Origin of the sequence: Streptomyces sp. NPDC051677 (genome assembly GCF_044453465.1) — a bacterium.
Taxonomy (GTDB): domain Bacteria; phylum Actinomycetota; class Actinomycetes; order Streptomycetales; family Streptomycetaceae; genus Streptomyces.
In genome coordinates this window covers 1-57,671 of the sequence record NZ_JBITCT010000036.1, presented here as the reverse complement: position 1 = coordinate 57,671, position 57,671 = coordinate 1, and the positions used below count along the sequence as shown (strand labels likewise).

Sequence of the window (57,671 nt, the reverse complement as noted above, 5' to 3'; positions counted from 1 at the left end):
ATCTCGTGACGCTGACGATCGACGGCGCCGAGATCAGCGTGCCCAAGGGCACCCTGGTCATCCGGGCCGCCGAGCAGCTCGGCATCGAGATCCCCCGCTTCTGCGACCACCCTCTCCTCGACCCGGCCGGCGCCTGCCGCCAGTGCATCGTCGAGGTCGAGGGCCAGCGCAAGCCCATGGCGTCCTGCACGATCACGTGTACTGACGGCATGGTCGTGAAGACTCATCTCACCTCACCCGTGGCCGAGAAGGCGCAGCACGGTGTGATGGAGCTGCTCCTCATCAACCACCCGCTGGACTGTCCGGTCTGCGACAAGGGCGGCGAGTGCCCCCTGCAGAACCAGGCGATGTCGCACGGCCAGGCCGAGTCCCGCTTCGAGGGCCGCAAGCGGACCTACGAGAAGCCGGTCCCGATCTCCACGCAGGTGCTGCTCGACCGCGAGCGGTGCGTGCTGTGCGCCCGCTGCACCCGGTTCTCCAACCAGGTGGCGGGCGACCCCATGATCGAGCTCATCGAGCGCGGCGCGCTGCAACAGGTGGGCACCGGAGAGGGCGACCCCTTCGAGTCGTACTTCTCCGGCAACACCATCCAGATCTGCCCGGTCGGCGCGCTGACCTCTGCGGCGTACCGATTCCGCTCCCGGCCCTTCGACCTGGTCTCCTCGCCCTCGGTCTGCGAGCACTGCTCCGGCGGCTGCGCCACGCGCACCGACCACCGGCGCGGCAAGGTCATGCGGCGCCTGGCCGCCAACGACCCCGAGGTCAACGAGGAGTGGATCTGCGACAAGGGGCGGTTCGCGTTCCGGTACGCGCAGACGCGGGACCGGCTCGAGACGCCTCTGGTGCGCAACGCCGAGGGGGACCTCGTACCGGCTTCCTGGCCGGAGGCCCTGCAGATCGCGGCCCAGGGACTGCTCGCGTCGCGCGGCAGGACCGGTGTCCTGACCGGCGGCCGGCTCACCATCGAGGACGCCTACGCGTACAGCAAGTTCGCGCGCGTGGCGCTCGACACCAACGACATCGACTTCCGCGCGCGCGTGCACAGCGGCGAGGAGGCCGACTTCCTGGCCGCCCGCGTCGCCGGCCGCGGCCGTGACCTCGACGGTACGGGTGTCACGTACACCTCTCTGGAGAAGGCGCCCGCCGTCCTGCTCGTCGGGTTCGAGTCGGAGGAGGAAGCGCCCGGCGTCTTCCTGCGACTGCGCAAGGCCTGGCGGGGGCACGGGCAGCGGGTGTTCTCGCTGGCCACGCACGCCACCCGGGGACTGGAGAAGGCGGGCGGCACGCTGCTGCCGGCCGCTCCGGGCACCGAGACGGAATGGCTGGACGCGCTGGCGAGCGGCGTCGGCCTGGAGGACGGGGGCGCCAAGGCCGCCGAGGCGCTGCGAGCCGACGGCGCGGTGATCGTCGTCGGAGAACGGCTGGCCAGGGTGGCCGGCGGCCTCACCGCCGCCGTGCGGGCCTCCTCGGCCACCGGCGCCCAGCTGGTGTGGATTCCGCGCCGGGCGGGCGAGCGGGGCGCGATCGAGGCGGGTGCGCTGCCGTCGCTGCTGCCGGGCGGTCGTCCGGCCACCGACCCACGCGCGCGCGAGGAGGTCGCCGCGGCCTGGGGGCTGGCCGAACTCCCGCACCGCTACGGCCGGGACACCGGGCAGATCGTCGAGGCCGCAGCGTCCGGCGAGCTTCAGGCGCTGCTCGTCGCGGGTGTCGAGGTCGCGGACCTGCCCGACCCGGCACGCGCGCGTGAGGCGCTGGACGAGGCCGGCTTCGTGGTGTCGCTGGAGCTGCGACCCGGCGAGGTGACCGAGCACGCCGACGTCGTCCTGCCGGTGGCCGCGGTCGCCGAGAAGGCGGGCGCCTTTCTCAACTGGGAGGGCCGGGTCCGCTTCTTCGAGGCGGCCCTGAAGCCCGACCAGATGACCCGCCGCGTCGCGCCGGGCGACGCGCGCGTGCTGCAGATGCTCGCCGACGCCATGGACGTCCACCTCGGCCTGCCGGACCTGCGCACCGCGCGCGCGGAGCTCGACCGGCTCGGCGCCTGGGACGGCCCCCGGGCCACCGAACCCCTGGAGACCGCAGCTCAGTTGCCGCGGCCCGCCGCCGGGGAGGCCGTCCTCGCCGGGCATCGCCTGCTGCTCGACCAGGGTGTCCTCCAGCAGGGCGACGAAGCGCTCGCCGGGACCCGGCACGCCGCACGCGCACGTGTGTCGCCCGCCACGGCCGCCGAGGCGGGCGTCAAGGACGGCGACGTCCTCGCCGTGACCGGACCCGTCGGGGTGGTTGAACTTCCGCTGCAGATCACCGAGATGCCCGACCGGGTGGTCTGGCTCCCGCTGAACTCCACCGGGCGGGGCGTCGCCTCCGACGCCGGGGCCACGCCCGGCTCCCTCGTCCGTATCGGCCCGGCGACGCTCGCCGCCGACGCCCCCAAGGAGGTGGAGGCATGAGCCCGTACCTCGCCGCTGAAGACCTCTCGATGTTCGGCCACGACCCCTGGTGGCTGGTCGTCGTCAAGGCCGTCTTCTGCTTCGCCTTCCTGATGGTGACCGTGCTGTTCTCCATCGTCTGGGAGCGCAAGGTCGTCGCCTGGATGCAGCTGCGCATCGGCCCCAACCGGCACGGCCCCTGGGGCATGCTCCAGTCCCTCGCCGACGGCATCAAGCTGATGCTGAAGGAGGACGTCGTCGTCAAACGCGCGGACAAGGTGGTGTACGTCCTCGCGCCGATCGTCGCGGCCATCCCGGCCTTCATGGCGATCGCGGTGATCCCCTTCGGGCCGGCCGACAACGAGATCTCGATCTTCGGTCAGCGCACCACGATGCAGCTGACAGACCTGCCGATCGCGATGCTCTACATCCTCGCGGTCGCCTCCGTCGGCATCTACGGCATCGTCCTGGCGGGCTGGAGCTCCGGCTCCACCTACCCGCTGCTGGGCGGCCTGCGGTCCTGCGCGCAGATGATCTCCTACGAGATCGCGATGGGCGCCGCGTTCGCCTCGGTGTTCCTCTACTCGGGGTCGATGTCGACGTCGACGATCGTCGAGCAGCAGCAGGACCGCTGGTACATCCTTCTGCTGCCGGTCTCGTTCATCCTCTACATCGTCACGATGGTCGGCGAGACCAACCGCGCCCCCTTCGACATGCCGGAGTCCGAGGGCGACCTGGTCGGCGGCTTCAACACCGAGTACTCGTCGATCAAGTTCGCGCTGTTCATGCTCGCCGAGTACGTGAACATGGTGACGGTCTCCGCGGTGTCGACCACGCTCTTCCTCGGCGGCTGGCGGGCCCCCTGGCCGATCAGCACCTTCTGGGAGGGCGCGAACCACGGCTGGTGGCCGATGCTCTGGTTCGTCGTCAAGGTGCAGCTGCTGCTGTTCTTCTTCATCTGGCTGCGCGGCACGCTGCCCCGCGTCCGCTACGACCAGTTGATGAAGCTCGGCTGGAAGGTCCTGATCCCGGTTTCGGTGACGTGGCTGATGCTCGTCGCGACCGTACGGACGCTGCGCAACGAGAACTACGACTTCGCCGACATCGCGCTCTACGTCGGCGGCGGTGTCCTGGCCCTGCTGTTGCTCTCCTTCGTCGTGGACATGTTCCGCAACGGCGGGAAGGAGGCGCAGGCCCCTGCCGAGCCCGCCGGCTTCGACCCGATGGCGGGCGGATTCCCCGTCCCGCCACTGCCCGGACAGGAGCTGCCGCCGGTGCCCAGGCGCGGTCCGCGACGGGAGCGCGAGCTCATTGTCAGTGGCGGGGTGGACACTGTGAGTGACGGATCGCTGGATGGAAAGGAGGCGTCCGATGGCTGAGGAGCCCAAGGAGACCAAGCCCGGTTTCCAGAACCCCGTGGCCGGCTTCGGCGTGACCTTCAAGGCCATGTTCAAGAAGCGGCTGACCGAGCAGTACCCGGAGCAGCAGAAGACCACAGCTCCCCGGTTCCACGGACGGCACCAGCTCAACCGCCATCCGGACGGCCTGGAGAAGTGCGTCGGCTGTGAGCTGTGCGCCTGGGCCTGCCCCGCCGACGCCATCTATGTGGAGGGCGCGGACAACACCGAAGAGGAGCGCTACTCGCCGGGCGAGCGGTACGGGCGGGTCTACCAGATCAACTACGCCCGTTGCATCCTGTGCGGCCTGTGCATCGAAGCGTGCCCCACGCGCGCGTTGACGATGACCAACGAGTTCGAGCTCGCCGACTCCAGCCGCGCCAACCTGATCTACACCAAGGAGCAGCTGCTCGCCGGCCTCGAGGAGGGCATGGTGGACACCCCCCACGCCATCTACCCGGGGACGGACGAGCAGGACTACTACCGGGGTCTGGTCACCGAGGCCGCGCCCGGCACGGAGCGCCAGGTGGCCGTCTCCAAGGGCGAGGAGCCCTCGCAAGAGGAGGTGGAGGCATGAGCGCGCAGCTCGCCGCCTACTCCACCTCCACCGGCGAGGCCTTCCAGTTCTGGGTGCTCGGCGCCGTCGCCGTGATCGGCGCCCTGTGCACCGTCTTCATGAAGCGGGCCGTGCACAGCGCGCTCTGTCTCGCCGGCACCATGATCGTCCTGGCGGTGTTCTACCTCGCCAACGGCGCCTACTTCCTGGGCATCGTGCAGATCGTCGTCTACACCGGCGCGATCATGATGCTGTTCCTGTTCGTGGTGATGCTCGTCGGCGTCACCGCGGCGGACTCGCTGAAGGAGACCATCAAGGGCCAGCGCTGGCTGGCCCTCGTCAGCGGCCTCGGCTTCGGCATCCTGCTGATCGCCGGCATCGGCAACGCCTCCCTGACGGAGTTCAACGGCCTCGCCGAGGCGAACGCGAACGGCAACGTGGAGGGCCTCGCGGCCCTCATCTTCACCAAGTACGTCTTCGCCTTCGAAATCACCGGCGCCCTGCTCATCACGGCCGCCGTCGGCGCCATGGTGCTCACCCACCGCGAGCGCACCGAGCGCGCCAAGACCCAGCGGGAGCTGTCCGAGCAGCGTGTCCGCGAGAGCAAGCACGTACCGCCGCTGCCCGCACCCGGTGTGTACGCACGGCACAACGCCGTCGACATCCAGGGCCTGCTGCCCGACGGCACTCCGTCGGAGCTCACGGTCAGCAAGACGCTGCGCGAGCGCGGGCAGATCCGGGATGTGTCCTCCGAGGCGCTCAACGACCTCAAGGCCCTGGAGCAGCGGGCCGAGGAGCGCCTGGAGCGGGCCGCGATCGAGCCGCCGCACCTGAAGCGGACCGAGGAGGCGTCGAAGTGAACCCTGTCAACTACCTCTACCTCGCCGCCCTGTTGTTCACGATCGGTGCGACGGGCGTACTGATCAGGCGCAACGCGATCGTCGTGTTCATGTGCATCGAGCTCATGCTCAACGCCTGCAACCTCGCGTTCGTCGCCTTCTCCCGGATGCACGGCAATCTCGACGGCCAGATCATCGCCTTCTTCACGATGGTCGTCGCCGCCGCGGAGGTCGTGGTGGGACTCGCGATCATCGTGTCGCTGTTCCGTTCCCGCCACTCGGCCTCGGTCGACGACGCCAGCCTGATGAAGCTGTAAGGGGTCGGAAGAATCGTGGAGAACCTGATTGCGCTGCTCATCGCGGCGCCCCTGCTCGGAGCGGCCGTCCTTCTGGTCGGCGGTCGCCGGCTCGACGCCGTGGGCCACTGGATCGGCACGCTCCTGTCGGCCGTCTCCTTCGTGTTCGGCGTCGTCCTCTTCAGCGACCTGCTGAGCAAGGACGCCGAACACCGGACACTGACGCAGCACCTGTTCAGCTGGATCCCGGTCGAGGGCTTCCAGGCGGACGTCGCCTTCCGCCTCGACCAGTTGTCGATGACGTTCGTGCTGCTGATCACGGGCGTCGGCTCGCTGATCCACCTGTACTCGGTCGGGTACATGGAGCACGACGAGCGGCGCCGCCGCTTCTTCGGCTACCTGAACCTGTTCCTCGCGGCGATGCTGCTGCTCGTCCTCGCCGACAACTACCTGCTGCTGTACGTCGGCTGGGAGGGCGTCGGTCTCGCGTCCTACCTGCTCATCGGCTTCTGGCAGCACAAGCCCAGCGCCGCGACGGCCGCGAAGAAGGCCTTCCTGGTCAACCGCGTGGGCGACATGGGTCTGTCGATCGCCATCATGCTGATGTTCACCACCTTCGGGACCTTCGCCTTCGGCCCGCTGCTCGGGGCGGAAGGGGAGCCCGGCATCGCCGGTGACGCCAGCGAGGGCAAGCTGACCGCCATCGCCCTGATGCTGCTGCTCGCGGCGTGCGGCAAGTCCGCCCAGGTGCCGCTGCAGTCCTGGCTCGGGGACGCGATGGAGGGCCCGACCCCGGTCTCGGCCCTCATCCACGCGGCCACCATGGTGACCGCCGGCGTGTACCTGATCGTCCGCTCCGCCGCGATCTTCAACGGGGCACCCGACGCACAGCTGGTCGTCACCGTCGTCGGCGCCGTCACCCTCCTGTTCGGTGCGATCGTCGGTTGCGCGAAGGACGACATCAAGAAGGCGCTGGCCGGCTCGACGATGTCGCAGATCGGGTACATGGTGCTGGCCGCGGGCCTCGGCCCCATCGGCTACGTCTTCGCGATCATGCACCTGGTGACGCACGGCTTCTTCAAGGCCGGTCTGTTCCTCGGCGCCGGCTCGGTCATGCACGGCATGAACGACGAGGTCGACATGCGCAAGTACGGCGGCCTCCGCAAGTACATGCCGGTCACCTTCATCACCTTCGGCCTCGGCTACCTCGCCATCATCGGCTTCCCGGGTCTGTCCGGCTTCTTCTCCAAGGACAAGATCATCGAGGCGGCGTTCGCCAAGGGCGGCACCGAGGGCTGGATCCTCGGCTCCTGCGCCCTGCTCGGCGCGGCCATCACCGCGTACTACATGACGCGCGTGATGCTGATGACGTTCTTCGGCGAGGAGCGTTGGAAGAACCAACCCACTCGTTCTCCCGAGGCGCCCAGTGCGGAACCGGCCGCCGAGCATCACGGCGAGCACGCGGAGCCGCACCCGCACGAGTCGCCGAAGTCCATGACGATCCCGATGATCCTGCTGGCGTTCGGATCGGTCTTCGCGGGCGGCTTCTTCAGCATCGGCGACCGCTTCTTGCACTGGCTCGAGCCGGTCACCGGCCACTCCCACGGCGACTCGCCGGTCAGCGCCCTCACCGTCACCCTCTCCACGATGGTGGTCCTGGTGATCGGCGTCGCCATCGCCTACGCGCAGTACGGCCGCCGTCCCGTTCCGGTCGTCGCCCCGCGCGGGTCGCTGCTCACCCGGGCCGCCCGCCGCGACCTGCTCCAGGACGACTTCAACCACGTCGTCCTGGTCCGCGGCGGCGAGCACCTCACGCGCTCCCTGGTGTACGTCGACCACACCCTGGTCGACGGGGTCGTCAACGGCACGGCGGCCTCCATGGGCGGCCTGTCCGGACGACTGCGCAAGCTGCAGAACGGCTACGCGCGGTCGTACGCGGTCTCGATGTTCGGCGGTGCGGCGATCCTCGTCGCCGCGACCCTGCTGATGAGGGCGGTCTGATACCGATGTCCTTTCCTCTGCTGACAGCGACGGCCGCGCTCCCGGCGATCGGGGCGGTCGCCACGGCCGCCGTACCGGCCGCCCGGCGCAACGCCGCCAAAGCGCTGGCGCTGCTGTTCTCCCTTGCGACGCTCGCCCTGGCGATCGTCGTCCTGGTCCGCTTCGACCCCGACGGCGACCGTTACCAGCTCACCGAATCCCACGCCTGGATCAAGGAGTTCGGGGTCAGGTACGAACTGGGCGTGGACGGCATCGCGGTGGCGCTCATCGCGCTGACCGCCCTGCTGATCCCGTTCATCATCCTGGCGGGCTGGCACGACGCCGATCCACTGGAGACGGGCAACAAACGCTGGCGGCCGACGCAGGGCTTCTTCGCCCTGATCCTGGCCGTCGAGGCGATGGTGATCATCTCCTTCGAGGCCACTGACGTCTTCCTCTTCTACATCTTCTTCGAAGCCATGCTCATCCCGATGTACTTCCTCATCGGCGGCTTCGGGGACCGCGCCCACGAGCACGGCGAGGAGGCGGCGTCCACGCAACGGTCGTACGCGGCCGTGAAGTTCCTGCTGTACAACCTGGTCGGCGGTCTGATCATGCTGGCCGCGGTGATCGGCCTCTATGTGGTCGCCGGGAACTTCTCGCTCACCGAGATCGCCCAGGCGCGCGCCAACGGAACGCTCGACATGGCGACGAACACCGAACGCTGGCTGTTCCTCGGCTTCTTCTTCGCCTTCGCGGTGAAGGCACCGCTGTGGCCGCTGCACACCTGGCTGCCCAACGCGATGGGTGAGGCGACAACTCCGGTCGCCGTGCTCATCACGGCGGTCGTCGACAAGGTGGGCACCTTCGCGATGCTCCGGTTCTGCCTCCAGCTGTTCCCGGAGGCGAGCAAGTGGGCGACACCCGCCATCCTGGTCCTCGCGCTGATCAGCATCATCTACGGGGCGCTGCTCGCCGTGGGGCAGCGGGACATCAAGCGGCTGGTGGCGTACGCGTCGATCTCGCACTTCGGGTTCATCATCATGGGCATCTTCGCGATGACCAGCCAGGGCCAGTCCGGCGCGACGCTCTACATGGTCAACCACGGCATCTCGACGGCAGCCCTGATGCTGGTCGCCGGCTTCCTGATCTCGCGGCGCGGTTCGCGGCTCATCGCCGACTACGGCGGTGTGCAGAAGGTCGCCCCGGTACTCGCCGGCACCTTCCTGATCGGCGGTCTGGCGACGCTGTCGCTGCCGGGGCTCGCGCCCTTCGTGAGCGAGTTCCTCGTCCTGGTCGGCACGTTCGCGCGCTACCCGGCGATCGGCATCATCGCCACCTTCGGCATCGTCCTCGCTGCGCTCTACACCCTCGTCCTCTACCAGCGGACGATGACGGGCCCGGTGAAACCCGAGGTCTCGGCGATGCCGGACCTCCGCGCGCGTGAGCTCGTGGTCGTCGCCCCGCTGATCGTGCTGCTGATCTTCCTCGGGGTCTACCCGAAGCCGGTCACGGACATCGTGAACCCGGCGGTCAAGCAGACCCTGTCCGACGTACACAAGAAGGATCCCAAGCCCGAGGTGGAGGCGGCCAAGTGAGCGCATCAGCCGTCCACAGCCTGTGGACAACGGCGGCAACCGCGGCCGAACCGATCTCGAAGATCGACTCCCCGAAGATCGAGTACGGGCAATTGTCGCCCACCTTGATCGTCGTCGGCGCGGCGATCATCGGGGTACTGGTCGAGGCGTTCGTGCCGCGCAAGCACCGCTACTACGCACAGGTGTTCGTATCCGTCGTGGCGCTGGTCGCCGCCTTCGCCGCCGTGATCGCGCTGGCGGAGGGCGGGTACGGCACCACGAAGGCGCGCATCGCCGCCATGGGCGCGATCGCGGTCGACGGGCCGGCCCTCTTCCTGCAGGGCACGATCCTGCTGGCCGCCCTCGTCGGCCTGTTCACCTTCGCCGAACGGCGCCTCGACCCCGAGGCGCACGGCAACAGGGTCGACTCGTTCGCCGCCCAGGCGGCCTCCGTGCCAGGCGGTGACAGCGAGAAGGCCGCGGTCAAGGCCGGGTTCACGACCACCGAGGTCTTCCCGCTGCTGCTGTTCGCGGTCGCAGGCATGCTGGTCTTCCCGTCGGCCAACGACCTGCTGACCCTCTTCATCGCCCTGGAAGTCTTCTCGCTGCCCCTGTACCTCCTGTGCGCACTGGCCCGCCGCAAGCGGCTCATGTCGCAGGAGGCCGCGGTCAAGTACTTCCTCCTCGGCGCGTTCGCCTCCGCGTTCACCCTCTTCGGCATCGCGCTGCTGTACGGGTACGCGGGCTCGGTGTCGTACGGGACGATCGCGCAGGTCGTCGACGGCACGATCAAGAACGTCGACCCGGCGCTCGCCGACACCATGGGCAATGACGCGCTGCTCCTCGTCGGCGCCGCGATGATCGTCATGGGGCTGTTGTTCAAGGTGGGCGCGGTGCCGTTCCACATGTGGACGCCCGACGTCTACCAGGGCGCGCCGACCCCGGTCACCGGCTTCATGGCCGCGGCGACCAAGGTGGCCGCCTTCGGTGCGCTGCTGCGTCTGCTGTACGTCGTCCTGCCCGGCCTGCGCTGGGACTGGCGGCCGGTCATGTGGGGCGTCGCGATCGTCACCATGCTGGGCGGCGCGATCGTCGCGATCACGCAGACCGACATCAAGCGGTTGCTGGCGTACTCGTCCATCGCGCACGCCGGATTCATCCTTGCCGGTGTCATCGCGACCACTCCGGACGGCGTCTCGTCCGTCCTCTTCTACCTGGCCGCGTACTCGTTCGTGACGATCGGCGCGTTCGCGGTGGTCACCCTCGTGCGCGACGCCGGCGGCGAAGCCACGCACCTGTCCAAGTGGGCGGGGCTCGGCCGGCGGTCGCCGCTGGTGGCGGCCGTGTTCGCGGTGTTCCTGCTGGCCTTCGCCGGCATCCCGCTGACCTCCGGTTTCGCCGGGAAGTTCGCCGTGTTCAAGGCGGCTGCGGAGGGCGGAGCGGCTCCGCTGGTCGTGGTCGGTGTGATCTCCTCGGCGATCGCCGCCTTCTTCTACATCCGGGTGATCGTGCTGATGTTCTTCAGCGAGCCGCGGCCCGAGGGTCCGACCGTCGCCGTTCCGTCGCCGCTGACGATGATGGCGATCGGGGTGGGCGTGGCGGTCACGCTCGTGCTCGGTGTCGCGCCGCAGTACTTCCTGGACCTGGCTAACCAAGCAGGAGTGTTCGTGCGCTGAGCCGCTGAGCCGCTGCGCCTCGGTGCGCTGACCTGCGTGCGGCTGTGCGATGGGCCCGGTTCCCCGAGCGGGGGCCGGGCCCGTCGGCGTCGTACGGGTGATCGAGTTCGGGGAATTATCCACAGCCGTTACGCAGAGTCACCGAAACGAGCCTGTGGATAACTCGGGCGCTGTCAGTCCGGACCCCTATCGTGGAGGCAGTGGTCGAGGGACGACGTACGGGGGACAGGCGATGGGTGGGACGGGTGGGATCAGCGGGATGACAGGGATCACCGGGACGCCGGGGCGGACCGAGAGCGAGGCACTGGCCACGCTGCACCGGGTCTTCGGGTACGAGGCCTTCCGCGGCGAGCAGGAAGCGGTCATCGAGCACGTGGTGGCCGGAGGGGACGCGGTCGTCCTGATGCCCACCGGCGGCGGCAAGTCGCTGTGCTACCAGATCCCCGCCCTGGTCAGACCCGGTACGGGCATCGTCGTCTCGCCACTGATCGCGCTCATGCAGGATCAGGTGGACGCGTTGCGGGCGCTCGGTGTGCGCGCCGGATTCGTCAACTCCACGCAGGACTTCGACGAGCGACGCGTCGTCGAGGCCGAGTTCCTCGCCGGCGAGCTGGACCTGCTGTACCTGGCGCCGGAGCGACTGCGCCTGGACTCCACCCTGGACCTGCTCTCGCGCGGCAAGATCGCGGTGTTCGCGATCGACGAGGCGCACTGTGTGTCCCAGTGGGGCCACGACTTCCGCCCCGACTACCTCTCCCTCTCCCTGCTCGGCGAGCGCTGGCCGGACGTCCCACGGATCGCCCTCACGGCGACGGCCACCCGCGCCACCCACGAAGAGATCACCCAGCGGCTGAACATGCCGTCGGCCCGCCATTTCGTGGCGAGCTTCGACCGGCCCAACATCCAGTACCGGATCGTGCCCAAGGCCGACCCCAAGAAGCAGCTGCTGAGCTTCCTGCGCGAGGAGCACGCGGGCGACGCGGGCATCGTGTACTGCCTCTCACGCAACTCCGTGGAGAAGACCGCAGAGTTCCTCTCCCGCAACGGCGTCGAAGCGGTGCCCTACCACGCCGGTCTGGACGCGGGCACCCGCGCGGCACACCAGTCCCGGTTCCTGCGGGAGGAGGGCCTGGTCGTCTGCGCGACCATCGCCTTCGGCATGGGCATCGACAAGCCGGACGTGCGCTTCGTCGCCCACCTCGACCTGCCCAAGTCGATCGAGGGCTACTACCAGGAGACGGGGCGCGGCGGCCGTGACGGACTGCCCTCCACGGCCTGGATGGCGTACGGCCTCAACGACGTCATACAGCAGCGCAAACTGATCCAGTCCGGCGAGGGCGACGAGGCCTTCCGGCGGCGGGCCGCCGCCCACCTGGACTCGATGCTGGCGCTTTGCGAGACCGCCCAGTGCCGCCGCGGCCAACTCCTCGCCTACTTCGGCCAGGAACCCGCCCCGGTGGGCTGCGGCAACTGCGACACCTGCCTCGCACCGCCGGAGACCTGGGACGGCACGGTCGCGGCCCAGAAGGTGCTGTCGACCGTGGTGCGGCTGCAGCGTGAGCGCGGACAGAAGTTCGGTGCGGTGCAGATCGTCGACATCCTGATGGGCAAGCGCACGGCCAAGGTGATCCAGTTCGACCACGACCAACTGTCGGTGTTCGGCATCGGCGAGGAGCTCACCGAAGGTGAATGGCGTGGCGTCGTACGGCAGTTGCTGGCCCAGGGGCTGCTCGCGGTCGAAGGGGAGTACGGCACGCTGGTGCTGACGGAGGCCAGTGGTGCGGTGCTGCGCCGCGAGCGGGACGTGCCGCTGCGCAAGGAGCCGAAGAAGCCGGCGACGGCGAAGGCGTCGGGCTCGTCCTCCTCCGGCAAGGGGAAGGCGAAGGCGGCGGCGGTTGAGCTGCCCGAGGAGCTGCTGCCCGCCTTCGAAGCCCTGCGCGCCTGGCGCGCCGAACAAGCCCGCGAACAGGGCGTTCCCGCATACGTCATCTTCCACGACGCCACACTCCGGGAGATTGCCACGGTGTGGCCGACGTCGGTACGACAACTCGGCGGCATCAGCGGCGTCGGCGAGAAGAAACTGGCGACCTACGGGGAGGGCGTGATCGCGGTGCTGGCGTCGCTGGGCGGCACGCCGGACACCGCCGCTCCAGCGCCCGGCGGCAGCCCCGCTTCCGGCGCTGCCCCGGCCGCCGACGCGGATCCGGGAGCCCCGGACCACTGGCCCGAGATGGACGAGGAGCCGGAGCCCGAGGACTGGATATAGCGGACGGGATAGGGGGGACCGACGTTCGGGGACTGGATATCGAGGTCTGACCGTACGGGTGCCTGGAAGGAACCCGATGTCGGCTTCGGCCAGGCTCCTCAGAGGGCGCGTGTCGCGTACGCCCTGACGTCCGCGTCCGAGTCCGTCGTCGCCGCGGCCAGGGCGGCGCGGGCGGCCTCCGAGGCGCGGTGCCGGGTCAGGGCCAGGACGGCGGCCTTGCGGACGTCGGCGTTCGGATCGGCCAGGGTCTTGGCGAGGACGGGGACGGCCGTGTCCGCGTGGGCCACGGACAGTGCTGTGGCGGCACCGGCGCGTACCTGCCAGGCGGGGTCGGCCAGAGCGGCCACGGCCCGGGCGGCGAGCGGCACCGGGCAGCCGGTGGTGCCCAACGCTCCGTAGGCGGCGGCGCGTACCAAAGCGTCGGGATCGTCGACGAGCCCGACGAGAGCCGCGTGGACAGCATCAGGCTCGGAGGCGGGACCTGTGTCGAGGCGGGCTCCAGAACCCGAGCCGGGGTGGACGCTGCTGTTGATGACGGAACCGGAATCCGAGTCGGAGTCGGGGCTGTCGGCGGTGCCGAAGTCGGCCGGTGAGGGGTCGTCAAGGCGGCCGGCCGCCACCGTGGCCAGGGACTTGGCGATCGTGACGCGGACCTCGCGGGACGGGTCGGCGGTCGCCGCGCGGGCCAGTTCGTCGGCGGCGTCGACGGAGACCAGGGCCCGGACGGCCTCGATCCGGACGGCGATGTCGGCGTCGGTGAGAGAGCCCGCGAACAGGGCGGCGTCGCCGAGGCGCAGGGCGCGCAGCACGTCCAGGGCCGCCGCGCGGACAACGGGGTCGGACTCGGCCAGGGCGGCGGCGAGGCCGTCGCGCAAGGCGGGTTCCGGCGGCAGGGTCTCGACGAGCTCCCGCAGCGAGGCGGCGGCGGCCGCGCGCACCTCCGCGGCGGTGTCACGCAGCGCCTCGGCGAGGGCGGGGCCGGTGCCCGACGGCACGGTCTCGGTGAGAACGGCGACGGCCTCGCGCCGGACGGCGGGCACCGGGTCGGTCAAGTAGGGGACAAGGGCATCGAGTTCGGGCTCCGCCTCGGCCAGGGCAACGAGTTCGAGGAGACGGGAGGAAGACCGACGAGAGGGGGACTGCCCGGGGACGGAGTCAAAGGCGGAGTCGGAGGCGGACTCAGGCGCAGGCGTCGAAGGCGCCGAGGCGTCGGTCGCCTCCGCGGCGGCTGCTTCGGCCCCAGCGGCGACGGGCGCCGTGTCCCGTGAGCCGGCCGTGGCCACCTCCTCGGGGTGGACCTCGCCGAGATGCCGGGAAGGGCCGCCGACAGGGGTGAACTCGTCGACCGGAACCAGATAGGGAGCCACGGGCCGGGCCGTGAACTCCATCGCGCCAGAGGGGGACTTGTGCAGGTCAAGGTGGTGGAACCAGGAAGCGTCGTCGCGCCGAGGATGGTCGAGGCGGTCGTGGTAGAGGCCCCAGCGGGACTCCGTACGGGCCAGAGAGGCGCGCGCGGCCATCTCCGCGCAGTCACGGATGAAGGTGACCTCGGCGCACCGCATGAGCTCGTGCGGGGTGCGAGCCCCCATCTCGGCGATGTCGTCACGCATCCGCTCGAAGGCCTCCAGGGCCAGCGACAGCCGGGCGCCCGACTTCGGCGGCGCCACGTAGTCGTTCACGAAGCGGCGCAGCTTGTACTCGACCTGGGGCTGCGGCGGGCCCTCCGGGTTGCGCAGCGGGCGGTAGATCAGCTCGTGCGCCTCGCGCAGCTGGTCAACGGGAAGCTCACCGTCATAGGACCTGTACCGGGCCGCGTCCGCGCCGGCGAGGTCGCCGAAGACGAACGCGCCGATCATGTAGTTGTGCGGGACGCAAGCCAGGTCGCCGGCGGCGTACAGGCGGGGGACGGTGGTCCGGGCGTGCTCGTCGACCCGTACACCCGAGGCCGAATGGCCGCCGCACAGGCCGATCTCCGAGATGTGCATCTCGATGTCGTGGGTGCGGTAGTCGTGGCCGCGCCCGGAGTGGAAGGTGCCCCGGGTCGGGCGCTCGGTGGAGTGCAGGATCGACTCAAGGGCCGAGATCGACTCCTCAGGGAGATGGCTCAGCTTCAGATACACCGGACCCCGGTCGCTCGCGACCTCCGCCGCGAACTCGGCCATCATCTGGCCCGACCAGTAGTCGGAGTCGACGAAGCGTTCGCCGTGCCGGTTGACCTGGTAGCCGCCGAAAGGGTTGGCGACATAGGCGCAGGCGGGGCCGTTGTAGTCCTTGATCAACGGGTTGATCTGGAAGCACTCGATGCCAGTGAGCTCGGCGCCCGCGTGGTAGGCCATGGCATAGCCGTCACCCGCGTTGGTCGGGTTCTCGTAGGTGCCGTACAGGTAGCCGGAGGCGGGCAGGCCGAGGCGTCCGCAGGCGCCGGTCGCGAGGACGACCCCGCCCGCGCGGACGGTGACGAACTGCCCTGTGCGGGTGTTGAAGCCGACCGCCCCGATGGCGCGCCCGTCCTCGGGCGAGGTCAGAACGCGCACGGGCATCACCCGGTTCTCGATCAGGATCCGCTCCCGCATCTCGCGCCGCCGCAACTGCCGGTAGAGGACCTTCTTGACGTCCTTGCCCTCGGGCATGGGCAGGACATAGGACCCCGACCGGTGCACCTGGCGGACCGCGTAGTCGCCGTGCTCGTCCTTCTCGAATTTCACACCGTACGACTCCAGGCGCTGCACCATGGCGAAGCCGCGGGTGGCGGTCTGGCGGACGGTGGACTGGTCGACGATGCCGTCGTTGGCGCGGGTGATCTCGGCGACGTAGTCGTCGGGCTCGGCGCGACCGGGGATGATCGCGTTGTTGACGCCGTCCATGCCCATCGCGAGCGCGCCGGAGTGGCGGACGTGGGCCTTCTCCAGGAGCAGCACGTCCGCGCCGCGCTCGGCGGCGGTCAGGGCCGCCATGGTCCCGGCGGTGCCGCCGCCGATGACGAGCACGTCGCAGGTCAGCTCCTCGGCGTCGGCGAGCGCGGGGATCTGCAGGAGGGTGTCCACCGGGGTGCCTTTCAGATGCTCAGTGAGGTCAGGACGTCGCGCCGCAGGGCGACGCGCGCGGGGTCGCCATGCGCGGCACGATCACGCGGGCGCGGCACGTCCCGTACGGCGAGGAGGCGGCCTGCGCCCAGGAGGGCCACGCGGTCACCGAGGAACAGGGCCTCGTCCACGTCGTGGGTGACGAAGACGACGGTCGCTCCGGTGCCGTGCAGCACCTCCACCAGCAGGTCCTGCATGCCGGCGCGGGTCTGGGCGTCCAGGGCGCCGAAGGGCTCGTCCATGAGGACGGCGCGCGGGCCTGCGGCGAGAGCCCGGGCCAGTTGCGCCCGCTGGCGCTGGCCGCCGGAGACGCGATGCGGCAACTGCCGGGCACGGTCGGCGAGTCCGACCCGCTCGAGCCAGCGCTCGGCCTGCTTCCTGCGCTCCGCGCGAGGCAGGCCCTGGATGGCGAGCGGCAGTTCGACGTTGGCCAGCAGAGTGCGCCAGGGGAGAAGGGCGTCCTCCTGGAAGACCAGGGCGCGGTCCGCAGCCGGGCCGCCGATGCGTTGGCCGTCCTGCTCCACGTCACCGGCAAGCGCGGGCAGCAGCCCGGCCAGCGTGCGCAGCAGCGTCGACTTGCCGCAGCCCGAGGGGCCGACGACCGTGAGGATCTCACCCGGCGGAACGTCCAGGTCGACGTCGGCCAGGGCGGCGGCGTCCGGACGGCCGAGGGTCGCCGCACGGAGCGTGAGCCGGGTGCCGCGCACGGCTGCACCGGTAGCTGCACCGGCGGTGGACGCTGAGGGCGCCCCGGTCGTCGTGCCGGTGGTCTCGCGGGTCTCAGACGAGGTGCCCATCACGCGCCTCCTCGGGCTCGGTTCCGGTGGGGCCGGCGGTACGGGCAGCCGGAGCGGCGGACCGGCGGGTTGTCGACCGGGGCCGGCCTGCGGGGACGTACGACGTACGGGGGAGCCAGCGGGTCAGTCGGCGACCGAGGAGTTCCACGGCTGTGGAGGTGGCCCAGCCGAGCACGCCGATCGTGACCATGCCGACGAACACGCCCGGATAGTCGACGACCGTGTAGTCCTGCCAGGTGCGGTAGCCGACGCCGTACTGGCCGGAGATCATCTCCGCGGAGATCACACAGATCCACGACACGCCGATGCCGACCGACAGTCCGCCGAAGATGCCGGGCAGCGCGCCCGGCAGCACAACCGAGCGGAGGATCCGCCACCGGCCCCCGCCCATGGTGCGCACTGCCTCCTCCCAGCCGGGGGCCAGTGCGCGGACCGAGTGCCGGGTGGAGACCAGGACGGGGAAGAACGCGGCGGTGAAGGTGATGAAGACGATGCCCTGTTCGTTGGAAGGAAAGAGCAGGATCGCAACGGGGACCAGGGCGATCGCCGGGATCGGGCGGACGATTTCGAGGATCGGTCCCAGCAGGTCCTCGGCGAGCCGCGAGCGGGCCACGAGCACGCCGGTGGCCACGCCCAGGACGGCGGCCAGGAGGAAGCCGGTGACGATGCGGGTGAGGCTGTCGGTCAGGTCGGTCCAGTAGTCGTCGCCGGTCAGCCGGTCGGCGAAAGCGCGGGCCACGTCGGCGACCGTGGGGAACTGCGAGAAACGCAGCCAGAGGTCGACGTTCAGGCTGGTCAGGAGCTGCCACAGGCCGAGGGCGGCCGCCACGGAGGCCACCCGCAGCGCATACCGGGTCGCATACCGAGTCGGATTCAGGGTCATGACAGCTGCTCCAGCGCGTCGGCGTATGTGACGACCCGGGCGCCGCCGTGGGCGTCGACGTAGGCTTGCGCGGTCGACGGGGCGACGAACGGCAGCAGTGTCGCGCCGTGGGCCACCCAGACCGCCTTGTCGGCGAACCAGAGCGTGCCGGTGGCGGCGTCGGGGACGTAGGCGGCGCGGATGCCGTCGCGGTGCGCGGCCACGTAGGCCAGCAGCTCGGCGGGCGTCTTGAAGGGGCGGGTCTGCGTGGCGCCCTTCGGCCAGACCTCGCTCGTGGCGGGCGCGGGCTTGGCGGCGAGTTGCTTGGCGTACGACGGGCCGAGCGCGTTCTTCACGTAGTGGTCGTCGACGAACGCGTCCACGTCGACGTCCCCGGTCAGTTTCGCCGCCTTCAGGATCGACACTTGAGAGCCGAGACGAGCTGGGGTTTGACGGCCGGGTCGAAGGTGGCGATGCCGTGGGCGCCGTTGTAGAGGTAGACGACCTCGGCGGGCAGGCCGGTGGCCTTGGCGACCTTCTCGGCGGCGTCCACCGGGTGCGCGTTGAGGTAGTCGGTGGCTTCCGACTGCGCCTTCAGGAACGCCTCCAGCACGGCCGGGCGTTTCTTCGTGAAGTCCTCGCGGGCGGTGACGCCGTGGAAGGTGGGCAGGTTCAACTGGGCGCCGTCGTACAGGGCCTTCGCCTTGCCCTGGTAGACGAGCAGGCCGGGCCAGGCGACGAACTGCGAGAGCGCGTCCGCGCTGCCCGCGGAGAGCGCCGAAGCGCCCACGGCCGGCTGCTGGTTGAGCTTCTCGACGCCCTTCTCGGGGTCGATGCCGGCGCGCTGCAGGGCCCGTACGAGGGTGCCGTCGGCGGCGGAGCCCACGCTCGTGGAGACCCTCTTGCCCTTGAGGTCCTTGAGGGCGGTCAGCTTGGAGTCGGGCGCGGTGACGATGGTGTTGAGGCCGCCGCGGACGTTGTAGCCGGTGACCGAGACCAGGTGGGTGGGCTTGCCGAGCTGTTTGCCGCGGGCCGCGTTGATGAGGAGCGGGAAGTCGCCCATCGAGCCGATGTCGATCTTCCCGGCGGTCATCTGCGCGGTGATGGGGGCGCCGGTGGCGTAGTCCTGCCAGTCCACCTTGTACGTGTGGCCGTCGTGGAGGGCGTTCAACTGCTTCTCGAAGTAGCCGAGGTCGCGCAGCAGGGTTCCCGCGGTGACCGTGTTGATGGTCTTGGACTGGTAGCCGACGGTGACGGTGACCGTGGAGCCGCTACCGGCCTCGGCGCTGCCGCAGCCGGTGAGGGGGAGCAGAAGGAGGGTGGCGGACGCGGCGACTGCTGGGGGTTTCATGGGAGTTCGGGCCTTTCACCGGAGCAGGTAGGGCATGTTGACCGTGACGGCTCCGGTGGGACAGCGGGCCGCGCACGGGCCGCAGTACCAGCACTCGTCGACGTGCATGTAGGCCTTGCCGTTGCTCTCGTCGATGGCGAGGGAGTCCAGCGGGCACATGTCCACACAGAGGGTGCAGCCGTCGATGCACTTCGACTCGTCGATGGTCACGGGCACGTCGGCCCGCTGGGGCGCCAAGGTCATGGCTGTCTCCAGAAAAGTCCCGAGAAATTCTGAGAAATCCCGCACGGCTGTGAACCGATGAGGCGCTGCCGAACGATGAAGGGGTGAGAGCGCGAAATGCGGAAAACAGGGAGGTGTCAGAGGGAGCGGTGCAGCAGGCCGCTCATCGAGATGCGGTCTCCGCGGAAGCGGATGAACTCCAGGTCCACCGGACGGCCGTCGGCGAGGTGGGTGAGGCGTTCGAGCATCAGGACGGCCGCGCCGCGCGGCGCCTCCAGTACGGCGGCCGAGTGGGCGTCCGCCGTCACCGCCTCCAGGGTGATCTCGGCGTGGCCCAGGGGCTGCCCGGTGACGACCTCCAGAAGGCGGAAGACATCGGTGTTCTCCAGGTCGGCGCCGAGCAGGGCGGTGCCGATGTCGAGCGGGATGTAGGTGAGGTCGAGGGAGAGGGGGAGTCCACCCAGGCGGCGCAGACGTTCGATGTAGAGGACGTCGGCGCCGGGCGGGACGTGGAGACGATCAGCCACCGGGGCGGGTGCGGCGACGGGGCCCATCGTGCGGACCTCGTTGGTGACGTGGCCGTGCTCGTGCAGGGTCTCCGCGAGTCCCATCAGACGGTCCAGGCCGTGCGGGTACTTGTGTGCCACGACGACCGTGCCGACCCCGGGCAGGCGTTCCACCAGGCCCTCCGCCCGCAGGAGGTCGAGAGCCTGGCGGACGGTGTTGCGGGAGGCTCGGTAGTCGGTCGCGAGGGCCGACTCGTGGGGGAGCGTGCCGGCCGGGAAGCCGCCGGTGAGCAGCTGACGGCGCAGGAGGTCGGCGAGCTGACGGGCCTGGTCCGCACGCAGCCGACGACGCGCGCGGTGGGCGGCGACGGTGGTCGCGCCCTGCCCGGCGTGGTCACGGATGCGGTCGGTGGGTGCCATGTTTCGAACCATAGCGAGTCGGTAGGAAAAGCGGTGTTGCCGGAGTGTTGCGCCACCTGCGAGACCGTCAGGTAAGGCGCTGACCTGGGAAAACCGGCGGATCTTGAGCAAGATCTGCCAGGTCGGGATCTGCCGGGTCAGGACAGCGCCGTCAGCCCCGGGGCGAAGGTGATCAGCAGGGGCAGCAGAGGGACCAGCGCGGCCACCGTCGTGGTCAGTGCCCGGTGTCTGCGGAGCAGGCGCGGGGGCGGCTGGAGCAGCCGGTCGACCCGCTCGCCCAGGAGACGGTGACTGGAGGCGCAGGACAGGACGCCCCGGTGCTGGTTCAGCTCGATCAGGGCCAGCGCCGTGGTCAGGTGGCCGCAGCGGCGCGACGCCGTGTCGTCGGCGGCGAGTTCGACCAGGCGATGGGTCTGGTCGCAGAAATGGGAGAACAACGGAATGCGGGGGAATCCGGTGGCAAGGGCGGTCGAGAGGTGGAGCAGCCAGTCGTGGTGGGCGCGGGCATGGCCGCGTTCGTGGGTGAGGACGGCGTCCAGCTGGTGGGAGGTGAGGCGGTGCAGGGCGCCAGTCGTCACGATCAACTGGGGTGGACTGCCAGGCATCCACCAGGCGTCAGGGTATTCGTCCTCCAGCACGAGCAGCGGGCCGCGGGCAGACGGCAGGCCCGCAGGCAGGTCCGGGGCGCGTTCCCGCAGGTGGGCCCGGGCCTGGCCGCGGCGGCGTCGCGCCTCGACGAGCTCGCGGGTGAGCATCGCGGTGGTCCAGGCGGCCCCGCAGGCCAGCAGCAGGGTCAGGGCCACGGCCCACAGCGGAGCGACGGAGAGGTCGTACGCCTCGGTCACCGCGGGCGGTGCGGGGGCGAAGACGCGCGCGCGAACCGTGTGGAACACGGCCGCGGCGCCCAGCATGAGGGCTGTCAGGCAGCACAGCAGGACCGTGGCGACCAGGCACTGCCACACCCACAACCCGACCACGGGTTCCCGCTCGGGCCATGCGGAACGGGTGAGCGCACGCGGGGCCGGCACGGCGGCCGTCAGCGCGACGACGCTCAGCAGGAGCAGGCAGAGGGTCATGCCATCGGCTCCGGATCCTGGTCGGGAAGGGGGCGTGCGCCGCGTGCGCGGGGAGTGCGGACCGCGTACCCGCGTGCGTGCGGCCTGCCACGGGCGGCGGGCTCGGCGCGAGGACCTTGCCCGCCGCCAGTATGACGGCGGTTGCCCCGGGAGTCAGCCCACGAAGACGCCCCGATTCAGCCCGGGCCGCCCGCTCTCGGCGCGCGCCTCGTCCCTGGCCCTGTCGCCTGTCCTGGCGCCTTTCCTTTCACCTGCCCTGTCGCCGATCCCGTCCCCCGTCCCATCGCCGGTTCCGGCGTCGGCTGTGTCACGGGTCTCGTCAGCTGTCGCGCTGCCCGGCGACCACCCGCCCGCTCACCTCTCCCAGTTCCACCCGAGCTCCGCCAGGGCCGGGAGCCCACGCGGACAGGGTCACCACGTCGCCGTCCTCCAGGAACGTCCGCTTGCCGTCGGGGAGTTCGAGCGGATCACGGCCGTTCCAGGTCAGCTCGAGGAGGGAACCGCGCTCGTGCGGGTTCGGGCCGCTGACCGTGCCCGAGCCGTACAGATCGCCGGTGCGCAGGGACGCCCCGTTGACGGTGAGGTGGGCGAGTTGCTGGGCGGCCGTCCAGTACATGGTGGAGAACGGCGGATCGGAGACGACGTGCCCGTTCAGCGTGACGGAGATACGCAGGTCGTAGCCGGCGGGTTCGGTGGCCGAGTCGTCCAGGTAGGGGAGCAGGGGGTGGGTCCGCTCGGGGGGCGAGACCCGCGCGTCGTCCAAGGCCTCCAGCGGGGTGATCCAGGCCGAGACCGACGTGGCGAACGACTTGGCGAGGAACGGGCCGAGGGGGACGTACTCCCAGGCCTGGAGGTCGCGGGCCGACCAGTCGTTGAGCAGGCACAGACCGAAGACGTGCTCGCGGAAGTCGGTCAGCGCGACCGGGCTGCCCTGGGGCGAGGGCACGCCGACCACGAAGCCGACCTCGGCCTCGATGTCGAGCCGCACGGACGGCCCGAAGAGGGGGGCCGGATCAGCGGGCGCCTTGCGCTGGCCCGAGGGGCGGACGACGTCGGTGCCGGAGACCACGACCGTTCCGGAGCGGCCGTGGTAGCCGATCGGCAGATGCTTCCAGTTGGGCAGCAGGACGTCCCCGGCATCCGGGCGGAAGATCGCTCCCGCGTTCCGGGCGTGGTGCTCGGAGGAGTAGAAGTCGACGTAGTCGGCGACGTCGAAGGGGAGGTGCAGGGTCACCGCGGAGAGGGGGTGGAAGAGCGGTTCGACGGTGGGGCGGTGGGCGGGGTCGGTCACCCACTCCGTCAGCGCGCGGCGCACCTGCGACCAGGTCGTACGGCCCGCCGCCAGCAGCGGATTGAGAGTCGGCGCCGCGAGCGGGTCGACGTACGGCGAGCCGAGTGCGCGGGCTGCCGCGCCCGCGTCGAGGACGTGGTCGCCGAGCCGGACGCCGACGGTCCGCTCCGCGGAGCCCGCCAGGGAGAACACACCGTAGGGGAGGTTGTGCGGGCCGAAGGGATAGCCCTCGGGAAGGTCGAAGGGGGGCATCGGGTTCTGCCTCTCTTTCGTGCGCTCTTTGGTGCTCGCCATGTCGTGCTCGCCGGACTCCGAGCGGGTGTCGCGCGGTTGCGTCGAGCCGCGCCACACGTTACGGCCGACCTCACGGAAGTGACACGGGGGCGGGACCGGCGAGGCGCTTCGAACGACAGCGCTACGCATCCGGTTGCTTACCGGATGTCGCCCATGGGCAGGTACGCAATCTTGACGGAGCGGTGCGAAAGGGGACACTCTGAGCGGGTGCTGGAAGGCCTCGGGGAGGGGGCCTTCGCCAGGCACACCTGGGGGGCGAATGGCCATAGGGGAGGCCGGCCTCGGGTCGGTGCGGCGTGGCTCACGGCCGAAACGGCTGGAAGCGACGATGCGCGACAGACTCGGCCGGGAATGCGTGTACGTGCCGTCGTGCAGATTCGGGCTGTTCGTGGCCCTGCGCCATTGGTGCCCGCCCGGCGGACGCGTGCTGATGTCGCCGGTCAACGACGACGTGATCTTCTTCGTCCTGCTCGCGGCCGGACTCAGGCCGGTGCAGGCGCCGTTGCACCCGCTGGACGCGTCGATCGACGTCGATGCCGTGCCCGACGAGGTGTGGAACTCACTGTCCGGCGTGCTCACGACGAATCTGTACGGCAACCCGGACGACAGCCCGCGCCTGCGGGAGAAGTGCGACGCACTGGGCATCCCGTTGTTCGAGGACGGGGCGCACGCGATCGGCAGCGAAGTGGCCGGGCGGCCGGTCGGGGCCTGGGGCGACGCCTCCGTTTTCAGTCTGTCCAAGCATGTCGGCGCCAAGGCCGGCGGTTTCCTGGCCTGTGCCGACCCGGGGCTGCGCGAGGCCCTGGAGAAGACCTGCGAGGACCTGCTGCTGCCGGGACGGTTCACGGCGGAACTCGCCTACACCGTCCGGCCGTACGCGGAGGCGAGTGTGCGCGGGCTGCGGCTGCGGCGGGCCGCCTGGGCAACGATGCGGCTGCTCGGGCTGATGGAGCGGGAGGAGATCCGGATGCCGCTGCGGCCGGCCGAGCTGGCCCGCGCCGTCGACGCGGCACCGGACCTCGCCGCGCACGACTCCTGGGTCCGCGTCGACATGCACGACTACCGGCTACGTTCAGGACCGCTGAGAACGGGCCGCATCGGCCGCAGGCTCGACCGCCTGGACGAGGTGCTGGCCGCCTGCCGGGCGGGCGCCGAGCTGCTGCTGTCCACACCATGGGCGCAGCCCGCGGCGCCCCGCGCCGATCGGGTCCAACCCTTGTTCAGGGTCCCCCTGTTCGTCGCCGACCGGGACGCCGCGAGAGCGGCCCTCGCGCGGCGGGGCATCATCGTGGGGTACCTCTATGACCCGCCCCTGGACGACTACGCGGGTGCCGCCTTCACCGACCCGTCGCCCGATCCCGCGGGGGCCCGCTGGTTCGCCCGGCATGCGCTGCCCGTGGATCCGCTGCGGGCCCGGCAGGTCGTCGAGGTGCTCCAGGACTCCGGCGTACGGCCGGCCGAGGTGCCGGGAGGGCTGGAGCCGACCCGTGGCTGAGACGCAGGCGGAGATCCAGGTACCCGAACCCTCGGCGCCGTCCGCCGGAACGGAGCCGACCGGCCCGACGCCGGCCGACAGCACCCGCGGCTCCGACTCCCTGTTCAGGAACGCCTACTTCCTGATGCTCAGTACGGGTGTCTCCGCCGTGCTGGGGCTGGGCTTCTGGCTGGTGGCCGCGCGCTACTACTCGGAGGAGGCCGTCGGACAGGGCTCGGCCGCGATCGCCGCGATGCGGCTGCTCGCCAGCGTCACGGCGACCACGATGATCGGCGCCGTCGTCCGCTTCGTGCCGCGCGCCGGGCGGGCGACGGGCTCGCTGGTGTGGCGGGCGTACGCGGCCAGTTCGGTGGTCGTCGCCGTCGCCGCGTTCGTATTCCTGCTCACCCTCGACCTGTGGGGGGCGACGTACGCGCCCCTCGGCACGGCAGCGGCGGGGGCGACGTTCGTCGTCGCCTGCGTGGCGTGGGCCCTGCTCACGCTCCAGGACGGGGTGCTCACCGGGCTGCGCAGGTCGGGGTGGGTTCCCGTCGGCAACGCGGTGTTCTCGGTCGGCAAGCTGATCCTGCTGGTGGTCTTCGCGACCACGCTGCCGGTGCTCGGCATCTTCGTGTCGTGGGCCGTCGCCATCGCGTTCTCGACTCTGCCGCTGGGCTGGTTGATCTTCCGCCGGCTGATCCCGCGCCAGGCTGCAGCCGACCGGGACCTGGAGCCTCCCGGGCTGCGGGAGATGGGCCGCTTCCTGGCCGGGGACTCGCTGGGCGCGCTGTTCAGCCTGGCGATGATCAACCTGCTGCCGGTCATGGTCGCCGTCCGCTTCAGCGCGGCGGAGAACGGCTACTTCTACGTGGCGTACACCGTCGGCGGCACCATGGAGTTCATGGCCATCAACATGGCCTCCTCCCTCACCGCGCACGCCTCGCACGACCCGCGCCGTCTCGCCGACGGAGTGCGCGGGGCGCTGCGTCGGATGACGTTGCTGCTGGTGCCGGTGGTGCTCGTGCTGGTGCTGTTCGCCCCGCAGATCCTGATGCCGTTCAACGAGGACTACGCCGAACACGGCACCACCGTGCTGCGGCTGCTGGCCGCAGGCGCACTGCCTCGGGTCGTGGTGGAGCTGTACATCGGCGTGCTGCGGGTGCAGGGCCGTACCGGCGTGCTCGCCGCGCTCCAGGGCGCCATGTGCACGCTTGTGCTGGGCAGTGCGGCCGTGCTGTTCGCCCCGGCGGGGATCGCGGGCGCGGGCTGGGCGGTGCTGCTCAGCATGAGCCTGATCGCCGTCGTCTCCGCGGTGGGCCTGCGCTCAGCGCTGCGCCGCAACGACCGCCTGCCCACCGGCGGGTCCTCCGTCGCCCCGGCCTACGGCACTCGCTGGGCGCGGCTGAACGCCACCGCCGGGTACGGCACGAACTGGGCGCGCCGGGCGGCGTACGAGCGGGAGGGCATCGACGAGGACACGGTCACCCTGTTCATAGGGCGTCCCGGATATGAACGCGAGGCGTTGCAGGCGGACACCCTCGCGTTGATCGTGCGACCGCACGAGTCCGAGGGGGACAAGGAGAGCGAGCGGGGCGAGGGGAGTAGCGGGAGTGGTGGGAGTGGCGGGCGAGGAGAGCGGGAGGAGGGCAGCCGGGAGGGAGCGACGGCACGGTCCTCGTCGGTGGATGCACGGTCCTCGTCGGGCGGTGCCCGGTCCTCGTCGGCTCGTGCGCGCGAGCGGTGGGGTGGGGGTGTCCTGTGGGGTCTGCTCGGTGTGGCCACCGTGGCCTACTGGGCGGCGCTGCGCGATCTGCCGTGGTTCGACGGGCCGTCCGCCGATGTGCTGACGGGGCGGCAGCTGCTGGCGGCACTGCCGCTCACGGCGCTCGTAGCCGGGGGCCTGGTGCTGGTGGTGTTCGTCGGCTCGGTGACGCTGCGCTCCGCGAGAGACGCGTGGCTGCCGGGGGCGGCGCTGGGGTCCGCCCTGCTTGCCCTGTACGCCGTACCCGTCGCGTTCGGCTGGGAACCGACGCCCGTCGGTGGGGCGTTGTACGAGAAGGCGGCCCGTGTCCTCGCGGACGGGGTGGGCCTCGACGGGCCCGAGCCGCTGTTGCGGTGGGCGCCGCCGATCGGGCAGGTGCTGTGCCTCATACCGCTGTGGCTGCTGCTGGCCCGCGCGGGACGGCAGCTGACGTGGCCGGGGCGCTGGGGGGTCCTCTACCTCATGGCGCTCGCCGGCTGGGTGTGGCGGCAGGAGCTCGCGTCCATAGCCCTGCCCCTGCTCGTCGTCCTCGCCCTCGCCGCACTCTTCCTGTCGCTCCACGGGAACGGGAGAGGCGCGCGGACTCGGCGGGCAGCCGTCAGCGAGGCGGCACGGGCTGGTGGAAGTAGCCGTTCTTCCCCGCCTCGCGGTAACCCTGGAGACCCGCGCCCGCGTTGACGGTCAGGTCGCACACGGCCTGTTCGGAGGTCGGCCGGTTCCAGTGCACCAGGGCCTTCACCTCGGGGAGCTTCTTCACGGCGGCGGGGATCTGCGTGTACCAGTCGCGCTGGCGCTGCGGGGCGCCGGCGTCGGGGGCGGTGGCGAACTCCGCGAGCATCACGGGCTTGTCGTCGCTGATGTTCGCGCGCAGCCACTCGTAGCTGGGCCGTTGGCTGCGAAGGAAGTCCTTCCAGTCGGTGGTGCCGTGGCACTGGTAGTAGTTGTACTGGTCCATGGCGATCCAGTCGACGTACTCGTCGCCGGGGTAGAGCGCCTTCATGTCGGCCGCGCTGCCGAGGTAGCCGGAGACGGTCCACACCCACACGACGTTGTCGGCACCCAGCTTGCGGAACCGGTCGCGAAGGTGGCGGTACGCCGCGATGAACTCCTTCGGGGTACCGGCGCCTTCCTTGATGCGGGCGTCGGTCTCCTGGTCGAAGGAGAAGAAGACGCGTTTGCCGTAGGCCTTGATGCGTCGGATCTGCGGATCGATGATCTTCTCGTCGAACTTTCCGGAGGCGATGTTCTTCCAGCCGAGCTGGGTCTCCGTCCAGTTCTCGTGGTGCGGCTCGGTCCAGACGGTGGACTCCCAGGCCAGCATCAGCAGCCGGTCCCTGCCGAGTTCCTGTTCGTCGGGGGTGAGCAGTTCGCCGTCGAGCTTGGTGCCCGACATGTCGTGGTAGTTGTAGACGAGGTCCAGCTTGCGGCCGATCCTCTTCTCGAAGCCGAGCACGGCGTCCTTGAGCGAGCCGTTCCCGGCGTACGGCACGGCGGCGCCCCACCACGCGCCGCAGGGCGGGATCAGTGCGTCGGTGGGGGCGCAGGGGCCGGTGGGCAGCTCGCCCGAGGCCGCGTTCTCGGGCAGGGCGTCCGCGGCGGACCCCGAGTCCTCGGAGCGGCCGGTCCAGACGCCGAGCCCGGCGAGCAACGCGGCCACCGCCACCAGCACCACGGCCATGTAGGCGCGCCTCGCACCCCCGGTGTCGCCCCTCAAACCCCGCCCTGAACCGCCACCCGAACCGCCACCCGAACCGCCCCTCACGGCATCCCCGGCACCACTCCCCACATCCCTCGTCACGCCATGCCCCACGCCATTCCCCGTGCTGCTCCCCGCGCCATTCCCCGTGCTGCTCCCCGTGCCATTCCCCGTGCCATTCCCCGCGCTGCTCCCCGTGTCGTCCCCAACAGCGGCACCCGGGGCGCTCCCCGTGTCGCCCCTCGCAGCGTCGTCCTCCGAGGCGCGCCCCGGGCTGCTTTCCGTGGCGCCCCTCACGGCGTCTGCCGCGGCGCTCCCCGGGCTGCTCCCCGCGGCGCCTCCCGCGTTGCCCCCCACGGCAACCCCCGTCTCGCTGCCCCTGCCGTTGCCCGTGTCGGCCCTCATGGTGTTGCTCCCCGTGGTTCTCGCCTCGTCCGGCCTCGATGGCCTGGGTGGCTTGCGTAGGCGGTGGCGTCCGGTCATGTGCCACTGCTGCCGGAGGGCCTGCGTTTGACCTTGGTTCGTTCGACCGCGCCGCGCCGTGCGGCGGGCAGCGGCAGCCCTGGCAGGGCGGCGACGACTGTCGTGAATCCGGCGAGCGAGACGAGGAAGACGGTCATCGAGAAGCCCTTCACCAGGTACAGCGAGGTGGCGGTGAGCACGCCGAGCGAGAGGCTGATGGGCGCGGCGAGCGCGACGGCCTCAAGCCTGGCGCCGGAGGCCAGCGCCCCCGGCTGCGGATACAGCGCCGCACAGCCCGGGCCGAACAGGACGAAGAGCAGTACCGGGATCCAGCGCAGCGGAGAGTGCCCGGGCACGGCGGTGGCGGCCAGGGCCAGCCAGCCCGAGGCCGCGACGAGGAGTCTGAGGTGAGTCGGGGTGATCCTGGCGGCGTCCGTGGCGTCCGTGGCGTCCGTGGCGTCCGTGGCGTCCGTGGCGTCCGTGGCGTCCGTGGCGTCCCTGGCGTCCGTGGTGTCTTCGGTGTTGTCCGTCAATTCGATCACCTTGTGGTCAGTCGTCGTCGGCCGTCGGCCATCGGTCGGCCGTCGGTCGGCCGTCGGGCGCGTTCGGGCCGGTCATCGGGCCGCCGGGCGGTACTCCAGCACGACGCCGTAGGGATGGCTCTCGACGGTCCGGAAGAGGGGCGAGGCGGTCAGTTTCGATCGCAGGGTCGCGAAGCCGCCGGGCGGTAGCAGGCCCTCGCCGGAGGCGTAGACGTCCTGGGTGCGGGTGAGGACGACGTACGCCTTCGCGCCCGGCGGGATGCCGGCGGCGAGGTAGGACGCCGGGTCCTTCAGCATCTTCTCGTTCTCGGGCAGCGCCTGCTCGGCGAAGAACCAGTGTTCGAGGCGGTCGTAGTGGCGGAGCGCCTGCGGGAACGAACCGCTGGTGGCGAGGATCAGCGAGCCGGCGGGGGCGTCGTCCAGAGTTCTGGTGACGAGCGCGGTCTCCGCGGGCGGCGTGTAGAACATCTTCTCCTTGCCGTAGTACGACGGCAGGAAGCCGGCCAGCAGCATCAGCAGCACGGTCGGCAGGGCGACGGCCGCGGTCCGCCGTCGCAGCGTCCTCGCTCGGCTGCGGCGGGTCCCCGCGACGGCCGGCACGAGCGCGGCGGCGGCGAAGAAGGCCGCGCCGGGCAGGGCGAACAGATAGACGCGGAAGAGCATCTCGCCGCCGTAGTCGTTGACGGCGAACAGCGGCACCGGGGCGACGGACACCAGCAGCAGCGGCAGCGCGCTGCGGGTCAGCCGACGCCGCAGCACGACGGCGGTCCCGGCGAGGACGGCGATCGCCAGCACCATCACGATGTTGGCGGTGCCCGCGAGTTCGGGGCCGGGGCCGGTGAGCTGTCCCGCGTAACCCGCGCGGGAGTTCTCGGTCAGCTCCCCGATCGACTTCCTGACGGTGGAGAGGGTCTCGACGAACAGCGGCCGCCCCATGGTCAGGTCCCAGGTGAGCATCAGCAGTGCGGCGACGACCAGCAGCCCGTAGTTGCGGTAGCGGCGGGTGAAGCTGAGCGCGAGCAGACAGATGGTGAGCATCACCGGGGTGAGCTGGTGCGTGGCGTTGATGGCGGCGATCAGCGGGGCCAGGATCACCACGCAGACCGCCCGCTGCCTGCTCCCGGTGGGCGGCGGGACGGGGGCGGCCACGGGGTCGAGGTAGGCGCGGTCCCGCAGCCGTCCGGCCGAGCCGGGGCGTACGAAGTGCCGCAGCACCACCGCGAGGACCGTCAGATGCAGCAGGTAGGCGAGGGCCTGCGGGGCGAAGTAGTCCTGTCCGACCCAGTTGGCGAGCTGGAAGATCCACACGCCGGTCCAGATCAGCCGCCAGTCCTCGCAGAAGGTGCGGTAGATCAGGACGAGCACCGGCATCATGAGCAGGCCGAAGACGATCGGCGCCCAGTTGGCGTACGCGGCGGCGCTCTCCACGCCGAACGCCCGCACCAGGCCCGCGTTGAGTGTGAAGAAGCCCGGCCACTGGTCGTAGGCGGACATGTTGCCCGACAGCGCGGCGCCCGGCCGCAGCTCGCCATTGGCGAGGAGCGTGTTGACGATGGCGTCGTGCTTGGAGGCCCACGGGTAGCGCACCGCGTCGTACAACACCGCAGGCGGCGCTTTGAGCGCGAACAGCAGTGCGGTGCAGTGCGCGGCCGGCCACCAGGGCGCGGTGCCCGCGCGCCGCAGACTGAGCACGAAGCCCGCGGTGAGGACCAGCAACGAGACGTAGTAGGAGACCGGGAGACGGTCCAGCAGGCCGTAGTCGCCCATCTCGCGGAAGCCGATGCGGGGCAGCGCGTACACCCACAGCCCGGCGGCGAGCAGCAGGGTCACCAGCCCGGCGTCCGGCGGGCGGCGCGGGATCCGCCAGGATCTGCGCTCGCTGCCGGTGGCCCGGACAAGGGTGGGCAGCTCGCTGCTCTCGGTGGTCGGTACGGGCACATGTTGCTGCACGCTGAGGCTCCCCTCCCCCAGGTCAACTATAGGAATTTCGTCTGCTTTTCACACCAAAATCGTCAAAGCTCCCGGTGGATCGGCCGGTCCCCGTCGCCCCCGGCTCAGCCCGCGAAGACGGGGCCCCGAACGACGGCCCGGGCCCGGCGGTACCACCGCCAGCCGACCGTCTTCGGTCCGTCCCGATACGGGGCGACCCGGGCACCGGAACCCGCCAGCCAGCGCTCGACGTCGGCGACGGTGTGGCCGCGACGCACGATGAGTCGGGCGATGCGGTAGTGCTCGTCGCGGTCCGAACTGAGCGCGTGCCGCACGGCGGTGGCCGTCTCGTAGCCCGCGGCGGCGGCCGTCCGCCGCACCCGGCCGCTGTTGTAGCCGTGCGGGTAGGCGAGGTGGCGGACCTGGTGACCGAGGGCGTCCTCCAACACCGAGCGGGACGCCCGCAGTTCGTGCGCGAGCGCCCGGGGCGCGAGGGTGTCCAGCTGGGCGTGGGTGACCGTGTGGCTGCCGATCTCCATCCCGTACTGCTCCAGCCGCGCCGCCTGATCCAGCGTCATCATCGGCGCGGGCGGCAGCAGACTGCGCCCGCCCGGCGTGATGGCGCCGGTGGTGAGGTACGCGGTGGCGGACAGCCGGCGCTCGGCCAGCGCCTCGGCGGTCGCACCGGGCAGGTCGGCGAAACCGTCGTCGAAGGTGAGCAGCACCGGCCGGGACGGCAGCGACGCCCGTCCGGCGAGATGGTCGGCGAGCGCGCTGATCGTGACAGGCGTACGACCGCTGTCGACGACGGCGTCCAAGTGCGCGCCGAACTGCTTCGGGCTCACGGTGAACTCGGCGATCCAGTCGGGCGGATCCTCCATCACGGCGTGGTACAGGAACACGGGGATGCTGCCGCCTGTGCACACCGGCACGCCGCCGCCTCTGTGCGCGGACGCCGCCATCATCGCGCGGCCCCCCGCAGTCGCCGGCGCAGTGCGCGCCGGGACCGCAGATAGCCCACCGGCCCGTAGAGCATCCCGCGCCTCTGGAGCCGGGACAGCCGCCCGGGCCAGGCGTGCGTCCGGTCGTCATGCCCGCCGGGGGCACCCCTCGCACTCCCCGGCACGCCCCCCGCACGCCCGGGCGCACCCCCCGCCTGTTCGGGCACGCCCGTCGCACTCCCGGGCACGCCCCCGGCGCGCGTCTCCGCCTCCGCATCGGCTCCCGCCGAATGCGCTGCCCCTAAAGCCCTCGCGCCCGCCCCCACCCCCGATTCCGACCCCGACTCCGACCCGGAGTCCGACCCGGAGTCCGACCCGGAGGCCGCCTCCCGGCTCGCCGTCAGCGAGCGCGCGTACGCCAGTCCCCGGGGCAGCCGGGCCAGGAACGCCGGGAGCAGGCCGGGCCGGTTGACGAGGATCGCCGTGAGGTAGGCGGTGAGGCCGGCGCCGTAGCCGTACGCCTGGGTCTCCAGGTCCTGCCAGGTCTCCCGGTGGCGGTGCCAGACCAGGGCCTGCGGGGTGTAGTGCAGCCGGTGGCCCTCGGCGAGGACGCGGACGAACCCGTAGAGATCGTCGCCGCCCCGCGCGAGCGTGCCCGCACCCGTCGCCGGGTCGAAGCCGCCGACCGCCCGCAGCACCTCCGTACGGAAGGCCATGCTGGCGCCGGAGCCGAAGCGGCCCGCGGTGAAGGGGAACAGCGGCTCGTCGGCGGGCGGGTCGTACGGGTCGTACGTGCGGGCCGTGAAGCCCTTGGCGAAGCCGCCGTGGCTCTCCAGGAGGACCTGGGCGGGCGTGCGCAGCCGGGCCGGGAGGATCAGGCCGGTGGCGCAGCCGAGGCGGGGATCGGCGGTGAACGGCGCGGTGAGTTCCGTGAGCCAACGCGGGTCCGCCACCACGTCGTCGTCCGTGAAGGCGATCACCTCGCCGTGCGCGGCCTCGACGCCCTTGTTGTGCGCGACGGCGAGACCGGGCGTCGGCTCGGTCACGTACCGCACGCGCTCGGCGTACTTGTGCGTCACCAGGTCCCGGGTCGCGTCCGTCACGGGCGCGTTGTCGACGATGATGATCTCGAAGTCCGGGTGGTCCTGGGCGAGGAGCGAGTCGAGGGCGTGGGCGAGCAGTTCGGCGCGCTCGTGGGTGGCGATGACGATGGTGGTGAACGGGACGGGCTTGGGGCCGGGCAGCCGGGCGGGACCCGGCGCAATGTGCTCGCGGACGGCCAGGTCCACGAGGACCGCCCTCGGATCGGCGCCCTCCGGTACCTGCCCCAGAAGCGTCCCGACCGGCCGCCCACCCCGCCTGACCAGCACGAACACCGGGCCGTGCGTGACGGGCGGGCTGCCCGGGCCGGGTTTGAGCGCGCCTCCTTCGTCCAGTTCGAGCTCGGCGATCTGCACCGGCCGGATGTCGAGGAACCTCTCGATCTCCAGCCGCACGATCTCCTGCCGCACACCTCTCGCGCGGGACATGAACCCCCCTTGTCTCATGACCGCCCCTGACAATCCCCGCCTGCTCCCGACCATCCCCGACCGTCCCCAGCCGTCCCTGGCCAGTCCCGACCGTCCCCGGCCGCTCCGTCTCTCCCCCGGCCAGTCCCCGGCCGCTTCGTCCCTCCCCGGCCGCTCCGACCCTTCCCCGGCCAGTCATCGACCGCCTCCGCCGGCCCCTGGCCAGTCTCGGCCAGTCCCGACCGTCCCCGGCTGTCCCCGACCGCCTCCGACCGTTCCTCGTGTGATCGTCACGCTCGGCGCAGGCGGCCCGCGCTCTTCAGGGTGCGTGCGGCCGCCGCGGCGAGCCTCGGCCGGTTGCGCACGAAGTGGTGTGCGCGGCGCGACGGTTCACGGCTGAGCCAGTAGAGCGCGGCGCCCACCCCCGGACGCGTCCACGCCCCCTCGAACACGGGGATCTCGCCGGTCTTCAACGAGTCCTTGTACTCTGCCGCGCCCCGCCCCAGGTCGAGCAGGCCGATGCCCTCGGCGGCGGCCGACTCGGCCATCCGCAGATGCAGCACCAGGCCCGGCGAGTACTTCGCGAACTCCGGGTCGTACGACGGGAACCAGCAGGCCAGGACCGTCGACGAACGCAGGCCGAAGTGCGCGGCGAGCGGCCGATCACCGGCGTAGAGGACGGACAGCGTGCCGGCGCACTCCGGTGCGCGCGTCTCGGCGAGCACGTCCACCAGTCGGGTGATCCACTCCTGGGCGAACCGGTCCCGGCGGCCGGTCCTGCGGTACTGCGCGGACTTCCACGCCATGAGCGTGCGCAGCGCGGCCGGGTCGCGTTCGTCGAACACGAACCGCAGCTCCCCGACCTGACGACCGAGCCTGCGCTCCTTGGCGAGCGTCGTCTTCAGGAACTTCGGCGACTGGGCCCGCAGTACGGACTCGTAGGTCTCGTAACCCTTTTCTACGTCGATGACATAAGCGGCGTACTCCTCGGCCGCGTGCGGGACGAACAGCCCTTGTTCCGCCTCCAGGTTGTCGAAGGCGAAGCTCGACAGGGAGCACGCCCGCATCAGTTCTGCGGCGTTCAGGCCGAGACCCGGGGCCAGCACCGCGCCCTGCGCGTCCGAGACGCCGTACGCGAGGGCCTGACCCTGGCCGAACCGGCCCCGCTCATAGGGCAGGAAGCCGACCGGCTCACGCCCCTCGTACACGACCGCCACGCGCGCGCGTGGCCGCACGAGGCCCACGGCGTCGGTGAACTCCGGTTCCATGAAGGGGTTTCGCGGAAGCGTTGACGCGGCACGCAGCGCGCGCCACCGCTCCCTGTCCCCCTCGCCGAGGTCTTCCGGCCTCAGCACACGAATGCGCCCACTGCTCAACCTGACCCCCCGATCAAGTCCCCCCTGGACACCTGGACGGTACCGCTCCACCCGGGCGTCGCGGTAGGTAGCGTCCCATCTTGTTGCCAACCGGTACAGAGGCCTTTAACCGTCCGCTACCCGGCGATGCGCCAGAAAGCCGTTTCTTTGCGCCACTCCTCAACCAGTTCTGCACCAGTAGGCAAAGGGGAGTTGGCAGAACCGGACAGGACCTGGTCGTCGTTCGGCTCGTGTCGAACCAGGGGGGTACGGCATCCGTATTCTCTGATCATGGCCGCACCCACCGCATATGCCGAGCGCACCCCGTACTCCGCGTACTCCCTGATCGCCACCGACCTGGACGGAACGCTGCTGCGCGGCGACGACACGTTCTCCGACCGGTCCCTCGACGCGCTCGCGCGGGTGGCCGCCGCCGGCGCACGCCACCTGGTGGTCACCGGACGCCCCGCGCCCCGCGTGCGCCCCCTGCTCGACCGGCTGCACAGCAGGGGGCTCGCGGTGTGCGGACAGGGCGCGCAGTTGTACGACGCCGGCGCGGACCGTCTGCTGTGGTCGGTCACCCTGGACCGGGAGCTGGCCGAGACCGCGCTCGGCAAGATCGAGGCGGAGGTGGGGCAGCTGTACGCGGCCGTCGACCAGGACGGCGTGGACGGGCTGACGCTCATCGAGCCGGGCTACCGGATGCCGCACCCGACCCTGCCCGCCTTGCGCGTCGACCGACGCGACGACCTGTGGTGCGAGCCGATCAGCAAGGTGTTGCTGCGCCACCCCACCCTGTCCGACGACGAGTTGGCGGCGACGGCCCGCGCGGCGGTCGGCTCGCTCGCCACGGTCACCATGTCGGGGCCCGGCACGGTCGAGCTCCAGCCCTGCGGGATCACCAAGGCGACGGGCCTGGCCCTGGCCGCCGAACACCTGGGCCTGCGGCCCGAGGACACCGTCGCCTTCGGGGACATGCCCAACGACATCCCGATGTTCGACTGGGCCGCGCGCGGAGTCGCGATGGCCAACGCCCACCCCGAACTGAAGGCGATGGCCGACGAGGTGACGACGTCGAACGAGGACGACGGCGTGGCCGTCGTCCTCGAAAGACTGTTCCCGTAAGACCCGTAAGACCCGTAAGACCCGTAGGACCCGCAGACCTGTAGGACCTGTAGACCCCCAGGGCCCTATGGGGATCTGTCAGTACGCGCCGAACACGTTGTCGATCGAGCCGTACCGGGCGGCCGCGTAGTTGCAGGCCGCGGTGATGTTGGCGACCGGGTCGTAGGAGTCCCAGGAGGTGCCGGCGACATGGTAGGCGTTGAAGGTCGGGTCGATGACCTGGAGCAGGCCCTTGGACGGGATGCCCGCGGCCGCGTTGGAGTCCCAGAGGTTGATGGCGTAGGGGTTGCCGGAGGACTCACGGATGACGTTGCGGTAGATGCCGTTGTACGTCCCCGGGATCCCGTGCTGGGCCATGACCTGCAGGGAGGCACGGATCCAGCCGTCGAGGTTGTTGGCGTACCCGAGGCTGGTGGCGGTGACGACGGTCGGGGTCGCCGCGGAGGCGCCGGTCGCGCCGAGGAGTGGGAGGGCGAGCACGGCCGCGCCGGTGGCGGCGACGGTGAGCGTGCGGGCGAGACGGTTACGACGGGTGCGGCGCGGCTGAGCGGCAGCGGGCATGACGAATTTCCTCTCCGGCGCCTGCGAGGTGAGCTGTCGGGTTCGGGCGGGAGCTGCCCGGTCGCGTCCTGACGGGCGCGACTTCACCCCGAGCCGTACCGATATGTCTGAGACATCCGGACCGGCGACTTACCTGGTTCCCCCGCTCCTGCCGCGCGTTCTCGGTGGGTGTACGGGCGGCGGCAGGATTCGGCGTTCCGCCCGACAGGCCGGGAACGTATGCGAGAGCACATGTCCGGAACAAGTGGCAGATTCACAGATCACCCCTATTGACCTTGGTCTGTGACCTATGGGGTGCTTGATCCTTTGTGGGTGCAAAGCCTCAACTTGCTTGGAGGTGTGGAGGATCGGTGAATGGCGAGGCCAGGCGGGTCCAGCGGGGGGAGTGAGTCAAGTCACCAGCGTCCACAAGTGCGGCGAATCGGGCATTAACGCCAAGTCGGTAAAGGTGGGGAGGGGGTGGAGGTGGCAGCTGCGACGGTGATGGCGCCGTCGGATGGAAGTCATCACTTCCGGCTAACTCCATAAATATCTGCTCATATATTTTAATCAAGAACATATCGGGCGTGATCCGATACCACCTGGCCTGTAACCGTGGGGGCTATCGGTGATCGAAACGTGACCGGATACGCTGACTTGAGTGATGGCAGAGACCTATCGACAAACCGCGTAACCGCCACTAGACACCAGCAGACAGGAGACCCCTCGTGACCGTCGTCGGGCCGTTCGGGCTGAGCGTGCGGGACCAGGCTCTGGAAGCCGATGTCCAGGCCGGATTGGCGGCTGTCGAGGAAGGCTTGCTCGAAGCCACCAAGAGTGAGGTTCCGTTCATCACGGAGGCCGCCCAGCATCTCGTGCGGGCGGGCGGGAAGCGGTTCCGGCCGCTGCTCGTGGTGCTCGCGTCGCAGTTCGGGGACCCGTACGCGCCGGGCATCGTGCCGTCGGCCGTCGTCGTGGAGCTGACCCACCTGGCCACGCTGTACCACGACGACGTGATGGACGAGGCCGCCGTGCGCCGCGGGGTGCCCAGCGCGAACGCCCGCTGGGGGAACTCCGTCGCCGTCCTCACGGGTGACTTCCTCTTCGCGCGCGCCTCCCACATCCTGGCCGACCTCGGACCGGAGGCGGTGCGGGTGCAGGCGGAGGCGTTCGAGCGGCTGGTCACCGGGCAGATCCTGGAGACGGCCGGTCCGACCGACGGACGCGACCCGGTCGAGCACTACCTCGACGTGCTCGGCGGCAAGACGGGCTCGCTGGTGGCGGTGGCCTGCCGGTTCGGGGCGATGATGTCGGGCGCCGACGAGACCGTCGTCGACGTGCTGACGCAGTACGGCGAGCGGCTGGGCGTCGCCTTCCAGCTGGCCGACGACGTCCTGGACATCGCGTCCGACTCGCGGGAGTCGGGCAAGACGCCCGGGACGGATCTCCGCGAGGGCGTTCCCACGCTGCCCGTGCTGCGGCTGCGGGAGCGGGCGGCGCGGCTGTCGCTGCCCGAGGACATCGCCCTGTGCGAGCTGCTGGACTCCGACCTGAGCGACGACGCCCGGCTCGCCGAGGCCCTGGAGGCGCTCCGCGCGCACCCGGCGCTGGAGCAGGCCCGCCGGGACACCGTGCGGTACGCGAAGGACGCGCGGTCCGCGCTGGCGCCGCTGCGGGAGTGCGACGCGAAGGCGGCGCTGATGGAGCTCTGCGACGCAGTGGTCCACCGAGCCGGCTGACCCCCTCGGGCCCCGCACCCTCCTCCTCGCCCGCCTTCCCGTCCGGCCCCGCCACGCGCTCGGGGCCCGGCCCCTCCTCCTCGCCCGCCCGCCCTCCCGTCCGGCCCCGCCGCGCCCTCGGGCCCCGCCCCTCCTCCTCGCTTGCATTCCCCTCCGGTCCCGCACTCCCCGTCCGGTCCCGCGTCCTCCTGCGGTCCCGCACTGGCGGCGTCCCCCTCCCCAAAAAACCACGCAAGGCTCGCCAGCTATCTGGTCTTGATGATCACTTTTCCGAACGGGCTGGCCGACTCGTAGTACCGGTACGCAGCGGCCGCTTCCTCGAATGGGAACACTCGGTCGATGACTGGTCGGAGCCGATGCGTGGTGATGACGTCGTTCATGGCGATGAACTGGGCGCGGCTGCCGACGGCCAACGCCCGGACCGTAGCGGCGGCGCCGAACAGCAGACGGGGATCGACCGGTGCCCAGTTGCCGGAGACGGACCCGACGAAGGCGATGTGTCCGTCGACGGCGACCGACTTCAGCGACTGCTCCAGCGTTCCGGAGGTGTCGACGACGCGGTCGACCCCTCGCCCGGCGGTGAGTTCGCGGGCGGTGGCGTGCCAGTCGGGAGTGTCGCGGTAGTTGACGACCTCGTCGGCGCCCAGATCGCGAAGGCGTTGTTCCTTGTCCGCGCGGCTTGTCGTGGCGATGACTCTCGCGCCCAGGAGTTTGGCGAACTGCACCGTGAACAGCGACACGCCGCCGGAGCCCGTGGCCAGCACGGTCTGTCCACGCTGGACTCCGCGGCCGTCGCCGGTCAGGGCGTTCCACGCCGTGACGGCGGCGCAGGGAAGAGTTGCCGCCTCGGCATAGGAGAGGTGTTCGGGGATGGGCACGAGGGCGTCCTCTGGGAGGATGGCCAGCTCCGTCAGCATTCCGTCGAGCGAGCCACCCAGCTGCGGCAGGTACGCCGGTTCCAGCGGGCCGTCCAGCCACCGCGGGAACAGCGCGGCGGTGACGCGGTCGCCCGGGCGCACCCGCCGGACGCCTGGCCCGACAGCGACGACCTCGCCCGCACCGTCCGAGACCGGTATGACGTCCGGTTTGACGGGCAGCACGTACTGCCCCCGCACCACCAGAAGTTCACGGAAGCTGAGCGAGGTGGCGTGGACCGCGACCGCAACCTCCCCTTCCCCGGGTGTGCGTGGTTCGTGTGTGCGCAGTGACAGGCCGTCGATACCGTCGCCGGCGCTGACGTGATAGCTGCGCGCCATCGAGGGGGGTGTCGCCGTCATCGCGGTCATCCTTCGATGAACTGGTAGTCGCTGACGATGCGGCCGTCGGGGCCGAGAACGAGGATTTCCAGCCCGACGCCGGCGACCTCGCCACCGTCTTGGGGCGCCATCTCCCAGTTGAACTTGACGACGTCGTGGAGCCGGTCGGCGTTGCCGCGCGACCGGAAGACGAAGGCGCCCGGCGCGACGAACTCCTCGTGGGCGCGCGTCACCCGGAACTCCAACGCGTGGTGCCCGCGCGCCTCCAGGACGAGACGATCGAAGCCCAGCCCTTCAGCGGTCTGCAGGATCTCCTGGGGAGGCTGCAGCACATGGACCGCGTCGGCGGACCACAGCTCGCGAATCGCGGTGCGGCGACGCTCCGCATCGGGTTCGTTCCACACGGCGACGTAGCGGTCGGTGAGGTTGCGGATGTCGATATCGGCCATGGTTGTTCCCCTCGGTTGTGCATGGTCGGCGTGCCGCAACGACAGTGCTGCGCCGGCTGTCGCGCGGCAATTCCCCGCAGGGAATCGCCGATCAGCAGCCGGGCGGGTTACACAAGAGGGGTGATCAGCGAATCGACCAGAGGCGGGCTCGCCGACGCGTTGCGTGAGTGGCGCATCCGGCGACGCGTCAGCCAGCTGGAACTAGCCATGCGCGCCGGAACCACGCAGCGGCACGTCAGCTTCATCGAGAGCGGACGGTCGACCCCAGGCCGCTCGATGATCATCCGGCTGGCCGAATCCCTGGAGGTGCCGATCCGCGAGCGCAACGAACTGCTCCTTGTGGCCGGATTCGCACCGGCCTACCCGCAGACCCGCATGGACAACCCCCAGCTCGAACCGATTCGCACCGCCCTCGATCGGATCCTGCACGGCCACCTGCCCTACCCGGCGGTGGTCGTCGACCGGCACGGTGACCTCGTCTCGGCCAACGCCGCCTTCCACGCGCTCACCGCCGGCGTGGCCCCGCAGCTACTCGTACCGCCGGTGAGCGTTCCCCGGGTGCTGCTGCATCCGCAGGGCCTCGCGCCACGCATCGTCAACCTCGACGAGTGGGCGTGGCACATCATCGACAGCATCCAGGCCGAGAGCGTGCGCAACCCGGACGACCAACTCCAACGCCTGGCCTCCGAACTCATCGACCTGGTACCACTGCGTCCGCGCGCGTCACCGCACCACCTCGGCTTCGCCGTACCGCTGCGCCTCCGGGCACATGATCCGGACGACGACAGGGAGCTGACGCTCATCACCACGCTCACCCACTTCGGCACCGCCATCGACGTCACCATCGCCGAACTACGACTCGAGGCGTTCCTGCCGGCCGACGAAGCGACCAGCGCCATGCTGGCCGAACTCGTCAAGCGGTGACCGACCTGCCCGGCACAGCCCCGCGCGGCGACCACCCCTGGAATTGATCACCTAGGGGAATCCGCTGTCCCCCGCAGGACCCCTACGGGTCGGTCGCTCTTTCCTCGCTCTTGTGTCATACCGCAGGCGTACGCGGAGTTGAGCCCTCGGGTTGACGTTTTCGGGTGGCCGATTTGGTCAGATGGGGACTACGAGAAAACACCACTCCTCACCAATTCGGGTGAGAATGGCGGCTTGGGGTGGGGCGTTCAGCGTGAGATGACCAGCCGCCGCCGACGACGGAGGTAAGGCACACATGGCACCGAAGGCATCCGACGACACCCTGACCGGCGGGGAGCCGAACGGCGGGGAGGCCGACGACCTGCGCGCCGGCCGGCGCAAGGCCGCGCGGTACGTCGTCCCGGTCACCGTGATCGGTGTCGCCGCGGCGACGATCGGGCTGGTCCCGGCGCTCGCCGACTCCGGCGACCCCGACCTGCCGAAAATCACCGCTCAGCAACTCCTCGACAAGATCGCCGCTTCGGACGTGCAGCAGCTGTCCGGCACGGTGAAGATCACGACCGATCTCGGGCTGCCCGACCTCGGCGGGCTGGAGAACGGTCTCCTTTCCGGGGCCGCCCAGCAGGGCGGTGACGGTTCGTCCGCCGACCCGTCCACCAAGCTCACCGAACTCGCGTCCGGCACGCACACCCTGCGTGTCGCCGCCGACGGCCCGGACCGGCAGAAGCTCTCGCTGCTGGAGAAGGCCGCCGAGTACAGCGTCATCCACAACGGCAAGGACGTGTGGGGGTACGACAGCGCCTCCAACGAGGTCTACCACTCCACCGTCGACGAGAGCTCCGACAAGGCGGACACCCCTGTTCCGGCCACGCCCAAGGACCTCACCGAGGACGCCCTGAAGGCGGTCGACGACACGACGTCCGTGACCGTCGACGGCACCGTCCAGGTCGCCGGGCGCGACGCCTACAAGCTGCTGGTCAAGCCGAAGCAGTCGGGTTCCACGGTCGGCGCGATCAGTGTGGCCGTGGACGCGAAGACGGGCCTGCCGCTGAAGTTCACGCTGACCCCGGCGAGCGGCGGCGCCGCCGTCGTGGACGTGGGCTTCACCCAGGTCACCTTCGCCAAGCCGGCCGCCTCCACCTTCGACTTCACGACCCCCAAGGGCGCGAAGGTCACCGAGGGCGACCAGGTCGAGAAGGGCGACGTCGGGGGCAAGTGGGACGAGGAGGGTGCGACCAAGACGGCTCCGGGGCACTCCGGCACGTCCGACGACGACCTCGCCAAGGACCTCGGCGGCCCCGCCGGTCTCAACGTCCTCGGCGAGGGCTGGACCTCCGTCGCCACCTTCGACACCGGCGGCGAGGGCATGCCCTCGGGCGCCGAGGCCGGCGGCGACCTCGGCGGCTTCCTCGGCTCCTTCGGCGACAAGGTGAGCGGTAAGTTCGGCTCCGGCACGGTCTTCTCCACCCGCCTGATCAACGCCCTGATGACGGACGACGGCAAGGTCTACGTCGGCGCGGTCACCAAGGACGCCCTGGTGAAGGCGGCGAACGCGGGGAAGTGAGCAGCGACCTGGGCGGGGTGTGAGGGGAGCCGATGACGCAGTCCACGGGTGGTGCCTCGGGTGGCTCCACGGATGGCTCCACGGATGGCACCACGGATGGTGCCTCGGGTGGCTCCGCGGGGCGTTCCGTGGGTGGTTCCACGGGCGACGGCGACGCCGTCATCCACACCCGCGCCCTCACCAAGCGCTACCGCGGCGGACAGCTCGCCGTCGACGGTCTCGACCTGACCGTCCCGGCGGGCAGCGTCTTCGGCTTCCTCGGTCCCAACGGCTCCGGCAAGACCACCACCATCCGCATGCTGATGGGTCTCATCGAGCCCACGGCCGGCTCGGCCCGCGTCCTGGGGCAACCCATGCCGCGGGCCGCGCGCGTCGTCCTGCCCCACGTCGGGGCGCTCATCGAGGGCCCCGCCCTCTACGGCTTCCTCTCCGGCCGCGACAACCTGCTCCGCTACGACGCCGCCGACCCGACCGCCGACCCGCGCACCCGGCGTACGCGGGTCACGGCGACGCTGGAGCGGGTCGGGCTGACGGCCGCCGCCGGCAAGAAGGCGAAGGCGTACTCGCTCGGCATGAAGCAGCGCCTGGGCCTCGCCGCCGCCCTTCTCCAGCCCCGCCGCCTGCTCGTCCTCGACGAGCCGACCAACGGCCTGGATCCCCAGGGCATGCGGGAGATCCGTTCGCTGATCCGGGAGCTGGCCGCGGAGGGCACGACCGTCTTTCTCTCCTCCCACCTCCTCGACGAGATCGAGCAGGTGTGCACGCATGCGGCGGTGATGGCCCAGGGCCGGCTGCTCGCACAGGGTTCGGTGGCGGACCTCGCGGCGGGGACCCGTGGCCGGCTGGTCGTGACGACCCCGGACCCGGCGGACGCGGCGCGGGTGCTGAAGGAGCAGGGAGCGGGTGACGTCGTCGTCGCCGAGGACCGGGTGAGCGCGGAGGCTCCGCCTGCGGAGCGCGAGCTCGCCGACCTGAACGCCGCGTTGGTGACGGCGGGCGTCCGCGTTCGCGGCTTCGCCGTCGAACGGGCCTCCTTGGAGGACGCGTTCGTGGCGCTCACGGGGGAGGGGTTCGATGTCGCGGGCTGAAGCGGAAGCGAGGGAGAACCGGAGCGGGACTCCCCGCGAGGACTCCTCGACGACACGCACCAGGTCCTGGACCAAGTCCTGGACCAGGCCCTGGTCCTGGACCTGGACCTGGACCTTCGGGCTTCTGCGCAGCGAGTTGCTGACCACCTTCCGGCGCTGGCGCACCCTCGCACTGCTGGCCGTGCTGGCGGCCGTGCCGGTCCTGGTCGGGATCGCCGTGAAGATCGAGACGAGCGACGGCTCGTCCGCCGGCCCCGGTGGCGGCGGGGGAGGGGGCGGTGGCGGTGGTGGTCCGGCGTTCATCTCGCAGGTCACCAACAACGGCCTGTTCCTGGTCTTCACCGCGCTGGCTGTCACACTGCCGTTCTTCCTGCCGATGGCGATCGGTGTGATCGCGGGCGACGCGATCGCCGGCGAGGCGAACGCGGGCACGCTCCGCTATCTCCTGGTCGCCCCCGCCGGCCGCACCCGTCTCCTCCTGGCCAAGTACGCGACCGTCATGATCTTCTGCCTGGCGGCCACGCTCGTGGTCGCGCTCTCGGCACTGACGGTCGGTGCGCTGCTCTTCCCGCTCGGCGACCTGACCACGATCTCCGGCACCCGGATCGGCTTCGGCGACGGGCTGCTGCGGGCGCTGCTGATGGCTCTCGTCGTCGCCTTGTCCCTGATCGGCGTGGCGGCGCTCGGACTGTTCGTCTCCACGCTCACGAGCAGCGGCATCGCGGCGATGGCGACGACCGTGGGCCTGCTGATCACGATCCAGATCCTCGACCAGATCCCCCAGCTGCACGCGTTCCAGCCGTACTTCTTCTCGCACTACTGGCTGTCCTTCGCCGACCTGATGCGCGAGCCGGTCTACTGGGACGACCTGCAGAAGAACCTCGGCCTGCAGGCCCTGTACGCGGCGGTCTTCGGCTCGGCGGCCTGGGCGCGCTTCACGACGAAGGACGTCACGGCCTGACAGGGCGCCATCGGCCAAGGTCTAGGGCTAGGTCCAAAACCAAAACCAAAACCAAAACCAGGACCAGGACCAGGACCAGGACCAGGACTAGAACTAGGACTTGTCAGGCCGCCTCATGGGCGAACCGGGCGAGGGGCGCCTCCTGTGCGAAGAACGTCTTCGCGCGCGTCAGCGCCTGCGTGTCCTTCAGGACGTCGCCGGGCTTGCTGCCGTTGCCGAGCAGCACCCCGCCGAAACGCATCCGCAGGTAGGCCGCCGAGTTGTTGAGCGTGCCGATGAGCGGATCGGCGACCACGGGCTGGTCGTCCGCGAGGGCGGAGACGCCCCAGAGGGTGCGCCCCGCGAGCGTCGCCTTGAAGTCGACGCCGGGGGTACGCAGCCAGCCCGACCAGTGGTCCAGGTAGCGCTTGGTCTGGCCGGAGACCGAGTACCAGTACAGCGGGGACGCGATCACGATGTCCGTCGCGGCGAGCGTGGCGTCGAGCAGCAGCGCCGGGCTGCCCTCTGTGGGGCGGGTGTGGTCGCTGTCGTGGCGCAGGTCCTCGAAGTCGGGCAGCGGGTGCCGGGCGAGGCTGATCCACGTCTGCTCTACGTCGGAGGGCAACTGTGCGGCGGCCTCGCGGGCCAGCAGCTCGGTGTTGCCGTCCGGTCGGCTGCTGCCCAGCACGAACAGAAAACTGCGGTGCGTCATGATCCGATCCCCCAAGTAGTCGGCGTACGACGATAGTATGCACCTGCATTATATGTTTATGCAAGCACTTTACGGGTGGGGTGTGAGGGGGCTGCGGGGTGGGTGGGGCGTGGCGCTCCGGGCGACCGCCAGCAACGCCGCCTCCGCGCCGTGGGCCGCGACCACCTGCAACCCCACCGGACAACCGTCCGCGCCGACCCCCGCCGGGAGGCTGATCGCCGGGTGCCCGCTGAGGTTGAACGCCCAGGTGAGCGCGGTCGAGTAGCGGTCGCCGGGGCCGTCGTGACCGTGCGCGGCGTTCGGGGTCGTCGGCGTCAGCAGCAACTCGGCACGGGAGAAGAAGCCGGCCAGCAGCCGGTCGTTCAGCTCCCGGACCCGGTCGGCCGCGCGGAGGTCCGAGCCCGGGGTGCGCAGGGCGAGCCAGGCCGGGCCGGGGTCCTCCAGACACAAGGGCGCGTCCTGGGCCGACAGCCGTACGACACCGGCCTCGGCCAGGCGCTCGGCGGCGGCACGGGCGAGGGCGAGCGGCTCGGGATCGGGGTCGGCGAAGCCCAGGTCGGGGGAGAAGACGGCGAGGGGAGGAGCGGGAACCGCGGTCCCCACCCCTGGCAACGCAGCCGGCCCCTGCGCCGGAGTCGCCTCTGGCAAGGGAGCCGGCCCCTGCGCCGGAGTCACGGCTGGCAACGGATTCGGCCCCTGCGATGGAGTCGCCGCTGGCAAGGGAGCCGGCGTAGGCGTCGGGGGGTGCCCTGAGGACGCCGGCGCCATGACCCGCCAGTACGCCTCGGCGTCCACCGCGTACCGCACGAGGACGCCGGGCGCCGTCAGACCCGTACGGTCAGAAGGCGGCCGGTCCCCGAGGGGCGGTCGCCCGTTCGTCGTCTTCAGACCGATCACACCGCACCACGCGGCCGGGATGCGCACCGAGCCCGCGCCGTCGCTGCCGGTGGCCAGGGGGACGAGGCCGGCGGCCACCGCCGCCGCGGATCCGGCCGAGGAGCCGCCGGGCGTGCGGTCGGCGCGCCAGGGGTTGACGGTGCGGCCGTGGGCGCCGAGGCCCCAGGTCTGCCAGGCAGTGCCGGGTCCGGGGACGGCGGTCGCCCCGACGGGCACACATCCGGCGGCGATCAGCGGGGCCGCCGTACGCAGCCCGTGACGCCCCTTCACGCCGATCGGCACCCCGGCCAGCGGCAGCCGTTCGCCCACGGCGATCCGTACGTCGACCTCACGGGCCCACGCCCGCGCCCGCTCCTCCCACACCTCGGCGAACGCGCAGAGGGAACGGTCGACCCGGGCGATCCGTCCGAGCGCCTCGCCGACGACGTCCACGGCCCGCAGCCGCCCCGCCCGCACGGCCGCGGCGAGCTCCACGGCCGGCGGCCACTCCAGGGGCGTCACCCCCCGGTGAGCCGGGCCAATGCTGCCGTCTCCCGGGGCGGGCTTCCGCCCAGGTCGCCGAGGCGCCAGTTCGTCACCCAGGGGACGCGGTACACGTCGATGAGCGATTCGATCACCCGCATCCGCTGGACGAGCGGCCGGGGCAGCCGGCCGGGCGCGTCCGCGACGAGGACCACCGCGTCCAGGTCGAGCCCCTGCGGAGCCTCCCCGCGCCGGAAGACGTCCACCGCCCGCAGGACGGACTCCAGCCCGGCCGCATGCGTGCGGGCGACCAGCAGTACGGACGGCGGATCACCGGCGCCGGGCCACTCGCGCCCGCAGTCGTGGCCGCCGTAGACCGCGGCGAGCGTGGAGGCGCCGGCCCCGCCGTGTGCGGCGACCCAGGAGAAGCGCCGGGGCGTGGCGGTGGAGACGTACGGCATCGGCACCGGATCCGGCGCGGCCACCGGCCCCCGGATCCAGATCTCCGGCCCCCGTTGCCCGTCCGTCGTCCGCATGAACCGTGTCCCTCCCAGTCGTCGCCGTCCCTCCGGGGCGCCGCCCTGATCCTTGCTGGTCCCGGGGCGGCCCCGGCAGCGTGGCGTGGGTTCCTGGAACGAGGCTGTGACGTCGCGGTGACGTGAGGACCGGGAGCGCTCGGAGAGACTCAACAGTACGTGTACTCGTACACGTACTTGGACGACCGGATCGTGACGACGCATCCGAGTGAGGAACCGATGTCTCGACTCAGCCGCGAGAAGAAGCGGGAACAGAAGCACGCCGGCCGACCGGCCGCCGTGGTGGCGCCGCTCGACGTCCATGTCCGCGGGGGCGGGACGGCGACGATAGGCGGCGTACCGGTCGCGGCGGTCGACGGCGAGGAGATCCAGCGCGCCGTGCTGAGCCACCTGCACCGCATCGCCCTCGCCACCGGCCACCCCGTCCTCGCCACGGTCCACGACGAACGCATCGGCTACGTCGTCTCCCTGCGCGTGGACCCGGACGGCTCCAGCCACTTCACAGCGGAACCCTTGCGAACGACGGCGACGTCGACCCAGGCCGCGACGTCGACCCCGCCGGCGACAGCGACTCCGGCGGTGGCATCGACTCCGTCGGCGGCACCGACTCCGGCGGTGGCATCGACTCCGTCGGCGGCACCGACTCCGTCGGCGGTACGGGAGCCCGCGCCCGTACGGGAGGCGGCCCCGGACGCGCAGCTCACGGACCCGGCCACAGCGGCCGCCCCCGCGCCCGTAGGGGACGAGCAGTCTGTTCGGCCGCGAAGCGACAAGGCCACGCACTTGCTGCGCCAGGTGCCCGAGCCGGTGCGGGACGCGGCGCCCACGTTCCCGTTGCGGGCGGTCCCCGAGTCGGCGGCCGAGCAGGGACCGCAGTCGGCGCCGGCACAAGATTCGGCGCCCACGTACGCGATCCGGGCGATCCCGGAACCCCAGGACGACATCCCGGCCCCCGGCACGGTCACCGCCCCGACGGGCGTGTTCGGCCCACCCCCGACGATGGACGACCAACCGAACCCGAACGCCGACCCCACCTCGACCCCGATCGCGACCCCTGCGTCGACCCGGGCCTCGACCCCGACCGCAACCCCCGCGTCGACCCCGACCGCGACCCCTGCGTCGACCCCGGCCTCGACCCCGATCGCGACCCCTGCGTCGACCCGGGCCTCGACCCCGATCGCGACCCCTGCGTCGACCCGGGCCTCGACTCCGACCGCAACCCCCGCGTCGACCCCGGCCTCGACCCCTGCGTCGACCCCGACCCCGACCTCGGCCCCGGCCCTGCCCCTGGCCCCGCCCCCGACCCCAACTCCGCCTCCGACCTCGGCCCCGCCCCCGACCTCGGCCCTGCCCCTGGCCCCGCCCCCGACCCCAACTCCGCCTCCGACCTCAACCCCGCCCCTGGCCCCGGCCCTCACCCCGCCCCCGGCCCCGCCCCTCACCCCGCCCCTGGCCCCGGCCCCGCCCCTCACCTCGGCCCCGATCCCGCTTCCGTTGCCGACCCCCGCCTCGACCCCCGTACCTCAGGCCCTCACTCCCCTCCTCCCCGAGGATCTCGTCTCCGGCTCGGTCCCCGACCCCGACTCCAAGCCCACGCCCGCTCGTGGGTTCGACGCCGTGGCGGAGGCGGTGCTCGGTGACGATCCCCGGACCCTTCAGGGCGACGGCGGCGCTCCCGCCCTCCTCGGGGAGCCGATGGCGCGGATCAACGAGGCCGTGCGGGCGGGCCGGATAGACGCGGCGGCCGCTCTCGCGGAGCAGACCGTGCTGGAGGCGTCCGGGACGCTGGGGCCGGAGCACCCCGAGGTGCTCCGGCTGCGCGAACTCGGCGCGTACATCGCCTACTTGGCGGGCGACCCGCTCCGCGCCTTCCATGTCTCCCTGGACCTGGCCCGGATCCGCCGCAGCGCCCGGGACGGCGAGGCCGCGTACGGCAACGTCCAGAGTGCGGCGGCGGCCTGGCGCGCTGTACGCGACCCCGTGCAGGGACTGAACCTGGGGACCGAACTCCTCGGCCTGTGGACGGAGCTCACCGCCGAGGAGGGCCCGGCCGCCGACGACGTCGAGGAGCTGGAGTCGGCCCAGGCGCGCATGCTCCGTCTGGCCGAACGCGCCCGCAGGTCGGACGCGTAGCGACCTCGGCCGTCGAGCGGAAGGAGCCGGTCAGAACGGGCCGGTCAGATCAGATGACGGGCCGGCCAGGGGGGCAGGCCGGCCAGGGGGGGGCAGGCCGGTCAGGCGGACAGCTTCCAGACCGCGTAGGCGACGGCGTCGGCGTTGCGGTCCAGGGCGGTGTCGTTGATGTTGGCCGTGGTGTCGCAGGAGGAGTGGTAGCAGCGGTCGAAGGCCTGCCCGGCCGTACCGCCCCACTTGGCCGCCTGCGCCGCCGTCTTGACGTAGTCGGCGCCGCTGAACAGGCCGCCGACCGGGACACCCGCGTTCTTGAAGGGGGCGTGGTCGGAGCGGCCGTCGCCCTCGGTCTCGATCTCCGTCGCGACGCCCAGGCCCGTGAAGTAGTCCTTGAAGGTCTTCTCGATGGTCGGGTCGTCGTCGTAGACGAAGTAGCCGGGGTTCGGCGAGCCGATCATGTCGAAGTTGAGGTAGCCGCTGATGCGGGCGCGGTTCGCCGAGGACAGGTTGTTGACGTAGTACTTGGACCCGACCAGGCCCAGTTCCTCCGCGCCCCACCAGGCGAACCGCAGGTGTTTGGCGGGCTGGTAGCCGGACCGGGCCACGGCCAGGGCCGTCTCCAGCACGGCCGCCGAGCCGGAGCCGTTGTCGTTGATCCCGGCGCCGGAGGTCACGGAGTCCAAGTGGGACCCCGCCATGACGACCTTGCCGGTGTCGCCGCCGGGCCAGTCGGCGATGAGGTTGTAGCCGGTGCGGCCGGACGAGGTGAACTGCTGGATGGTGGTGGTGAAGCCGGCGGCGTCCAGCTTGGCCTTCACGTAGTCGAGCGAGGCCTTGTAGCCGGTGCGGCCGTGGGCGCGGTTGCCGCCGTTGGCGGTGGCGATGGACTGCAGCTGCGCCAGATGCGCCTTGACGTTGGCCACGGGGATGTCGGGAGCGGCGGCGAGGGCGGCGGAGCCGTGCGCAGGTGCGGGCGCCGCGCCGACTATCGATCCACACGTCAGGAGCATGACAACCGAAACGGCGCCGGCGGCCGCCGTGCGCCCGGAAACGGGAAGCTTCATAGCGGGGAGCTTCACGGCAGGGAGCTTCATGGTGGGGAGCTGCATGTGGGGGGCTCCGAATTCCTCGGGAATCGCCGGATCACAGGGATTCCACAGTGAATGGGGTTCCAGGATGGTGAACGGGGAACCAACTCCGCGTCAAGAGCGGTATCAGGACACGGGGTTCATATACCGGACATCGAGGACCCCCGGCTCCACGCTCGGTCAATGCACGCAGAACTCGTTCCCCTCCGGGTCCGTCATCACCGCCCACGCTCCGGACGGCTCGTTCACCTCCCGCAGCACGCTCGCCCCCAGCGCCGTCAACCGCTCGACCTCCCCGGCCCGCAGCCCCGCCCCGGGATGCAGGTCAAGATGCAGCCGGTTCTTCACCGTCTTCGGCTCCGGCACCCGCTGGAACAGCAGCCGCCGCCCGAGACCGGTCCCGCTGTCGGGGTCGTACGGGTCGTCGGGGTGGCGTACGGCGATCAGGTCCCGGAAGGCCGGGCGGCCGTGGAACTCCACCGTCGCCGCGCCCGGCAACGCGCCGAGCTCAAGCAGCCGCTCGATGAGCGCACTGTTGTCCTCGACCGCGTAGTGCAGCGCGGCGGCCCAGAAGTCGGCCTGCGCGTGCGGGTCGGCGGAGTCGACGACGAGCTTCCAGTGCACGGGGGCGGGGACCGCCCCGGAGGCTGACGGCGCGTCGGCCGTCGACGGTGTCTCGGAGGCAGGCGGGGTCTCGGAGGCTGACGGTGTCTCGGATGCCGCGGGAGTCTCGGTCATGCAGCCACTTGTAGCAGGCGCGCGCCGGGTCGGCCTCCCGCACGTCGTACTCCGCCCGGGGCGGCACGACCGCGCCAGGCACTCCCGGGCGGCCGGCCGCCCACCTCGGCCTCGGCCTCGACCCGCTCGGCTCGGCGATCGCAATGCCCGCCGAGAAACGCGGCCTACGGCTTGGCGGCGGGAGCGGCGGGAGCGGCGGGTATGACGGCGGCCGCGCCCTCGGCCTTCCGTACGGCGTCGGCGGCGCCCGTCGTACCCGTCGTACCGGTCGTACCGGTCGTACCGGTCGTGCCGGGCGTCTGTGTGTCCAGAGTGCCGGGAGTGTCGAGGGCGTCCGGGGTGTCGAGGACGTCCGGAGCGTCGGCGATGCGGGCGGCGAGGGCGCGGGCCGCCCGGCGCGAGGTGCGCAACGCGTCCCCGGTGAGCAGCACCAGCGCCAGCCAGACCAGCGCGAAGCCGGCCCACCGCTCGGGCGGCATGTCCTCGCCGAAGTAGAGGACGCCGAGGATGAACTGCAGGACCGGCGCCAGGTACTGCAGCAGTCCCAGAGTGGACAGCGGGACGCGGATCGCCGCCGCACCGAAGCAGACGAGGGGGAGTGCGGTGACGATGCCGGTGGAGGCGAGCAGGGCCGCGTGTCCGGCGCCCTCGGTCGTGAAGGTGGCGTCGCCGTGCGCGGACAGCCACAGCAGGTAGCCCAGCGCGGGCAGGAACTGGACGGCGGTCTCGGCGGTCAGCGACTCGACCCCGCCGAGGTTCACCTTCTTCTTCACGAGCCCGTAGGTGGCGAAGGAGAAGGCGAGGACCAGGGAGATCCACGGCGGGTGGCCGTAGCCGATGGTCAGGACCAGCACCGCCGTGAAGCCGACGCCGACCGCCGCCCACTGCACGGGCCGCAGCCGTTCCTTGAGGATCAGCACGCCCATCGCGATCGTGACCAGCGGGTTGATGAAGTACCCGAGGGATGCCTCGACGACATGGCCGCTGTTCACGGCCCAGATGTAGACGCCCCAGTTCACGGTGATGACGGCCGCGGCGATCACCACGAGACAGAGCCGGCGCGGCTGGCGCAGCAGCTCACCGGCCCATGCCCAGCGCCGTACGACGAGCAGCGCCGCGGCGACGAAGGCGAGGGACCACACCATGCGGTTCGCGAGGATCTCGGACGCCCCGGCGGGCTTGAGCAGGGGCCAGAAGAGAGGCACCAGCCCCCACATCCCGTACGCCGCGAAGCCGTTCAGCAGCCCGGTCCGGCTCTCACTCCTCGACGTCCCGGTCACGCGGTTCCTCTCTTTCACGTTCAGGCATGCGTGGACGAAGGTAACGCCGAGCACCCCCGCCTGTCATGCCCGTATCGCAATACGGTCATGACAGACGGGGGTGGGTGACTCCAGGACCCGTACGGGAGTCCTCAGGGGGAGTGTCAGCCCTTGAGCGCGGCCGTGATCGCCTCGGCGAGCGGGGTGGTCGGGCGGCCGGCGAGGCGGGACAGGTCACCGCTGGAGACGACCAGCTCGCCCTGCTCGATCGACGCGTCCACGCCCGCCAGGATCGCCGCGAGCGGCTCGGGCAGCCCGGCGCCGGTCAGGATGCCTGTGAGCACCTCGACGGGTACGGCGTTGTAGGCGATCTCCTTGCCGGCCTGCTTGCTCAGCTCGGCCGCGTACTCGGCGAAGCTCCACGCCTCGTCGCCGCCCAGCTCGTACGTCTTGTTCTCGTGGCCCTCGCCGGTCAGCACGGCGACGGCGGCGGCCGCGTAGTCGGCGCGGGAGGCGGAGGAGACCCGGCCCTCGCCGGCGGCCGCGACGACGGCGTTGTGCTCCAGCACCGGGGCGAGCTGCTCGGTGTAGTTCTCGTGGTACCAGCCGTTGCGCAGCAGCGCGTACGGCACACCGGAGGCGAGCAGCGCCTTCTCGGTGGCGCGGTGGTCGTCGGCCAGCGCCGCGGTCAAGGTGCCCGGCGCGCTGGTGTACGCGAGGAGCGCGACCCCGGCGGCCTTCGCGGCGTCGATGACGACCTGGTGCTGGGCCGGGCGGCCCTTGTCGAACTCGTTGCCCGAGATCAGCAGCACCTTGTCGCCGGCGGCGAAGAGGCTGCCGAACGTCTCGGGGGCGTTGTAGTCGGCGACGGCGAGCTTGACGCCGCGGGCCGCGAGGTCGGAGGCCTTGGCCTCGTCGCGGACGACGGCGGTGATCTGCTCGGCCGGGACCTTCTCCAGCAGCTGCTCGACGACGTGGCGGCCGAGGTGTCCGGTGGCTCCGGTGACGACGATGCTCATGGCTTGAGGAACTCCTAGTGCGGGTGCGGGGGTCTGTCACTAACCCTAGGAGGTGCGCTAACCCAACGAAAGTACCCACTTTGAAGTAAGGCACTTACGTAGAGGTAAGTGCAAGGAGTAAAAGTGCAAGGAGTAGGTGCAAGTAGTAGGTGCAAGTAGTAGGTGCAAGGAGCTGTAGCTCCGGGACAAGCGCCCAGCCTGGCCCCCGCACACGAAGAGGCCCGGGACCGGAGGAGCTCCGGTCCCGGGCCTCACCGCTGGTCGACCTCCTGGTTCAGCCGACGACCGTCCAGGTGTCCCCGCCCGCCAGCAGCGCCGCCAGGTCGCCCTTGCCGTGCTGTTCGATCGCCGTGTCGAGCTGGTCGGCCATCTGGGTGTCGTAGACCGGCCGCTCGACCGAGCGCAGCACACCGATCGGCGTGTGGTGCAGGGTGTCCGGATCGGCCAGGCGCGACAGGGCGAACGCGGTGGTCGGGGACGTGGCATGCGCGTCATGGACCAGCACATCCGCCTCGTTCTGCGGGGTCACCGTGACGACCTTCAGATCACCGGTCGCCGCATCCCGCACGACCCCCCGCGCCCCGTCCGGTCCGAACCTGATCGGCTGCCCGTGCTCCAGCCGGATCACCGCCTCCTCGGCCGACGCCCGGTCCTTCAGCGCCTCGAACGCGCCGTCGTTGAAGATGTTGCAGTTCTGGTAGATCTCGACCAGCGCCGTGCCCGGATGGGCGGCGGCCTGGCGCAGCACCTCCGTCAGGTGCTTGCGGTCGGAGTCGATGGTCCGGGCGACGAAGGAGGCTTCGGCGCCGATGGCCAGGGAGACCGGATTGAAGGGCGCGTCCAGCGAGCCCATCGGCGTCGACTTGGTGATCTTGCCGACCTCGGAGGTGGGCGAGTACTGGCCCTTGGTGAGGCCGTAGATACGGTTGTTGAAGAGCAGGATCTTCAGGTTCACGTTGCGGCGCAGGGCGTGGATGAGGTGGTTGCCGCCGATGGAGAGCGCGTCGCCGTCGCCCGTCACCACCCACACGCTCAGGTCGCGCCGGCTGGCGGCGAGCCCGGTCGCGATCGCCGGGGCCCGCCCGTGAATCGAATGCATCCCGTAGGTGTTCATGTAGTACGGGAAGCGCGACGAGCAGCCGATGCCCGAGACGAAGACGATGTTCTCCTTGGCCAGGCCGAGTTCGGGCATGAAGCCCTGGACGGCCGCCAGGATCGCGTAGTCACCGCAGCCGGGGCACCAGCGCACTTCCTGATCGGACTTGAAGTCCTTCATGGACTGCCTGGCCTCGGCCTTGGGGACGAGCGAGAGCGCCTCGATCGTGCCCGTGCCTTCCGCTCCGGTCTCAGCCATCGATGGCCTCCTTGAGCGCCGTGGCGAGCTGCTCCGCCTTGAACGGCATACCGTTGACCTGGTTGTAGGAGTGGGCGTCGACCAGGTATCTCGCCCGGATGAGGGTGGCGAGCTGGCCGAGGTTCATCTCGGGGATGACGACCTTGTCGTAACGCTTCAGGACCGCGCCGAGGTTGCGCGGGAACGGGTTCAGATGCCGCAGATGGGCCTGCGCGATGGCCTCCCCCGCCGTGCGCAGCCTTCGTACGGCCGCGGTGATGGGTCCGTAGGTGGAGCCCCAGCCGAGCACCAGGGTGCTCGCCCCGTGCGGGTCGTCGACCTCCACGTCCGGGACGTCGATGCCGTCGATCTTGGCCTGGCGGGTGCGGACCATGAAGTCGTGGTTGGCGGGGGCGTAGGAGATGTTCCCGGTGCCGTCCTCCTTCTCGATCCCGCCGATACGGTGCTCCAGCCCCGGCGTGCCCGGGATCGCCCACGGCCGGGCGAGGGTCTGCGGGTCGCGCTTGTACGGCCAGAAGACCTCGGCGCCGTCCTCCAGCGTGTGGTTCGGCCCCTGCGCGAACTGCACGCGCAGATCCGGCAGCTCGTCCAGCTCGGGGATGCGCCACGGCTCGGAGCCGTTGGCGAGGTAGCCGTCGGACAGGAGCATCACCGGCGTGCGGTAGGTGAGCGCGATCCGGGCGGCTTCCAGGGCGGCGTCGAAGCAGTCGGCGGGCGTGCGGGGCGCGACGATCGGCACCGGGGCCTCGCCGTTGCGCCCGAACATGGCCTGGAGCAGGTCGGCCTGCTCGGTCTTGGTCGGCAGACCGGTCGACGGCCCGCCCCGCTGGATGTCGATGACCAGCAGCGGCAGCTCCAGCGAGACGGCGAGCCCGATGGTCTCGGACTTCAGTGCCACGCCGGGCCCGGAGGTGGTGGTGACGGCGAGGGACCCGCCGAAGGCCGCCCCGAGCGCCGCGCCGATCCCCGCGATCTCGTCCTCCGCCTGGAAGGTCCGCACACCGAAGTTCTTGTGGCGGCTGAGCTCGTGCAGGATGTCGGAGGCCGGAGTGATCGGGTACGACCCGAGGAACAGCGGCAGATCAGCCTGCCGGGAGGCGCTGACCAGGCCGTATGCCAGAGCCAGGTTCCCGGAGATGTTCCGGTAGGTGCCGACGGGAAAAGCCTTCGCGGCCGGAGCGACCTCATAGCTGACCGCGAAGTCCTCGGTCGTCTCGCCGAAGTTCCACCCGGCGCGGAAGGCGGCGATGTTGGCGGCGGCGATGTCGGGCTTCTTCGCGAACTTCGACTTCAGGAACTTCTCGGTGCCCTCGGTCGGCCGGTGGTACATCCACGACAGGAGGCCGAGCGCGAACATGTTCTTGCTGCGCTCGGCCTCCTTACGGGTGAGGTCGAATTCCTTCAGCGCCTCGACGGTCAGGGTGGTCAGCGGGACCGGATGGAGCTGGTAACCGTCGAGGGAGCCGTCCTCCAGCGGCGAGGCCGCGTACCCCACCTTCTGCATCGCCCGCTTGGTGAACTCGTCCGTGTTGACGATGATCTCCGCACCGCGCGGCACATCGGCGATGTTCGCCTTCAGCGCGGCCGGGTTCATCGCGACCAGCACGTTGGGCGCGTCACCGGGGGTGAGGATGTCGTGGTCGGCGAAGTGCAGCTGGAACGAGGAGACGCCGGGCAGGGTGCCGGCGGGCGCGCGGATCTCGGCGGGGAAGTTCGGCAGGGTGGAGAGGTCGTTCCCGAAGGAAGCCGTCTCCGAGGTGAAGCGGTCACCGGTGAGCTGCATACCGTCACCCGAGTCACCCGCGAACCTGATGATCACCCGGTCGAGACGGCGTACGTCCTTCGTCCCGTCCGGTTGGCGCTGCTCTCCCACGACGGCCGCGTCCGCTCCGCCGGTTCCGTCGGCCTGTTCCGCTGGGCTGCTGACCTGACTGGTCACTGAACTGGACCTCCCTCGAGGTGGCTGTCCCGGAGAGGTCTTCCCGAAGCCCCTCCATGGATCAACCCTACGTCTGTAAGGGTCGCCTTCCCTCGGCCATTTCGTATGACTGTCAGCTGACTGTCAGCGTCCCGACACGGCCCGGCACCCCCGTTGCCATGATTTCCCGCCCCCCGGCGTCGTTCTGGTTAGACGCACCGGCCAGAAGACGTGGTCACCCGAGACGCATGGTCACCCGTGACGACTGGCACAGTGCCACTTCGTCATGAGTTGAGATAGGTGAGGACCGCGAGAACACGGCGGTGATCCCCGTCACTCGGCGACAGGCCGAGCTTCAGGAAGATGTTGCTGACGTGCTTCTCCACCGCCCCGTCGCTGACGACCAGCTGCCGGGCGATCGCCGAGTTCGTCCGCCCCTCGGCCATCAGCCCCAGGACCTCCCGCTCCCGGGGAGTGAGCCCCGCCAGCACGTCCTGCTTCCGGCTGCGCCCGAGCAACTGCGCGACGACCTCCGGGTCGAGCGCAGTACCCCCCTGGGCGACCCGCACCACGGCGTCCACGAACTCCCGCACCTCGGCCACGCGGTCCTTGAGCAGATACCCGACCCCGCGACTGGAACCGGCCAACAGTTCGGTGGCGTACCGCTCCTCCACGTACTGCGACAACACCAGCACCCCGAGCCCCGGATGCGCCCTGCGCAGTTGTACGGCGGCCCGCACCCCTTCGTCGGTGTGGGTTGGCGGCATCCGCACGTCCGCGACGACGACGTCGGGCAACGCACCCTCGTCGTCCAGCTCGGTAATGGTCTTGACCAGCGCCTCCGCGTCCCCGACCCCGGCGACCACGTCATGCCCCCGGTCGGTCAGCAACCGGGTCAGCCCCTCCCGCAACAGCACCGAATCCTCGGCGATGACCACCCGCACCCTGTCCTCCACGCTCCTCGGCCCCTCAGCCGTCCACCCGTCGGTCGAACCAGTCAAGCATTCCAGCTTCTGGCTCGTCTGCACCCGACAACAGCGGGCCCAGCCCCGAGGACGGCGCGAATACAGCCACCCCCCACCCACTTTCGGCCGATCCACACCCCGAAAACGCAACAGCCACCGCCCCACTCCCGCCCCTGGGGGCCAGGGTCCGGGGGCGGAGCTTGTCGCCGGGGGCGGGCTTGCGGTTTCGGCTGGTCCGGTGTTTTGGGGCGGGGCGGGACGGTCGCCGTCCCGTTCTCTTCCCCGGGCGCTGGGGGGTGCCTCTATGTCTTCCGTCAAGGCGCCCCTGACGGGTTTGGTGTGGTTCGGGGTTGCTGGGGTTATGCGGCGAGCTCGACGTCCGTC

44 protein-coding genes, 1 pseudogene and 1 riboswitch (1 of these 46 running past the window's edge) are annotated in these 57,671 nt (G+C 70.9%); of the genes and pseudogenes, 18 read left to right on the top strand and 27 right to left on the bottom strand.

The features are described 5' to 3' along the window. The 9 genes from ACIBAF_RS33635 to recQ all read left to right on the top strand — a co-directional run. On the top strand, nt 1–2,447 hold the 3' portion of the coding sequence (locus ACIBAF_RS33635; RefSeq protein WP_399467987.1) for an NADH-quinone oxidoreductase subunit G. The gene continues 58 nt to the left of window position 1, outside the view; the window shows 2,447 of its 2,505 coding nt (coding positions 59–2,505); the start codon falls outside the window, past its left edge; its stop codon occupies nt 2,445–2,447. Next, nucleotides 2,444–3,805, top strand: coding sequence for an NADH-quinone oxidoreductase subunit NuoH (nuoH, locus tag ACIBAF_RS33630; protein WP_399467986.1), 1,362 nt, complete (start codon nt 2,444–2,446; stop codon nt 3,803–3,805). Before ACIBAF_RS33635 ends, nuoH begins: the two co-directional genes overlap by 4 nt. Then, nucleotides 3,798–4,400 (top strand): NADH-quinone oxidoreductase subunit NuoI, encoded by a 603-nt coding sequence (gene nuoI / locus ACIBAF_RS33625; RefSeq protein ID WP_399467985.1) that lies wholly within the window; start codon nt 3,798–3,800, stop codon nt 4,398–4,400. Before nuoH ends, nuoI begins: the two co-directional genes overlap by 8 nt. Further along, a complete protein-coding gene (locus ACIBAF_RS33620) occupies nt 4,397–5,239 on the top strand; it encodes an NADH-quinone oxidoreductase subunit J (RefSeq protein WP_399467983.1) in 843 nt (280 codons plus the stop codon). Before nuoI ends, ACIBAF_RS33620 begins: the two co-directional genes overlap by 4 nt. Continuing rightward, the gene (gene nuoK, locus ACIBAF_RS33615; protein WP_003974374.1) at nt 5,236–5,535 is read left to right on the top strand and encodes an NADH-quinone oxidoreductase subunit NuoK; all 300 of its coding nucleotides are present in this window, start codon (nt 5,236–5,238) and stop codon (nt 5,533–5,535) included. Before ACIBAF_RS33620 ends, nuoK begins: the two co-directional genes overlap by 4 nt. 15 nt (nt 5,536–5,550) lie before the next feature. Next, nucleotides 5,551–7,515 carry an NADH-quinone oxidoreductase subunit L gene (nuoL, locus tag ACIBAF_RS33610; protein WP_399467982.1) on the top strand — a complete coding sequence of 655 codons (1,965 nt, stop codon included), beginning with the start codon at nt 5,551–5,553 and terminating at the stop codon, nt 7,513–7,515. A 5-nt stretch (nt 7,516–7,520) separates the two neighbouring features. Further along, nucleotides 7,521–9,092 carry an NADH-quinone oxidoreductase subunit M gene (locus tag ACIBAF_RS33605; RefSeq protein ID WP_399467981.1) on the top strand — a complete coding sequence of 524 codons (1,572 nt, stop codon included), beginning with the start codon at nt 7,521–7,523 and terminating at the stop codon, nt 9,090–9,092. Further along, nucleotides 9,089–10,747 carry an NADH-quinone oxidoreductase subunit NuoN gene (nuoN, locus tag ACIBAF_RS33600; RefSeq protein WP_399467980.1) on the top strand — a complete coding sequence of 553 codons (1,659 nt, stop codon included), beginning with the start codon at nt 9,089–9,091 and terminating at the stop codon, nt 10,745–10,747. Before ACIBAF_RS33605 ends, nuoN begins: the two co-directional genes overlap by 4 nt. Before the next feature lie 232 nt (nt 10,748–10,979). Then, on the top strand, nt 10,980–13,013 hold the full coding sequence (gene recQ / locus ACIBAF_RS33595; RefSeq protein WP_399467979.1) for a DNA helicase RecQ: 2,034 nt from the start codon (nt 10,980–10,982) through the stop codon (nt 13,011–13,013). Between the two features lie 98 nt (nt 13,014–13,111). Here recQ and ACIBAF_RS33590 read toward each other — a convergent pair whose 3' ends face one another. The 8 genes and pseudogenes from ACIBAF_RS33590 to fahA all read right to left on the bottom strand — a co-directional run bounded on the left by ACIBAF_RS33590 (nt 13,112) and on the right by fahA (nt 22,873). Further along, nucleotides 13,112–16,057 (bottom strand): fumarate reductase/succinate dehydrogenase flavoprotein subunit, encoded by a 2,946-nt coding sequence (locus tag ACIBAF_RS33590; protein WP_399467978.1) that lies wholly within the window; start codon nt 16,055–16,057, stop codon nt 13,112–13,114. An 11-nt stretch (nt 16,058–16,068) separates the two neighbouring features. Continuing rightward, nucleotides 16,069–16,893, bottom strand: a complete 825-nt coding sequence (locus ACIBAF_RS33585) for an ABC transporter ATP-binding protein (RefSeq protein ID WP_399467977.1) — start codon at nt 16,891–16,893, stop codon at nt 16,069–16,071. Beyond that, a complete protein-coding gene (locus ACIBAF_RS33580; protein WP_399467976.1) occupies nt 16,877–17,776 on the bottom strand; it encodes an ABC transporter permease in 900 nt (299 codons plus the stop codon). Before ACIBAF_RS33580 ends, ACIBAF_RS33585 begins: the two co-directional genes overlap by 17 nt. Next, a pseudogene (locus ACIBAF_RS33575) lies at nt 17,773–19,106 on the bottom strand (ABC transporter substrate-binding protein). Before ACIBAF_RS33575 ends, ACIBAF_RS33580 begins: the two are co-directional and overlap by 4 nt. A gap of 15 nt (nt 19,107–19,121) precedes the next feature. Next, nucleotides 19,122–19,349: a ferredoxin family protein gene (locus tag ACIBAF_RS33570; protein ID WP_020130156.1), complete on the bottom strand. Its 228-nt coding sequence runs from the start codon at nt 19,347–19,349 to the stop codon at nt 19,122–19,124. A 116-nt stretch (nt 19,350–19,465) separates the two neighbouring features. Further along, on the bottom strand, nt 19,466–20,254 hold the full coding sequence (locus ACIBAF_RS33565; RefSeq protein ID WP_399467975.1) for a GntR family transcriptional regulator: 789 nt from the start codon (nt 20,252–20,254) through the stop codon (nt 19,466–19,468). 137 nt (nt 20,255–20,391) lie between these two features. Continuing rightward, nucleotides 20,392–21,330, bottom strand: a complete 939-nt coding sequence (locus ACIBAF_RS33560; RefSeq protein WP_399467974.1) for a M56 family metallopeptidase — start codon at nt 21,328–21,330, stop codon at nt 20,392–20,394. A gap of 319 nt (nt 21,331–21,649) precedes the next feature. After that, nucleotides 21,650–22,873 (bottom strand): fumarylacetoacetase, encoded by a 1,224-nt coding sequence (gene fahA, locus ACIBAF_RS33555; RefSeq protein ID WP_399468040.1) that lies wholly within the window; start codon nt 22,871–22,873, stop codon nt 21,650–21,652. Nucleotides 22,874–23,174: 301 nt separating this feature from the next. On the opposite strand from fahA, the gene ACIBAF_RS33550 reads away from it, so the two are divergent. Next, the gene (locus ACIBAF_RS33550) at nt 23,175–24,410 is read left to right on the top strand and encodes a DegT/DnrJ/EryC1/StrS family aminotransferase (protein ID WP_399467973.1); all 1,236 of its coding nucleotides are present in this window, start codon (nt 23,175–23,177) and stop codon (nt 24,408–24,410) included. Beyond that, on the top strand, nt 24,403–26,829 hold the full coding sequence (locus ACIBAF_RS33545; protein ID WP_399467972.1) for a lipopolysaccharide biosynthesis protein: 2,427 nt from the start codon (nt 24,403–24,405) through the stop codon (nt 26,827–26,829). The genes ACIBAF_RS33550 and ACIBAF_RS33545 overlap by 8 nt, the downstream gene beginning before the upstream one ends. On the opposite strand, the gene ACIBAF_RS33540 is transcribed toward ACIBAF_RS33545, so the two are convergent. The 6 genes from ACIBAF_RS33540 to ACIBAF_RS33515 form a co-directional block, all read right to left on the bottom strand. After that, on the bottom strand, nt 26,750–27,829 hold the full coding sequence (locus tag ACIBAF_RS33540; RefSeq protein WP_399467971.1) for a glycoside hydrolase family 26 protein: 1,080 nt from the start codon (nt 27,827–27,829) through the stop codon (nt 26,750–26,752). The genes ACIBAF_RS33545 and ACIBAF_RS33540 overlap by 80 nt on opposite strands. Nucleotides 27,830–28,326: 497 nt before the next feature. Then, nucleotides 28,327–28,842 carry a hypothetical protein gene (locus tag ACIBAF_RS33535; protein WP_399467970.1) on the bottom strand — a complete coding sequence of 172 codons (516 nt, stop codon included), beginning with the start codon at nt 28,840–28,842 and terminating at the stop codon, nt 28,327–28,329. Between the two features lie 81 nt (nt 28,843–28,923). Next, nucleotides 28,924–30,801: a hypothetical protein gene (locus tag ACIBAF_RS33530; RefSeq protein ID WP_399467969.1), complete on the bottom strand. Its 1,878-nt coding sequence runs from the start codon at nt 30,799–30,801 to the stop codon at nt 28,924–28,926. Between the two features lie 104 nt (nt 30,802–30,905). Then, a complete protein-coding gene (locus ACIBAF_RS33525; RefSeq protein ID WP_399468039.1) occupies nt 30,906–31,661 on the bottom strand; it encodes a polysaccharide deacetylase family protein in 756 nt (251 codons plus the stop codon). Nucleotides 31,662–31,741: 80 nt separating this feature from the next. Further along, nucleotides 31,742–33,250, bottom strand: a complete 1,509-nt coding sequence (locus tag ACIBAF_RS33520; RefSeq protein WP_399467968.1) for a glycosyltransferase — start codon at nt 33,248–33,250, stop codon at nt 31,742–31,744. A 269-nt stretch (nt 33,251–33,519) separates the two neighbouring features. Beyond that, the gene (locus ACIBAF_RS33515) at nt 33,520–34,584 is read right to left on the bottom strand and encodes a GNAT family N-acetyltransferase (protein ID WP_399467967.1); all 1,065 of its coding nucleotides are present in this window, start codon (nt 34,582–34,584) and stop codon (nt 33,520–33,522) included. Nucleotides 34,585–34,875: 291 nt separating this feature from the next. Here ACIBAF_RS33515 and ACIBAF_RS33510 point away from each other — a divergent pair, with 291 nt between their 5' ends. After that, a complete protein-coding gene (locus tag ACIBAF_RS33510; protein ID WP_399467966.1) occupies nt 34,876–35,709 on the top strand; it encodes an HAD family hydrolase in 834 nt (277 codons plus the stop codon). A 78-nt stretch (nt 35,710–35,787) separates the two neighbouring features. Here the strand turns inward: ACIBAF_RS33510 and ACIBAF_RS33505 are convergent, their stop codons facing one another. Continuing rightward, entirely contained in the window at nt 35,788–36,270 is a 483-nt protein-coding gene (locus ACIBAF_RS33505) for a transglycosylase SLT domain-containing protein (protein WP_399467965.1), read from the bottom strand. Nucleotides 36,271–36,273: 3 nt separating this feature from the next. Continuing rightward, nucleotides 36,274–36,475, bottom strand: a riboswitch (cyclic di-AMP (ydaO/yuaA leader). Nucleotides 36,476–36,977: 502 nt separating this feature from the next. Here ACIBAF_RS33505 and ACIBAF_RS33500 point away from each other — a divergent pair. Further along, on the top strand, nt 36,978–37,988 hold the full coding sequence (locus ACIBAF_RS33500) for a polyprenyl synthetase family protein (protein WP_399467964.1): 1,011 nt from the start codon (nt 36,978–36,980) through the stop codon (nt 37,986–37,988). 245 nt (nt 37,989–38,233) lie between these two features. Here ACIBAF_RS33500 and ACIBAF_RS33495 read toward each other — a convergent pair whose 3' ends face one another. Together ACIBAF_RS33495 and ACIBAF_RS33490 are read right to left on the bottom strand one after the other, a co-directional pair. Continuing rightward, the gene (locus ACIBAF_RS33495; protein ID WP_399467963.1) at nt 38,234–39,265 is read right to left on the bottom strand and encodes an NAD(P)-dependent alcohol dehydrogenase; all 1,032 of its coding nucleotides are present in this window, start codon (nt 39,263–39,265) and stop codon (nt 38,234–38,236) included. A gap of 5 nt (nt 39,266–39,270) precedes the next feature. After that, a complete protein-coding gene (locus tag ACIBAF_RS33490) occupies nt 39,271–39,693 on the bottom strand; it encodes a hypothetical protein (protein WP_399467962.1) in 423 nt (140 codons plus the stop codon). Nucleotides 39,694–39,813: 120 nt separating this feature from the next. On the opposite strand from ACIBAF_RS33490, the gene ACIBAF_RS33485 reads away from it, so the two are divergent. The 4 genes from ACIBAF_RS33485 to ACIBAF_RS33470 all read left to right on the top strand — a co-directional run bounded on the left by ACIBAF_RS33485 (nt 39,814) and on the right by ACIBAF_RS33470 (nt 44,230). Continuing rightward, a complete protein-coding gene (locus ACIBAF_RS33485) occupies nt 39,814–40,617 on the top strand; it encodes a helix-turn-helix domain-containing protein (RefSeq protein ID WP_399467961.1) in 804 nt (267 codons plus the stop codon). A 295-nt stretch (nt 40,618–40,912) separates the two neighbouring features. After that, on the top strand, nt 40,913–42,181 hold the full coding sequence (locus ACIBAF_RS33480; protein WP_399467960.1) for an outer membrane lipoprotein carrier protein LolA: 1,269 nt from the start codon (nt 40,913–40,915) through the stop codon (nt 42,179–42,181). Between the two features lie 32 nt (nt 42,182–42,213). Next, entirely contained in the window at nt 42,214–43,269 is a 1,056-nt protein-coding gene (locus ACIBAF_RS33475; RefSeq protein ID WP_399467959.1) for an ABC transporter ATP-binding protein, read from the top strand. After that, the gene (locus tag ACIBAF_RS33470; protein ID WP_399467958.1) at nt 43,256–44,230 is read left to right on the top strand and encodes an ABC transporter permease; all 975 of its coding nucleotides are present in this window, start codon (nt 43,256–43,258) and stop codon (nt 44,228–44,230) included. The genes ACIBAF_RS33475 and ACIBAF_RS33470 overlap by 14 nt, the downstream gene beginning before the upstream one ends. A 103-nt stretch (nt 44,231–44,333) precedes the next feature. Here the strand turns inward: ACIBAF_RS33470 and ACIBAF_RS33465 are convergent, their stop codons facing one another. From ACIBAF_RS33465 to ACIBAF_RS33455, 3 genes are all read right to left on the bottom strand, one after another. Continuing rightward, a complete protein-coding gene (locus tag ACIBAF_RS33465) occupies nt 44,334–44,921 on the bottom strand; it encodes a flavodoxin family protein (protein ID WP_399467957.1) in 588 nt (195 codons plus the stop codon). 69 nt (nt 44,922–44,990) lie between these two features. Further along, nucleotides 44,991–46,319 carry an amidase family protein gene (locus ACIBAF_RS33460; RefSeq protein WP_399467956.1) on the bottom strand — a complete coding sequence of 443 codons (1,329 nt, stop codon included), beginning with the start codon at nt 46,317–46,319 and terminating at the stop codon, nt 44,991–44,993. Then, nucleotides 46,316–46,816, bottom strand: a complete 501-nt coding sequence (locus ACIBAF_RS33455) for a DUF6668 family protein (RefSeq protein WP_399467955.1) — start codon at nt 46,814–46,816, stop codon at nt 46,316–46,318. Before ACIBAF_RS33455 ends, ACIBAF_RS33460 begins: the two co-directional genes overlap by 4 nt. A gap of 219 nt (nt 46,817–47,035) precedes the next feature. On the opposite strand from ACIBAF_RS33455, the gene ACIBAF_RS33450 reads away from it, so the two are divergent. After that, nucleotides 47,036–48,949, top strand: a complete 1,914-nt coding sequence (locus ACIBAF_RS33450; protein WP_399467954.1) for a tetratricopeptide repeat protein — start codon at nt 47,036–47,038, stop codon at nt 48,947–48,949. A 101-nt stretch (nt 48,950–49,050) separates the two neighbouring features. Here the strand turns inward: ACIBAF_RS33450 and ACIBAF_RS33445 are convergent, their stop codons facing one another. The 7 genes from ACIBAF_RS33445 to ACIBAF_RS33415 all read right to left on the bottom strand — a co-directional run bounded on the left by ACIBAF_RS33445 (nt 49,051) and on the right by ACIBAF_RS33415 (nt 57,278). Continuing rightward, nucleotides 49,051–50,010, bottom strand: a complete 960-nt coding sequence (locus ACIBAF_RS33445; protein WP_399467953.1) for a M28 family metallopeptidase — start codon at nt 50,008–50,010, stop codon at nt 49,051–49,053. Nucleotides 50,011–50,214: 204 nt separating this feature from the next. Continuing rightward, nucleotides 50,215–50,658, bottom strand: coding sequence for a VOC family protein (locus ACIBAF_RS33440; RefSeq protein WP_399468038.1), 444 nt, complete (start codon nt 50,656–50,658; stop codon nt 50,215–50,217). A gap of 278 nt (nt 50,659–50,936) precedes the next feature. Then, a complete protein-coding gene (gene rarD, locus ACIBAF_RS33435; protein ID WP_399467952.1) occupies nt 50,937–52,052 on the bottom strand; it encodes an EamA family transporter RarD in 1,116 nt (371 codons plus the stop codon). Nucleotides 52,053–52,195: 143 nt separating this feature from the next. After that, nucleotides 52,196–53,050, bottom strand: a complete 855-nt coding sequence (locus ACIBAF_RS33430; protein ID WP_399467951.1) for an SDR family oxidoreductase — start codon at nt 53,048–53,050, stop codon at nt 52,196–52,198. 274 nt (nt 53,051–53,324) lie between these two features. Then, nucleotides 53,325–54,404 carry a 2-oxoacid:ferredoxin oxidoreductase subunit beta gene (locus tag ACIBAF_RS33425; RefSeq protein WP_399467950.1) on the bottom strand — a complete coding sequence of 360 codons (1,080 nt, stop codon included), beginning with the start codon at nt 54,402–54,404 and terminating at the stop codon, nt 53,325–53,327. Continuing rightward, the gene (locus tag ACIBAF_RS33420) at nt 54,397–56,343 is read right to left on the bottom strand and encodes a 2-oxoacid:acceptor oxidoreductase subunit alpha (RefSeq protein ID WP_399467949.1); all 1,947 of its coding nucleotides are present in this window, start codon (nt 56,341–56,343) and stop codon (nt 54,397–54,399) included. Before ACIBAF_RS33420 ends, ACIBAF_RS33425 begins: the two co-directional genes overlap by 8 nt. 263 nt (nt 56,344–56,606) lie before the next feature. Further along, on the bottom strand, nt 56,607–57,278 hold the full coding sequence (locus ACIBAF_RS33415; RefSeq protein ID WP_079660474.1) for a response regulator transcription factor: 672 nt from the start codon (nt 57,276–57,278) through the stop codon (nt 56,607–56,609). Nucleotides 57,279–57,671: the final 393 nt, after the last annotated feature.

Bases quoted from the DNA above. Each gene is read 5' to 3' on its own strand.
- ACIBAF_RS33470 (WP_399467958.1), top strand. From the start codon at position 43,256: ATGTCGCGGGCTGAAGCGGAAGCGAGGGAGAACCGGAGCGGGACTCCC.
- ACIBAF_RS33560 (WP_399467974.1), bottom strand. From the start codon at position 21,330: ATGACCCTCTGCCTGCTCCTGCTGAGCGTCGTCGCGCTGACGGCCGCC.
- ACIBAF_RS33490 (WP_399467962.1), bottom strand. From the start codon at position 39,693: ATGGCCGATATCGACATCCGCAACCTCACCGACCGCTACGTCGCCGTG.
- ACIBAF_RS33465 (WP_399467957.1), bottom strand. From the start codon at position 44,921: ATGACGCACCGCAGTTTTCTGTTCGTGCTGGGCAGCAGCCGACCGGAC.
- ACIBAF_RS33445 (WP_399467953.1), bottom strand. From the start codon at position 50,010: ATGAAGCTTCCCGTTTCCGGGCGCACGGCGGCCGCCGGCGCCGTTTCG.
- ACIBAF_RS33505 (WP_399467965.1), bottom strand. From the start codon at position 36,270: ATGCCCGCTGCCGCTCAGCCGCGCCGCACCCGTCGTAACCGTCTCGCC.
- nuoH (WP_399467986.1), top strand. From the start codon at position 2,444: ATGAGCCCGTACCTCGCCGCTGAAGACCTCTCGATGTTCGGCCACGAC.
- ACIBAF_RS33620 (WP_399467983.1), top strand. From the start codon at position 4,397: ATGAGCGCGCAGCTCGCCGCCTACTCCACCTCCACCGGCGAGGCCTTC.
- fahA (WP_399468040.1), bottom strand. From the start codon at position 22,873: ATGCCCCCCTTCGACCTTCCCGAGGGCTATCCCTTCGGCCCGCACAAC.
- nuoI (WP_399467985.1), top strand. From the start codon at position 3,798: ATGGCTGAGGAGCCCAAGGAGACCAAGCCCGGTTTCCAGAACCCCGTG.
- ACIBAF_RS33495 (WP_399467963.1), bottom strand. From the start codon at position 39,265: ATGACGGCGACACCCCCCTCGATGGCGCGCAGCTATCACGTCAGCGCC.
- ACIBAF_RS33540 (WP_399467971.1), bottom strand. From the start codon at position 27,829: ATGGCCGTGGTGCTGGTGGCGGTGGCCGCGTTGCTCGCCGGGCTCGGC.
- ACIBAF_RS33450 (WP_399467954.1), top strand. From the start codon at position 47,036: ATGTCTCGACTCAGCCGCGAGAAGAAGCGGGAACAGAAGCACGCCGGC.
- ACIBAF_RS33475 (WP_399467959.1), top strand. From the start codon at position 42,214: ATGACGCAGTCCACGGGTGGTGCCTCGGGTGGCTCCACGGATGGCTCC.
- ACIBAF_RS33480 (WP_399467960.1), top strand. From the start codon at position 40,913: ATGGCACCGAAGGCATCCGACGACACCCTGACCGGCGGGGAGCCGAAC.
- ACIBAF_RS33570 (WP_020130156.1), bottom strand. From the start codon at position 19,349: ATGACCTTGGCGCCCCAGCGGGCCGACGTGCCCGTGACCATCGACGAG.
- ACIBAF_RS33520 (WP_399467968.1), bottom strand. From the start codon at position 33,250: ATGTCCCGCGCGAGAGGTGTGCGGCAGGAGATCGTGCGGCTGGAGATC.
- ACIBAF_RS33585 (WP_399467977.1), bottom strand. From the start codon at position 16,893: ATGGGCACCTCGTCTGAGACCCGCGAGACCACCGGCACGACGACCGGG.
- ACIBAF_RS33425 (WP_399467950.1), bottom strand. From the start codon at position 54,404: ATGGCTGAGACCGGAGCGGAAGGCACGGGCACGATCGAGGCGCTCTCG.
- ACIBAF_RS33565 (WP_399467975.1), bottom strand. From the start codon at position 20,254: ATGGCACCCACCGACCGCATCCGTGACCACGCCGGGCAGGGCGCGACC.
- ACIBAF_RS33455 (WP_399467955.1), bottom strand. From the start codon at position 46,816: ATGCGGACGACGGACGGGCAACGGGGGCCGGAGATCTGGATCCGGGGG.
- ACIBAF_RS33580 (WP_399467976.1), bottom strand. From the start codon at position 17,776: ATGACCCTGAATCCGACTCGGTATGCGACCCGGTATGCGCTGCGGGTG.
- ACIBAF_RS33510 (WP_399467966.1), top strand. From the start codon at position 34,876: ATGGCCGCACCCACCGCATATGCCGAGCGCACCCCGTACTCCGCGTAC.
- recQ (WP_399467979.1), top strand. From the start codon at position 10,980: ATGGGTGGGACGGGTGGGATCAGCGGGATGACAGGGATCACCGGGACG.
- ACIBAF_RS33430 (WP_399467951.1), bottom strand. From the start codon at position 53,050: ATGAGCATCGTCGTCACCGGAGCCACCGGACACCTCGGCCGCCACGTC.
- ACIBAF_RS33550 (WP_399467973.1), top strand. From the start codon at position 23,175: ATGGCCATAGGGGAGGCCGGCCTCGGGTCGGTGCGGCGTGGCTCACGG.
- ACIBAF_RS33525 (WP_399468039.1), bottom strand. From the start codon at position 31,661: ATGGAGGATCCGCCCGACTGGATCGCCGAGTTCACCGTGAGCCCGAAG.
- ACIBAF_RS33605 (WP_399467981.1), top strand. From the start codon at position 7,521: ATGTCCTTTCCTCTGCTGACAGCGACGGCCGCGCTCCCGGCGATCGGG.